The 56767-nt window shown below is 71.9% G+C and carries 55 protein-coding genes and 1 pseudogene (1 of these 56 cut by a window edge); 42 read left to right on the top strand and 14 right to left on the bottom strand.

Going from position 1 to position 56767, the window contains the following annotated elements:
* The 11 genes from DV20_RS21610 to DV20_RS21560 form a co-directional block, all read left to right on the top strand.
* A protein-coding gene (locus tag DV20_RS21610; RefSeq protein ID WP_043783079.1) for an RICIN domain-containing protein crosses the window boundary here: on the top strand, window positions 1-2273 show its 3' portion. It extends 85 nt beyond the left edge of the window; 2273 of the gene's 2358 nt are visible here — the last part of the coding sequence; its start codon lies off the left edge, out of view; it ends in the stop codon at window positions 2271-2273.
* A 19-nt stretch (window positions 2274-2292) separates the two neighbouring features.
* On the top strand, window positions 2293-3759 hold the full coding sequence (locus tag DV20_RS21605) for an arabinofuranosidase catalytic domain-containing protein (protein ID WP_043783078.1): 1467 nt from the start codon (window positions 2293-2295) through the stop codon (window positions 3757-3759).
* Between the two features lie 11 nt (window positions 3760-3770).
* Entirely contained in the window at window positions 3771-5744 is a 1974-nt protein-coding gene (locus tag DV20_RS21600; protein ID WP_043783076.1) for an alpha-L-fucosidase, read from the top strand.
* Window positions 5745-5807: 63 nt separating this feature from the next.
* Complete coding sequence (locus tag DV20_RS21595) at window positions 5808-6896, top strand: SGNH/GDSL hydrolase family protein (protein ID WP_043783074.1); 1089 nt, start codon at window positions 5808-5810, stop codon at window positions 6894-6896.
* A gap of 154 nt (window positions 6897-7050) precedes the next feature.
* Window positions 7051-7797 carry a GH12 family glycosyl hydrolase domain-containing protein gene (locus tag DV20_RS21590; protein WP_235190908.1) on the top strand — a complete coding sequence of 249 codons (747 nt, stop codon included), beginning with the start codon at window positions 7051-7053 and terminating at the stop codon, window positions 7795-7797.
* A gap of 164 nt (window positions 7798-7961) precedes the next feature.
* Window positions 7962-8963 (top strand): cellulose binding domain-containing protein, encoded by a 1002-nt coding sequence (locus tag DV20_RS21585; protein ID WP_043783070.1) that lies wholly within the window; start codon window positions 7962-7964, stop codon window positions 8961-8963.
* Window positions 8964-9000: 37 nt separating this feature from the next.
* Window positions 9001-10398: an endo-1,4-beta-xylanase gene (locus DV20_RS21580; protein ID WP_200876472.1), complete on the top strand. Its 1398-nt coding sequence runs from the start codon at window positions 9001-9003 to the stop codon at window positions 10396-10398.
* Window positions 10399-10457: 59 nt separating this feature from the next.
* Window positions 10458-11789: a glycoside hydrolase family 43 protein gene (locus DV20_RS21575; RefSeq protein ID WP_200876473.1), complete on the top strand. Its 1332-nt coding sequence runs from the start codon at window positions 10458-10460 to the stop codon at window positions 11787-11789.
* A gap of 116 nt (window positions 11790-11905) precedes the next feature.
* Window positions 11906-13906, top strand: coding sequence for a family 43 glycosylhydrolase (locus tag DV20_RS21570; RefSeq protein ID WP_235190907.1), 2001 nt, complete (start codon window positions 11906-11908; stop codon window positions 13904-13906).
* A gap of 171 nt (window positions 13907-14077) precedes the next feature.
* Entirely contained in the window at window positions 14078-14521 is a 444-nt protein-coding gene (locus DV20_RS46235) for a hypothetical protein (RefSeq protein WP_084093593.1), read from the top strand.
* Window positions 14522-14654: 133 nt separating this feature from the next.
* Window positions 14655-15587, top strand: coding sequence for a sensor histidine kinase (locus DV20_RS21560; RefSeq protein WP_043783058.1), 933 nt, complete (start codon window positions 14655-14657; stop codon window positions 15585-15587).
* Here DV20_RS21560 and DV20_RS47200 read toward each other — a convergent pair.
* Window positions 15559-16095 carry a phosphatase PAP2 family protein gene (locus DV20_RS47200; protein ID WP_043783056.1) on the bottom strand — a complete coding sequence of 179 codons (537 nt, stop codon included), beginning with the start codon at window positions 16093-16095 and terminating at the stop codon, window positions 15559-15561. The two genes, DV20_RS21560 and DV20_RS47200, sit on opposite strands and share 29 nt — an antisense overlap.
* Before the next feature lie 104 nt (window positions 16096-16199).
* Here DV20_RS47200 and DV20_RS21550 point away from each other — a divergent pair, with 104 nt between their 5' ends.
* From DV20_RS21550 to DV20_RS21535, 4 genes are read left to right on the top strand one after another with little or no spacing between them, the layout of a single operon-like run.
* Window positions 16200-16619, top strand: a complete 420-nt coding sequence (locus DV20_RS21550) for a hypothetical protein (RefSeq protein WP_235190905.1) — start codon at window positions 16200-16202, stop codon at window positions 16617-16619.
* Entirely contained in the window at window positions 16616-17848 is a 1233-nt protein-coding gene (locus tag DV20_RS21545) for an NRAMP family divalent metal transporter (protein ID WP_043783053.1), read from the top strand. The genes DV20_RS21550 and DV20_RS21545 overlap by 4 nt, the downstream gene beginning before the upstream one ends.
* A complete protein-coding gene (locus tag DV20_RS21540) occupies window positions 17845-18234 on the top strand; it encodes a PRC-barrel domain-containing protein (RefSeq protein ID WP_043783052.1) in 390 nt (129 codons plus the stop codon). Before DV20_RS21545 ends, DV20_RS21540 begins: the two co-directional genes overlap by 4 nt.
* Window positions 18221-18547 (top strand): hypothetical protein, encoded by a 327-nt coding sequence (locus tag DV20_RS21535; protein ID WP_043783049.1) that lies wholly within the window; start codon window positions 18221-18223, stop codon window positions 18545-18547. Before DV20_RS21540 ends, DV20_RS21535 begins: the two co-directional genes overlap by 14 nt.
* 7 nt (window positions 18548-18554) lie before the next feature.
* Here DV20_RS21535 and DV20_RS21530 read toward each other — a convergent pair whose 3' ends face one another.
* Window positions 18555-19226 (bottom strand): TetR/AcrR family transcriptional regulator, encoded by a 672-nt coding sequence (locus DV20_RS21530; protein ID WP_043783047.1) that lies wholly within the window; start codon window positions 19224-19226, stop codon window positions 18555-18557.
* A 133-nt stretch (window positions 19227-19359) separates the two neighbouring features.
* Between DV20_RS21530 and DV20_RS21525 the strand changes: the two genes are divergently transcribed.
* Window positions 19360-20292, top strand: a complete 933-nt coding sequence (locus tag DV20_RS21525; protein ID WP_043783044.1) for an NAD-dependent epimerase/dehydratase family protein — start codon at window positions 19360-19362, stop codon at window positions 20290-20292.
* A gap of 268 nt (window positions 20293-20560) precedes the next feature.
* Here the strand turns inward: DV20_RS21525 and DV20_RS21520 are convergent, their stop codons facing one another.
* The gene (locus tag DV20_RS21520) at window positions 20561-20986 is read right to left on the bottom strand and encodes an STAS domain-containing protein (RefSeq protein WP_043783041.1); all 426 of its coding nucleotides are present in this window, start codon (window positions 20984-20986) and stop codon (window positions 20561-20563) included.
* 575 nt (window positions 20987-21561) lie between these two features.
* Here DV20_RS21520 and DV20_RS21515 point away from each other — a divergent pair.
* The 6 genes from DV20_RS21515 (at window position 21562) to DV20_RS21490 (ending at window position 27949) form a co-directional block, all read left to right on the top strand.
* Window positions 21562-23091, top strand: a complete 1530-nt coding sequence (locus DV20_RS21515; protein ID WP_043783037.1) for an acyl-CoA synthetase — start codon at window positions 21562-21564, stop codon at window positions 23089-23091.
* Complete coding sequence (locus DV20_RS21510; protein WP_043783033.1) at window positions 23088-23864, top strand: crotonase/enoyl-CoA hydratase family protein; 777 nt, start codon at window positions 23088-23090, stop codon at window positions 23862-23864. The genes DV20_RS21515 and DV20_RS21510 overlap by 4 nt, the downstream gene beginning before the upstream one ends.
* A complete protein-coding gene (locus tag DV20_RS21505; RefSeq protein WP_043783031.1) occupies window positions 23861-25792 on the top strand; it encodes an acetoacetate--CoA ligase in 1932 nt (643 codons plus the stop codon). The genes DV20_RS21510 and DV20_RS21505 overlap by 4 nt, the downstream gene beginning before the upstream one ends.
* Window positions 25789-26775, top strand: a complete 987-nt coding sequence (locus tag DV20_RS21500) for a 3-hydroxyacyl-CoA dehydrogenase NAD-binding domain-containing protein (RefSeq protein WP_043783029.1) — start codon at window positions 25789-25791, stop codon at window positions 26773-26775. The genes DV20_RS21505 and DV20_RS21500 overlap by 4 nt, the downstream gene beginning before the upstream one ends.
* A gap of 14 nt (window positions 26776-26789) precedes the next feature.
* Window positions 26790-27656 (top strand): 4-hydroxyphenyl-beta-ketoacyl-CoA hydrolase, encoded by an 867-nt coding sequence (gene couO, locus DV20_RS21495; protein WP_043783027.1) that lies wholly within the window; start codon window positions 26790-26792, stop codon window positions 27654-27656.
* Between the two features lie 74 nt (window positions 27657-27730).
* Window positions 27731-27949, top strand: coding sequence for a DUF2188 domain-containing protein (locus DV20_RS21490; RefSeq protein WP_043783025.1), 219 nt, complete (start codon window positions 27731-27733; stop codon window positions 27947-27949).
* Window positions 27950-28108: 159 nt separating this feature from the next.
* Here the strand turns inward: DV20_RS21490 and DV20_RS21485 are convergent, their stop codons facing one another.
* The gene (locus DV20_RS21485; RefSeq protein WP_043783023.1) at window positions 28109-28834 is read right to left on the bottom strand and encodes an ATP-binding protein; all 726 of its coding nucleotides are present in this window, start codon (window positions 28832-28834) and stop codon (window positions 28109-28111) included.
* A gap of 123 nt (window positions 28835-28957) precedes the next feature.
* Between DV20_RS21485 and DV20_RS21480 the strand changes: the two are divergent.
* A pseudogene (locus tag DV20_RS21480) lies at window positions 28958-29761 on the top strand (manganese catalase family protein); the annotation flags it as partial.
* A complete protein-coding gene (locus DV20_RS46660) occupies window positions 29762-30010 on the top strand; it encodes a DUF2188 domain-containing protein (RefSeq protein WP_235190910.1) in 249 nt (82 codons plus the stop codon).
* Window positions 30011-30012: 2 nt separating this feature from the next.
* Here DV20_RS46660 and DV20_RS45900 read toward each other — a convergent pair whose 3' ends face one another.
* The gene (locus DV20_RS45900; protein WP_167344388.1) at window positions 30013-30168 is read right to left on the bottom strand and encodes a hypothetical protein; all 156 of its coding nucleotides are present in this window, start codon (window positions 30166-30168) and stop codon (window positions 30013-30015) included.
* Window positions 30169-30308: 140 nt separating this feature from the next.
* On the opposite strand from DV20_RS45900, the gene DV20_RS21475 reads away from it, so the two are divergent.
* Window positions 30309-30764: a DUF4383 domain-containing protein gene (locus tag DV20_RS21475; RefSeq protein WP_084093592.1), complete on the top strand. Its 456-nt coding sequence runs from the start codon at window positions 30309-30311 to the stop codon at window positions 30762-30764.
* 25 nt (window positions 30765-30789) lie between these two features.
* On the opposite strand, the gene DV20_RS21470 is transcribed toward DV20_RS21475, so the two are convergent.
* A complete protein-coding gene (locus DV20_RS21470) occupies window positions 30790-31434 on the bottom strand; it encodes a hypothetical protein (RefSeq protein WP_043783015.1) in 645 nt (214 codons plus the stop codon).
* Window positions 31435-31523: 89 nt separating this feature from the next.
* Between DV20_RS21470 and DV20_RS21465 the strand changes: the two genes are divergently transcribed.
* On the top strand, window positions 31524-32183 hold the full coding sequence (locus tag DV20_RS21465; protein WP_043783101.1) for an HAD family hydrolase: 660 nt from the start codon (window positions 31524-31526) through the stop codon (window positions 32181-32183).
* Between the two features lie 191 nt (window positions 32184-32374).
* Here the strand turns inward: DV20_RS21465 and DV20_RS21460 are convergent, their stop codons facing one another.
* Complete coding sequence (locus DV20_RS21460) at window positions 32375-33079, bottom strand: alpha/beta fold hydrolase (RefSeq protein WP_043783013.1); 705 nt, start codon at window positions 33077-33079, stop codon at window positions 32375-32377.
* Between the two features lie 122 nt (window positions 33080-33201).
* On the opposite strand from DV20_RS21460, the gene DV20_RS21455 reads away from it, so the two are divergent.
* Window positions 33202-33759: a TetR/AcrR family transcriptional regulator gene (locus tag DV20_RS21455; RefSeq protein ID WP_043783011.1), complete on the top strand. Its 558-nt coding sequence runs from the start codon at window positions 33202-33204 to the stop codon at window positions 33757-33759.
* A 101-nt stretch (window positions 33760-33860) separates the two neighbouring features.
* A complete protein-coding gene (gene ligD, locus DV20_RS21450) occupies window positions 33861-35843 on the top strand; it encodes a DNA ligase D (protein WP_043783010.1) in 1983 nt (660 codons plus the stop codon).
* A gap of 3 nt (window positions 35844-35846) precedes the next feature.
* Here the strand turns inward: ligD and DV20_RS21445 are convergent, their stop codons facing one another.
* Window positions 35847-36950: a hypothetical protein gene (locus tag DV20_RS21445; protein WP_043783008.1), complete on the bottom strand. Its 1104-nt coding sequence runs from the start codon at window positions 36948-36950 to the stop codon at window positions 35847-35849.
* An 81-nt stretch (window positions 36951-37031) separates the two neighbouring features.
* Entirely contained in the window at window positions 37032-37973 is a 942-nt protein-coding gene (locus DV20_RS21440; protein WP_043783007.1) for a glycoside hydrolase family 43 protein, read from the bottom strand.
* Between the two features lie 128 nt (window positions 37974-38101).
* Between DV20_RS21440 and DV20_RS21435 the strand changes: the two genes are divergently transcribed.
* The gene (locus DV20_RS21435) at window positions 38102-39199 is read left to right on the top strand and encodes an AI-2E family transporter (RefSeq protein WP_235190904.1); all 1098 of its coding nucleotides are present in this window, start codon (window positions 38102-38104) and stop codon (window positions 39197-39199) included.
* 51 nt (window positions 39200-39250) lie between these two features.
* Here the strand turns inward: DV20_RS21435 and DV20_RS21430 are convergent, their stop codons facing one another.
* The 3 genes from DV20_RS21430 to DV20_RS21420 form a co-directional block, all read right to left on the bottom strand.
* Entirely contained in the window at window positions 39251-39604 is a 354-nt protein-coding gene (locus DV20_RS21430; protein ID WP_043783003.1) for a hypothetical protein, read from the bottom strand.
* 252 nt (window positions 39605-39856) lie between these two features.
* The gene (locus tag DV20_RS21425; RefSeq protein ID WP_043783002.1) at window positions 39857-40234 is read right to left on the bottom strand and encodes a hypothetical protein; all 378 of its coding nucleotides are present in this window, start codon (window positions 40232-40234) and stop codon (window positions 39857-39859) included.
* Window positions 40235-40532: 298 nt separating this feature from the next.
* The gene (locus DV20_RS21420) at window positions 40533-40874 is read right to left on the bottom strand and encodes a hypothetical protein (RefSeq protein WP_043783000.1); all 342 of its coding nucleotides are present in this window, start codon (window positions 40872-40874) and stop codon (window positions 40533-40535) included.
* Window positions 40875-41100: 226 nt separating this feature from the next.
* Here DV20_RS21420 and DV20_RS21415 point away from each other — a divergent pair, with 226 nt between their 5' ends.
* Both DV20_RS21415 and DV20_RS21410 read left to right on the top strand, forming a co-directional pair.
* Window positions 41101-41451: a WGxxGxxG family protein gene (locus DV20_RS21415; RefSeq protein ID WP_043782998.1), complete on the top strand. Its 351-nt coding sequence runs from the start codon at window positions 41101-41103 to the stop codon at window positions 41449-41451.
* Window positions 41452-42342: 891 nt separating this feature from the next.
* A complete protein-coding gene (locus DV20_RS21410; RefSeq protein WP_043782997.1) occupies window positions 42343-42813 on the top strand; it encodes a hypothetical protein in 471 nt (156 codons plus the stop codon).
* A 141-nt stretch (window positions 42814-42954) separates the two neighbouring features.
* Here the strand turns inward: DV20_RS21410 and DV20_RS21405 are convergent, their stop codons facing one another.
* The gene (locus DV20_RS21405) at window positions 42955-43659 is read right to left on the bottom strand and encodes a hypothetical protein (RefSeq protein ID WP_235190903.1); all 705 of its coding nucleotides are present in this window, start codon (window positions 43657-43659) and stop codon (window positions 42955-42957) included.
* Between the two features lie 431 nt (window positions 43660-44090).
* On the opposite strand from DV20_RS21405, the gene DV20_RS21400 reads away from it, so the two are divergent.
* The 5 genes from DV20_RS21400 (at window position 44091) to DV20_RS21375 (ending at window position 50090) form a co-directional block, all read left to right on the top strand.
* Window positions 44091-45092, top strand: a complete 1002-nt coding sequence (locus DV20_RS21400) for a polysaccharide deacetylase family protein (RefSeq protein ID WP_043782995.1) — start codon at window positions 44091-44093, stop codon at window positions 45090-45092.
* A gap of 1108 nt (window positions 45093-46200) precedes the next feature.
* Window positions 46201-46971, top strand: coding sequence for a DUF3152 domain-containing protein (locus DV20_RS21390; RefSeq protein WP_043783093.1), 771 nt, complete (start codon window positions 46201-46203; stop codon window positions 46969-46971).
* 64 nt (window positions 46972-47035) lie between these two features.
* Window positions 47036-48361: an extracellular solute-binding protein gene (locus DV20_RS21385; protein ID WP_043782992.1), complete on the top strand. Its 1326-nt coding sequence runs from the start codon at window positions 47036-47038 to the stop codon at window positions 48359-48361.
* A complete protein-coding gene (locus DV20_RS21380; RefSeq protein ID WP_043782990.1) occupies window positions 48358-49263 on the top strand; it encodes a carbohydrate ABC transporter permease in 906 nt (301 codons plus the stop codon). The genes DV20_RS21385 and DV20_RS21380 overlap by 4 nt, the downstream gene beginning before the upstream one ends.
* Entirely contained in the window at window positions 49260-50090 is an 831-nt protein-coding gene (locus DV20_RS21375) for a carbohydrate ABC transporter permease (protein WP_043782987.1), read from the top strand. Before DV20_RS21380 ends, DV20_RS21375 begins: the two co-directional genes overlap by 4 nt.
* Here the strand turns inward: DV20_RS21375 and DV20_RS21370 are convergent.
* Window positions 50059-50940, bottom strand: coding sequence for a LysR family transcriptional regulator (locus DV20_RS21370; protein ID WP_043782984.1), 882 nt, complete (start codon window positions 50938-50940; stop codon window positions 50059-50061). The genes DV20_RS21375 and DV20_RS21370 overlap by 32 nt on opposite strands.
* Window positions 50941-51016: 76 nt before the next feature.
* Between DV20_RS21370 and DV20_RS21365 the strand changes: the two genes are divergently transcribed.
* The 6 genes from DV20_RS21365 to DV20_RS21340 all read left to right on the top strand — a co-directional run bounded on the left by DV20_RS21365 (window position 51017) and on the right by DV20_RS21340 (window position 56744).
* On the top strand, window positions 51017-51400 hold the full coding sequence (locus DV20_RS21365) for a hypothetical protein (RefSeq protein WP_043782982.1): 384 nt from the start codon (window positions 51017-51019) through the stop codon (window positions 51398-51400).
* Window positions 51393-52937, top strand: coding sequence for a multicopper oxidase family protein (locus tag DV20_RS21360; protein WP_043782980.1), 1545 nt, complete (start codon window positions 51393-51395; stop codon window positions 52935-52937). The genes DV20_RS21365 and DV20_RS21360 overlap by 8 nt, the downstream gene beginning before the upstream one ends.
* Before the next feature lie 225 nt (window positions 52938-53162).
* On the top strand, window positions 53163-54014 hold the full coding sequence (locus tag DV20_RS21355; protein WP_043782978.1) for a geranyl diphosphate 2-C-methyltransferase: 852 nt from the start codon (window positions 53163-53165) through the stop codon (window positions 54012-54014).
* Window positions 54015-54023: 9 nt separating this feature from the next.
* Window positions 54024-55145, top strand: a complete 1122-nt coding sequence (locus DV20_RS21350; protein ID WP_043782976.1) for a family 2 encapsulin nanocompartment cargo protein terpene cyclase — start codon at window positions 54024-54026, stop codon at window positions 55143-55145.
* A 13-nt stretch (window positions 55146-55158) separates the two neighbouring features.
* Entirely contained in the window at window positions 55159-56562 is a 1404-nt protein-coding gene (locus DV20_RS21345; RefSeq protein WP_043782974.1) for a family 2B encapsulin nanocompartment shell protein, read from the top strand.
* Entirely contained in the window at window positions 56562-56744 is a 183-nt protein-coding gene (locus DV20_RS21340; RefSeq protein ID WP_043782848.1) for a hypothetical protein, read from the top strand. Before DV20_RS21345 ends, DV20_RS21340 begins: the two co-directional genes overlap by 1 nt.
* Window positions 56745-56767 lie beyond the last annotated feature (23 nt).

Below are 56767 nucleotides of genomic sequence, written 5' to 3'. Positions count from 1 at the left end.
TCACGATCGCCGTCGCCCCCGGCGGCGACGACGCGAATCCCGGCACGACCGACCGGCCGGTCGCCACCCCGGCGAAGGCCCAGCAGCTGGCCCGGGCCCAGTCGGCGGGCAACGACGTCGTCGTGCAGCTCGCGGGCGGCACCTACCGGCTGGCCGCCCCGCTGCGGTTCACCAGCGCCGACTCCGGGCAGAACGGCCACACCGTCACCTGGCAGGCCGCCCCCGGCCAGAAGCCGGTCCTCTCCGGCGGCAGCCAGGTCACCGGCTGGTCGGTGCAGGACGCGGGCCAGAACATCTGGGTGGCGCCGGTGCCGCAGGGCGCCGACTCCCGGCAGCTGTTCGTCGACGGCGCGCTCGCGCCCCGGGCGGGGATCCCGATCTCCCGTTCCGACGTGCAGTTCACCACCAGTGGGATGACCATCACGAACCCGTCGCTGAACTACCTGGCCACGCTGCCGCAGCAGAACCGGATCGAGGTGGAGAGCCAGAACTCCTTCACCGACCGGTACTCGCCCGTCGAGCGCGTCAGCGGCACGTCGATCGTCATGCAGCAGCCCGCGTGGAACAACAACAACTGGGGCTACGACACCCTCGCCAAGCCCTTCGGCGGGGGCCAGCTGTTCCTCGAGAACTCCTACTCCTTCCTCAAGACCACCGGCCAGTGGTACCTCGACCCGCAGGCCGGGAAGCTCTACTACAAGGCACCCGGTGGCTGGGTGCCCGGCAGCCACGACGTCGAGCTCCCGCGGCTGACGTCGCTGCTGCAGATCGGCGGCACCCTCGACGACCCGGTGCGCGGCATCGCCTTCAAGGGCCTGAACTTCGAGCACACCACCTGGCTCACGCCCAGCACGTCGGTCGGGTACGCCAACCAGCAGACCGGCACGTTCCTGCCGGCCGCGGCGCCGATGCCGGGTGACTTCCTCACGTCCTGCCAGTCGGGCTGCCGTCAGTTCGAGGGCGCCCGCAACAGCTGGGCCCAGGCACCCGCCGCCGTCCAGGTCTCGGCGGCCACCGGGATCACCTTCAGCGGCAACACCTTCACCCACCTCGGCCAGGTGGCCCTGGGCATCGGCAACGACGCGAACGCCCACGCCTCCGGCGTCGGGCTGGGCGCGTCGTCGATCACCGTGGACCACAACACCTTCACCGAGAACTCCGGCGGTGGCGTCGTCGTCGGCGGCGTGCGCCCCGACGCCCACCACCCGGCCAATCCCGCCATGACGAACCGGGACGTCACCATCTCGTACAACACGGTGAACCGGGTGGCCCTGGACTACCGGGAGATGGCCGGCATCCTCTCGACCTACGCGACGCACACCGTCATCACGCACAACGACGTCTCGAACCTCACCTACGACGGCATCGACGTCGGCTGGGGCTGGGGTGCCAACGACCAGGGCGGCAGCCAGGACTACCGCAACCGCGGCCTGTACGACTACCAGCCCGTCTACTCGACGCCGACGACGCTGCGGGACACCGTCGTCAGCTACAACCGGGTGCACGGCACGAAGAAGCTGATGCACGACGGCGGCAGCATCTACAACCTTTCGGCGAACCCGGGCAGCTCCATCGACCACAACTACGTCTACGACAACAACCGCACGGTCGGCCTCTACCTGGACGAAGGCTCCCGGTACGTCACGGTGTCGGCCAACGTGATCCAGGACTCCGGGGTCTGGGCCTTCACCAACGCCAACGGCAGCAACAACACCAACGACAACACCTTCAGCGGCAACTGGCTCAACGGCGGGGCGACCCAGGTGGCCACCGGGCCGCCGCACAACAACGTCCTGACCGGGAACGTGCAGGTCAGCGGCACGAACTGGCCGTCGGGCGCGCAGCAGGTCATCGCCGCCGCGGGCACCGGCGGGAGCAGCCCGGCCGCCTCGCCGGTCCGCGCGCTCGGCAAGTGCCTGGACGTCAGCGGCGCCAGCACCACCCCCGGCGCCCAGGTGCAGCTGTGGGACTGCCACGGCGGCACCAACCAGGCCTGGGCCCGGACCACCGCCGGCGAGCTGACCGTCTACAGCGGCGACAGCACCCGGTGCCTGGACGCCACCGGCCAGGGCACCACCCCGGGCACCAAGATCGTCACCTGGACCTGCAACGGCCAGGCCAACCAGCGGTGGCAGGTCAACGCGAACGGCAGCATCACCGGTGTCCAGTCGGGCCTCTGCCTGGACGTCACCGGCTCCGGGACCGCCAACGGCACCCCCGTCCAGCTGGCGACCTGCACCGGCGCGAACAACCAGAAGTGGACTCTCGGCTGACGAACAGAGGAGTTCGGCCATGGTCTTCCGCAAGCGTCCGTTGTTCAGAGCTCTGCAGGCCGCTGTGGCGGCCGTCGTCCTGGCCACCGGCGCGGTGGCCGCGACGGGCGCCGCGGCCCATGCCGCCACGCAGGAGGCGTGCGACCTCTACGCCGCCGGCGGTACCCCGTGCGTCACGGCGCACAGCACCACCCGCGCCCTCTTCGGCGCCTACAACGGCCCGCTGTACCAGATCCAGCGGGCCTCGGACCAGAAGTACCTCGACATCGGCCTGCTGGCCGCCGGCGGCGTCGCGGACTCGGCCCCGCAGGTCTCCTTCTGCGCCGGGACCCGGTGCACGGTCACGAAGATCTACGACCAGACCGCGAACCACAACGACCTGCCGATCTCGTGGGGCGGGTTCTGGAAGGGCCCCGGCCCGAACGGGTCGGACATCGGCGCGGACGCGATGGCGCTGCCGGTGACCGTCGGCGGGCACCCGGTGTACGGCATCAAGGTCACGCAGGGTGTCGGCTACCGGATCGACAACGCCAGGAACGTGCCGGTCGGGGCGCAGCCGGAGGGGATCTACATGATCACCTCGTCGAACTACGTCAACCAGTGGTGCTGCTTCGACTACGGCAGCGGCGAGATCTCCCACAACGACACCGGCAACGCCACCATGAACGCCATCTACTGGGGCACCGCCTGCTGGTTCAACGGCTGCACCGGCACCGGGCCGTGGGTCGAGGCCGACCTCGAGAACGGCATGTACCACACCGGAACCGGGTCCAACAAGGATCCGAACAACCCCGGCGTGCACCACCCGTTCGTCAGCGCCTGGGAGAAGAACAACGGCACCAGCAACTTCACCCTGAAGTACGGTGACGCCACCACCGGCGGCCTCACCACGCCGTACTCCGGCGGGCTGCCGCGCGGCTACTCGCCCATGAAGCTGGAGCCGTCCATCCTGCTGGGCACCGGGGGCGACAACAGCAACTCCGGCGTCGGCGAGTTCTTCGAGGGGGCCGTGACCAGCGGTTTCCCGACGGACGCCACGGAGAACGCGGTGCAGGCCAGCATCACCGCCGCCGGCTACGGCGGCGGAGGCAGCACGAACACCGGCGCCCTGCGCGCGGCGGGTGCGAACAAGTGCCTGGACGTCAACGGGATCAGCACCAACCCCGGCACCGCGGTGCAGATCTGGGACTGCAACGGCGGCACCAACCAGACGTGGACCCGCGGCGGCAGCGGCGAGCTGACCGTCTACAACGGCACGCGGTGCCTGGACGCCAACGCCCAGGGCACCAGCCCCGGCACCAAGATCATCATCTGGAACTGCAACGGGCAGAACAACCAGCACTGGACGTTCAACGCCAACGGCACCATCACCGGTGTCCAGTCCGGGCTGTGCCTGGACGTCACCGGGTCCGGGACCGCCAACGGCACCCCCGTCCAGCTGGCCACGTGCACCGGCGCGAACAACCAGAAGTGGTCCCTGAGCTGAAAGGCCCCGCCATGTCCCCGTTCGAGCTGTCGAGGCGCCGGCTGATCGTGGTGGCCGGCGCCGCCGCGGCCGCCGGCGTGGTCCGCGTCCCCGCCGGATGGGCCACCGAAGGACCCGGCGGTTACACGCCGAGCTGGTCGTCGGTCGACCAGCACCCGCCCGCGCCGGAGTGGTTCCAGGACGCCAAGTTCGGCATCTACTACCACTGGGGCGTGTTCAGCGTCCCGGCGTTCGGCAACGAGTGGTACCCGCGGAACATGTACATCGCCGGGTCCAGCGAGAACAACCACCACAAGCAGGTGTTCGGCGATCCGTCGGCGTGGCCGTACCAGAACTTCATCAACGGCGCCCGCGACAAGGCGGGCAACTGGGTGCAGTTCGCGCCGAAGCTCAAGTCCGCGGGCGGCAACTTCGACCCGGCCGAGTGGGCGCAGCTCTTCGCCGACGCCGGGGCGAAGTTCGCCGGCCCGGTCGCCGAGCACCACGACGGTTACTCGATGTGGAACAGCAGTGCCAACGAGTGGAACTCGGTCAAGACCGGGCCCAAGCTCGACCTGCTCCGGCTGCACGCGGACGCCATCCGCGCGAAGGGCCTCAAGCTGCTGACGGCGCTGCACCACGCGTACCACTTCACCGGGTACTACGACCACGTGCCGAACCAGCCCACCGAGTCGCTGCGCCGGCTGTTCGGCCAGAACGGCCGGACCGCGGAGAACCAGCTCTGGTTCGACAAGCTCCGGGAGGTCGTCGACGGCTACCAGCCCGACCTCGTGTACCAGGACTTCAACCTCAGCCAGGTCGACGAGGCACAGCGGCTGAACTTCCTGGCGCGCTACTACAACCAGGCGGTCGCCTGGAACAAGGACGTGGTGGCCACCTACAAGGACGGCTTCGACAACCGCGGGGAGGTCTTCGACTTCGAACGCGGCGGGCCGGGCGACCTGATGAGCCCCTACTGGATGACCGACGACAGCATCTCCAGCTCCAGCTGGTGCTACACCACCGGCATCGGCTACTACTCGATGAAGGCCATCCTGCACTCCCTGCTCGACCGGGTCAGCAAGAACGGCACCATGCTGCTGAACATCGCCCCGATGGCCGACGGCACCATCCCGGCCGGCCAGCGCTCGGTCCTGCTCGGCATCGGCAGCTACCTCAAGCGGTTCGGCGAGTCCGTGTACGGGACCCGCGCGTGGGCCGTGTACGGCGAGGGGCCGACGAAGATGGGCGGCGGCTCGTTCACCACCCCGGTGGAGGGCACCAGGACCGACGTCCGGTTCACCCGCAGCAAGGACGGCACCGTGCTGTACGCGACCGTGCTGGGCTGGCCCGGGAGCACCTTCCCCATCACGACACTCGGCGCCAACCGGATCAACCTGGGCAACCTCGTGTCGGCGCAGCTGCTCGGCCCGGACGCCGGCACCGCCACCACCCTGCCGGCTCCCGTCCAGGACGCCTCCGCGCTGCGGGTGCAGCTGCCGTCGGCCACCCCGCCGTTCGACGCGCCGGCGTACGTGGTGAAACTGACCTTCTCCGGCCAGATCCCCACGCCCGGTTCCGGTCCCCTGCCGGCCGGCTGGGCCCGGATCGCCAACGTCGCGACCGGTCTCGTGCTGGACGGCGGCGGCACCGTCGCCGCCGGTTCCCCGCTCAAGCAGTGGAACTGGGACGGCAGCACGAACCTGCAGTGGCAGCTGACCGACGCGGGCGGCGGGTACGTCCGGATCGTCAACCGCACCAACGGGATGGTCGCCGACAGCCGCGGCAACACCGCCAACGGCGCCACCTGCGCGCAGACGGCGTGGACCGGCGCCACCAGCCAGCAGTGGAAGCCGACGAGCCTGGGCAACGGCCGGTACCAGATCGTCAACCGGGCCACCGGCACGGCGCTCGACGGCATGGGCAGCACCACCGCCGGCTCCAGTGTGGGCCTGTGGACGCCCAACGGCAGCACGAACAACCAGTGGACCATCACCGGCGTGTGACGGCCCGGGCCCAGGGCACTTTCACGGGAAAGTGCCCTCGCGGGGGGAACCGAAAGGAGCACCATGCGCACGAAACTCAGGTGGCTCGCCGCGGCGGCGGCCCTGCTCACCGGCGTCCTGCTCCCGGCCGCCCCGGCCGCGGCCGAATCGAACGGCGGGGTCCGCGTCATGCCCCTCGGCGATTCCATCACCGAAGGCACGCAGGTCCCCGGCGGGTACCGGATCGGGCTCTGGCAGCGGGTCACCGCGGGTGGGTACCAGGTGGACTTCGTGGGCTCGCAGGCCAACGGCCCGGCCTCGCTCGGCGACCACGACCACGAAGGACACCCGGGGTGGCGCATCGACCAGATCGACGCGAACATCGCCGGCTGGCTGCGCACGAGCACCCCGCACACGGTCCTGCTGCACATCGGCACCAACGACATCCTGCAGAACCACGACGTCGCGGGTGCCCCCGCCCGCCTGTCGGCCCTGGTCGACCACATCACCGGGGCGGTACCGGACGCCGAGGTCTTCGTCGCGACGATCATCCCGATGGGGAACAGCGGCCAGGAAGCCGCCGGCCGCACCTTCAACGCCACGATCCCCGGCATGGTGCAGAGCAAGCAGAACGCCGGCAAGCACGTGCACCTGGTCGACATGCACGCCGCGCTGACGGCCGCCGACCTGATCGACGGCGTCCACCCCACGGCCGCCGGCTACGACAAGATGGCCGGGACGTGGTTCACCGCGCTGAAGTCGGTGCCGGGCAGCATCGGCACCCCGGGGACGTCCGCGGCGAGGCAGCTCGTCGGTGCGCAGTCCGGCCGGTGCGCGGACGTGCCGGGTTCCGCCGACGGCACCGCGGTGCAGCTGCAGGACTGCGCCGGAGCGCCCTGGACACCCAGCGGCAACCAGCTGACCGCCTTCGGGTCGAAGTGCCTGGACGCGTCCGGGCGGGGCACGGCCGACGGCACCCCGGTGATCATCTGGACCTGCTCCGGCCAGGCCAACCAGCAGTGGACCGTCGGCGCCGACGGCACGATCACCGGCGTGCAGTCCGGCCGGTGCCTCGACGCGACCGGGCAGGGCACCGCCGCCGGCACCAAGCTGATCCTGTGGACCTGCAACGGGCAGCCGAACCAGAAATGGACGCTGCGGGCCGCGTCCTGACCGGGAGCGCTCTCATTTCACGGCCCAAGAAGAACGCACTCCGAAAATCGATCACCGAGAACCTCTTTGCACCAGCGCGTCGCTGTGGTTACATCGATACCACTTCAGATTGAGAGCGCTCCCAGAAAACGCCACAACGACGTGGAGGAGACCGATGAAACTGAGGAACGCCTTGTCCGCGGCGCTGCTCGCCGCGGCCGGGCTCGCGGCGCCGGTCGCCGTCGCCCCGGCCGCGCACGCGGACACCCTGATCTGCGACCAGTACGGCACGACCACCATCGGCGGCCGGTACGTCGTGATGAACAACCGGTGGGGCAGCAGTGCACAGCAGTGCATCAACGTCACCGGCAGCGGCTTCCGCATCCAGACCCAGCAGGGCTCCACCAGCGGCGGCGCGCCGTTGTCCTACCCGGCGGTCTACCTCGGGTGCCACTACTCGAACTGCTCCCCCGGCTCGCCCCTGCCCCGGCAGCTCAGCCGGATCGGCAGCGTGCCGTCTTCGATCTCCTACACCTACGCCGGCGGCGTCTTCGACGCCTCCTACGACATCTGGCTGGACCCGACGCCGAAGACCAACGGGGTCAACCAGATGGAGATCATGATCTGGTTCAACCGCACCGGCGGCGTGCAGCCGGTCGGCGGCCGGGTCGGCACCACCAGCATCGGCGGCCGCGGCTGGGAAGTGTGGCAGGGGAACAACGGCGGCAACGACGTGGTGTCCTACGTGGCCCAGTCCACCCTCTCGGGCTGGTCGTTCAACGTGCTGGACTTCGTCAACGACGTCGACAACCGCACGCGCGTCGACCGCTCCTGGTACCTCACGAGCGTCCAGGCCGGGTTCGAGCCGTGGAGCGGCGGCGTCGGCCTCGCGGTCAACTCGTTCTCCACGAGCGTGAACTAGGGCAGGCGGCCGGGCGTCCTCCCGACGCCCGGCCGCTCGCCGCGCCGGGATGTTAGCGCTAACGTGATTCAGCGCGAATTCCCGGAAACCGCACGGCTGAAAGTTTCCCGAAGCAGGCGAAATGAAATTTACACCCGGATCCGCAGCCTCCTAAGGATTCACCGATGAAACTCGCCACTGTCTTCGCCGGCGTGCTGACGGCCTGCGCCGCGCTGTTCGTCGCTCCCGCGGCGGCGGAAAGCGCGACCGCGGTGCCGGTCATGCCGCTGGGGGACTCGATCACCCAGGGCGGCTCGATCGGCGGCTACCGCCTCGACCTCGGCGCGAAGCTGCGGGCCGACGGGCGCTCGATCGACTTCGTCGGCTCGCTGGCCGACGGGCCGTCGAGCATGCCCGACCGCAACCACGAAGGCCACCCGGGCTGGACCATCGCCCAGGTCGACGGATCGGTCACCGGGTGGCTGAACACCTACCGCCCCCGCACGATCCTGCTCCACATCGGCACCAACGACATGTACGGCAGCGACCCGGCCGGCGCGCCGCGGCGGCTGTCGGCCCTGGTCGACCGGATCACGAACCTGGCCCCGGACGCCGACGTCTTCGTCGCCACCATCATCCCGATCCGGTTCGCCGACCAGACCGTCCGCACGTTCAACGCGGCGATCGCGCCCGACATGCGGGCCAAGGCCGCCGCCGGCAAGCGCGTGCACCTGGTCGACATGTACCCCGCGGTCGCCATCGCCGACCTGCCCGACGGCATCCACCCCAACGCGGCGGGCTACAGCAAGATGGCCACCACCTGGTACAACGCGCTCAAGGCGGTACCGGGCAGCATCGGCGGGGACCCGCAGCCCCCGGCCGGGGACGGCCCGTGCACCGCGACGCCGCGGGTCGTGGGCACCTGGAACGGCGGCTTCCAGGGCGAAGTGACCGTCGCGAACACCGGCACGGCCGCGCTCGACGGCTGGACCGTGCGGTTCACCCTGCCCGGCGGCCAGAGCGTCGGCCAGGTCTGGGGCGGTACGGCGAGCGGCACCAGCCCGGTCACCGTGAAGAACGTCGCCTACAACGGCGCCCTCGGCGCCGGCGCCACCACGACCTTCGGCTTCCTCGCGTCCGGCTCCGGCGCGCCGAGCCTCTCCACCGTCACCTGTACCAGCCCGTGACGGGGCACCCCGTCCCCCACGAAACGAAGGTGTGAACATGAAAACGACATCGCGGTCCTTCACCCGCGCCGCACTGGCCTCGGCCTTCCTCGCGACGTCGCTCGGCGTCTCGCTGGTGCTCGCCACGTCCGCCGACGGCGCGGCCTCGACGCTCGGCGCGGCCGCGGCCCAGTCGGGCCGGTACTTCGGTACCGCCGTCGCCGCGGGCAAGCTCGGCGACTCGACCTACGTGAACATCCTCAACCGGGAGTTCAACATGGTCACCGCCGAGAACGAGATGAAGTGGGACGCCACCGAGCCCAACCGCGGGCAGTTCAACTACAGCGGCGGCGACCGGATCCTCAACCACGCCGTGAGCAACGGCAAGCGGGTGCGCGGGCACGCGCTGCTGTGGTACCAGCAGGAACCGGGCTGGGCGCAGCGGATGGAAGGCTCCGACCTGCGCCAGGCCATGATGAACCACGTCACCCAGGTCGCCACCCACTACAAGGGCAAGGTCTACGCCTGGGACGTCGTCAACGAGGCGTTCGCCGACGGCGGCAGCGGCGGCCGTCGCGACTCCAACCTGCAGCGCACCGGCAACGACTGGATCGAGGCCGCCTTCCGCGCCGCGCGGGCCGCCGACCCCGGCGCGAAGCTCTGCTACAACGACTACAACACCGACGGCGTCAACGCCAAGAGCACCGGCATCTACAACATGGTCCGCGACTTCAAGTCCCGCGGCGTCCCGATCGACTGCGTCGGCTTCCAGTCCCACCTCACCAATTCCGCGCCGGGTGACTACCAGGCCAACCTGCAGCGGTTCGCCGACCTCGGCGTCGAAGTCCAGATCACCGAGCTCGACATCTCCGGCAGCAACCAGGCCAACGCCTACGCCGCGGTGACCCGCGCCTGCCTGGCCGTCGCCCGCTGCGCCGGCATCACCACCTGGGGCATCCGCGACACCGACTCCTGGCGCACCGGGGCGAACCCGCTGCTGTTCGACGGCAACGGGAACAAGAAGCCCGCCTACAACAGCGTTCTCGACGCCTTGAACTCCGCCACCCCGACCACGCCCACCACGCCGACCACCCCGACGACTCCCACCACTCCGACCACGCCCACGACGCCGACCACCCCGACGACCCCGACCACGCCGAACCCGGGCGGCTGCACCGCTTCGATCTCGCTGAACTCCTGGAACGGCGGGTTCGTGGCCACGGTGAAGGTCACCGCGGGCGGCACCGGCCTCACCGGCTGGCGGGTGACGACGGACCTGCCCGGCGGCGCGGCCGTGACCAGCTCCTGGAGTGCCACCAACAGCGGCACCAGCGGCAGTGTCACCTGGTCCAACGTCTCCTACAACGGCAACGTCGCGGCCGGGCAGTCGACCGAGTTCGGCTTCCAGGGCACCGGCAGTGCCGAGGGCATCACGTCGACCTGCGCAGCGAGCTGACCCGCTACCCCGACGAAGGAGAGACCACCGTGCACCACCGAAAGCGCGTGCTCGCCTGGATGACCGCGGCCCTGTGCGCGATGGCGCTCCTGCCCGGCACCGCGCACGCCGACAACCCGATCGTGCAGCACATCTACACCGCCGACCCGGCCCCGCTGGTGCACAACGGCCGCGTCTACCTCTACACCGGCCACGACGAGGACGGCTCGACCTACTTCACCATGAAGGACTGGCGGGTCTGGTCGTCCGCGGACATGGTCAACTGGACCGACCACGGCTCCCCGATGAGCCTGGCGACGTTCAGCTGGGCCAAACAGGACGCGTGGGCGGGGCAGGCGGTCGAGCGCAACGGCAAGTTCTACTGGTACGTCCCGGTGGTCAACCGGGCGACCGGCCGGATGGCCATCGGCGTCGGCGTCGCGGACAGCCCCACCGGGCCGTTCCGCGACGCCATCGGCCACCCGCTCGTCGAGAACGGCGAGATCGACCCCACGGTGTTCATCGACGACAACGGCCAGGCGTACCTGTACTGGGGCAACCCCAACCTGTCGTACGTGCGGCTCAACACCGACATGACGTCGTACTCGGGCGGGATCACCCAGATCCCGCTCACCACGGCCGGGTTCGGCACGCGACCCAACGGCGGCAGCCGCCCGACGCTCTACGAAGAAGGCCCCTGGGTCTACAAGCGCAACGGCACGTACTACAACGTGTTCGCGGCCAAGTGCTGCTCGGAGTTCATCGCCTACTCCACCTCGCCCGGCCCCACCGGGCCGTGGACCTACCGCGGCACGGTGATGCCGACGCAGGGCAGCAGTTTCACCAACCACCCCGGGATCGTCGACTACAAGGGCAGCTCGTACTTCTTCTACCACAACGGCGCCCTGCCGGGCGGGGGCGGCTACACCCGCTCGGTGTCGGTGGAGAAGTTCGCCTACAACGCCGACGGCAGCATCCCCACCATCACCATGACCACCGGCGGGCCGCCGCCTGCCGACACGCTGAACCCCTTCGTCCGGCAGGAAGCGGAGACGATCAACTGGGAGTCGGGCATCGAGACCGAGCCGGCGTCCGAAGGCGGCATGAACATCGGCTGGATCGAGAACGGCGACAACGTCAAGGTCCGCAACGTCGCTTTCGGCGCGGGCGCGAAGACGTTCACCGCCCGGGTCGCCTCGGCGAGCTCCGGCGGCACGATCGAGGTGCGGCTGGGCAGCGCCACCGGCACCGTCGTGGGCCGCTGCACGGTGCCCGGCACCGGCGGCTGGCAGACGTGGACGTCGGTTTCCTGCCCGGTCAGCGGCGTGACGGGCACGCAGGACCTGGTCCTGCGGTTCACCGGCGGCAGCGGCTACCTGTTCAACGTGAACTGGTGGCAGTTCTCCGCCTGATCCCCTCCCCCTGAAGGAAAACCATGTCCCCACCCCGCCCGGCCCCGGCGCCTTCCCGGTGGCCGGGCGGGTTCACCCGCACCAACTCCCCCTGCTGACCGGAAAGGACACACGTGGTGTCACGACGACGATCACGGGCGGCCGTCTCGGCCCTGCTCGCCGCGACCGGCCTCGCCGGCGCCGTCCTGGTGGCGACCCCGGCCGCGCACGCCGCGGCCGGGTGCTCCGTCACCTACACGAAGACCTCCGAATGGCAGGGCGGCTTCGGCGCGTCCGTGTCGGTCACCAACCTCGGTGACGCGCTCAACGGGTGGACGCTGGACTGGTCGTTCGCCGACGGCCAGCAGGTCGGCCAGCACTGGAACGCGACCATCACCCAGGCCGGAACGCAGGTCAGCGCGAAGAACGTCACCTACAACGCCGCCCTGCCCACCGGCGGGAAGGCGGAGTTCGGCTTCAACGGCTCGTTCACCTCGGCCAACCCGGTCCCGGCGGAGTTCCGGCTCAACGGCACCGTGTGCACCGGGGGCGTCGAGCCCACGACCCCGACCACGCCGACCACTCCCACCACGCCGACGACACCCAGCACGCCGACCACCACGACCACCCCGAACCAGCCGTCGACGTTCACCAACCCCGTGCTGTGGCAGGACTTCGCCGACGTCGACATCATCCGCGTCGGCAACGCCTACTACTACTCCGCCTCGACCATGCACTACTCCCCCGGCGCGCCGATCCTGCGCTCCTACGACCTGGTGAACTGGGAGTTCGCCGGCCACTCAGTGCCCAAGCTGGACTTCGGCGCGAAGTACGACATGAGCGGCGGGCGCGGGTACGTGCGCGGTATCTGGGCGTCGTTCTTCAACCACCGCGCCAGCAACGACACGTACTACTGGGGCGGTTGTATCGACTTCGCCAAGACCTACATCTACACCGCCACCGCCGTGGACGGCACCTGGTCGAAGCACACGACGATCGACAAGTGCTACTACGACGCCGGCATGCTGGTGGACGACGACGACACGATGTACGTCGCCTACGGCAACACCACCCTCAGCGTCGCCCAGCTCTCCAAGGACGGGAAGACCGAAGTCCGCTCGCAGCAGGTGTTCCAGACGCCGTCGAACATCGGCACGCTCGAGGGCTCCCGGTTCTACAAGCGGAACGGCAGCTACTACATCTTCGTGACGCGCCCGGCCAACGGCCAGTACATCCTCAAGGCGAGCAGCCCCTGGGGGCCGTACACGATCCAGCAGGTGCTGCTGGACCTGCCGGGCCCGATCTCCGGCGGAGGCGTCCCGCACCAGGGCGGGCTGGTGCAGACGCAGAACGGCGACTGGTACTACCTGGCCTTCGTCGACGCCTACCCCGGCGGCCGCGTCCCGGCGCTGGCCCCGGTCACCTGGACGGCCGACGGCTGGCCGCGGCTGCAGACGGTCAACGGCCGCTGGGGCACGACGTACCCGAAGCCGAACCTGCCGCCACCACCCCGGCAGGTCGAGCCGATGACCGGCACCGACACCTTCCCGGGTCCGGCGCTGAGTCCGCAGTGGGAGTGGAACCACAACCCCGACACCACGAAGTTCTCGGTCGGCAACGGGCTCAAGCTGTCCACCGCGACGGTGACCAACGACCTGTATTCCGCCCGCAACACCGTGACCCGCCGGATCCAGGGCCCGTCCTCCACGGCCACCGCCACGCTCGACCTGACGTCGATGCGCGACGGCGACCGCACCGGCCTGGCGATGCTGCGCGACTCGTCGGCGTACATCGGCGTCAAACGCGACAGCGGCCGCAACCGGATCGTCATGGTCAACGGGCTGACCATGGACAGCAACTGGAACACCACCGGCACCGGAACGGAGGTGGCGAGCGCCGCCCTCTCCGGCAGCAAGATCTGGCTGCGCGTCAACGCGGACATCCGTCCGGGCAGTGGCCGCCAGGCCCGGTTCTCCTACAGCACCGACGGCGTGACCTTCACCCCGCTGGGCACGGCGTTCACGCTGAACAACGCCTGGCAGTTCTTCATGGGCTACCGCTTCGCCGTCTTCAACCACGCCACCCAGGCGCTCGGCGGCGCGGTCACCCTCCAGCGGTTCGACCTGACGACGCCGTAGCCGGCGCGTCGCGGCGCCCGGTTCCTCCGGCGGAACCGGGCGCCGCGCCGTGCCCGGGCACCACCACGGAGATCCGGCACCGTGCGGCATACTCCGGACCATGCCGACCGTGCCGACGACCTCGCTGCGCGAGGCGCCGGCGCCGGACCACGGCGAGCACGCGGAAGCGGCATGACCGGCCACCGGCTCCTGGAGGTCCTCCGCGAGCACCAGGCGACGTACGTGGCCGAGACGGACAGCTGGCGGCTCGGCGGGTCCACCTGGCGGGCGACCGTGATCGTCGCCCCGGGGCGCTGGCTCGGCCTGGAGTTCGAGGCCCGCGACCCGGCGACGGGACGGAGCGCCACGTACGACATCGACACCGACCTGTACGACATCTCGCAGGAGGCACAGCGCGAATTCGCGGCCGGGATCGAACGCGACATCATCGAATTCCTCGGCCACCTGAGAACGGGAGCGGTCCTGCGCGGCCACGCCGGGACGAAGTTCGTGCTGGTGTTCCCGCTGGACGGTGCCTACGTCCGCGTCGTCAAGGGCCGCTTCCTGACCAGGGCTTCGACGCACTCCGACCGCACCACGGCCCAGACCGGCGGCGGCTACGTCCCGGTGGACTGAGCCCGCCGCGAGCGCGGTGCTCACCGTGCCGCGCACGTCTTCGCGGGCGTCGCGGGCGACGGGTGACCGGGGGCGCCCGATCCGGGGTGGATTCACGCATACTGGTGACGTCCCCGGCGGAAGGAGAGGCCGCTTGAACGTGACCGCGGAGACGGGTACCGGCGCATTCGGGCACCCCGCGTTGTTCTACCGCGGTGCCGCCGAATACCTGGCGGGCACCGTGCCGTTCGTCTGGGGCGGCCTCGCCGCCGGCGAGCCGGTCGCGGTGGCGGTACCCGGGGACAACCTCGAGCTGCTGCGGCGGGAACTCGGCGCCGACGCCGCCCGGGTCGAGCTGCTGGACATGACCGAAGCCGGGCGCAACCCCGGGCGGATCATCCCCGGCGTGCTGCGCGCCTTCGCCGACAGCCACCCCGGCCGGCCGGTGCGGATCATCGGCGAGCCGATCTGGGCGGCGCGCTCGGCCGTCGAGTACCCGGCGTGCGCCCAGCACGAGGCCCTCATCAACCTGGCCTTCGCCGGCCGGGACGGGACCATCCTCTGCCCCTACGACGCCGACGCGCTCGCCCCGGTCGTCCTGGCCGACGCCGAGGTCACGCACCCGGTCCTGATCGACGGCGCCGGCCGCCGCCCCAGCTCCGCCTACGACCCGCTCGCGCTGGTCGCCCGGTACAACGAGCCCCTCCCGGTGCCGGCGGGGGCCTTCGAGCTGGCGGACACCACCGACCTCGCCGCGGCCCGCGCGCTGGCCCACGTCCGCGCGGCCGCCTGCGGGCTGAGCGACGACCAGGTGGCCGACGTCGAGGTGGTCGTCACCGAACTGCTGTCCAACAGCGTCGAGCACGGCGGCGGGTCCGGCACTGTCCGATTTTGGGGCGGTGACGGCGAGTTCGCCTGCGAGGTGCACGACCGCGGCCGGCTGACCGACCCCCTCGCCGGCCGACGGCCCGCCGGCCCGTACCAGCCGCGCGGCCGCGGGCTGCTGCTCGTCAACCTCCTCGCCGACCTCGTGCGCCTGCACGCCGGCGACGACGGCACTACCTTCCGGGCGTACTTCCGCGCCTGAGCCGCCGGTGCACGATCCCGCCCACGGCGGCGCCGAGCGCGACTCCGCCGTACACGTCGGTCGGCCAGTGCGCCCGCGTCCGGAGCCTGCTGTAGCACACGGCGGCCGCCAGCGGCGCGATCGCCGCCCCGGTCGCGGGCGCGGTGAGCGCGACGGCGACCGTGAACGCGGCCGCCGTCGTCGCGTGCGTCGACGGGAACGCCGAAGACTTCGGCTGTTCGAGCAGCGCGCGGCGGGCCGGCAGCTCCTGCGCCGGCGGCCGCGGACGGCGCACCACGGCTTTCACGCCGTGCCCAAACGCCATTCCGGCCACGCCCGCCACGAGCCCGCGTCCCGCCGCCCGGCGCCGGGGTCCCGGCCGCCACGCCAGCACCCCGGCCACGAAGACCCAGAGGACACCGCCCTGCGCGGCCGCGCTGAGCGCCGTTACCGGCCAAGCCGGACGGGTGACCGGAAGGTCGTTTTCATCCGGTCCGTCCCGTTCAGTCGAGGGTGATTCCGTCGGCATGGCCACGAGTTTCCCAGCCAGGCGGTGGTTCAATCGCCGGTTATGTCCACGGTGGAGCATTCGCGGCGACGTTTGTCCGCGCTGCGAATGGGTATCCCCCTGCGGTGATCAGCCTGCGTAGTCCGCGCGCGGCGGCCGCCGCGTTGGCGGTCGCGGTACTGGCGGCGGGGTGCGGCACCGATCCCCACGCCGACACCGTGCACGCCGGGCGGGAAATCCGGGGCCAGCTCGAACTGCTGCGGCTGGTGGTGACCGCCGACCGCGCCGAGGTGCCGCCGGTGCCCAGCCTGTCGGTCACGGTCCGCGACGCGGCCGACGAACTCGGCGCCGCGGGCCAGGACGTCGGCGAGCTGACCGACGACCGCGCCCGCGCGGCGCTGGCGTCGATCACCGACCGGGCGGTCGCGGTGGCCCACCGGCTCGACGACGGCCTCGGCGACGGCACCGACGAAGGGCTCGACGAGGTCGACGCCGAACTGCGGGGCCTGATCGGCGAACTCGCCCGCTGGGGCGTGACGTCTTGAGCAAGAAGCTCCTCGCCGTCACCCTCGGCATCCTCACCGCGGTCGGCGGCTTCGTCGACATCGGCGACCTCGTCGAAAGCGGCGTCGTCGGCGCCCGCTACGGGATGGCGATGGTCTGGGTCACCGTGCTCGGCGTGCTCGGGATCTGCGTCTACGCCGACATGTCCGGGCGGATCGTGGCGGTGTCCGGGCGCCCGGTGTTCGACCTGATCCGCGAGCGCCTCGGGCCGCGGATGGCGATGCTCAACCTCGCCGGGTCGTTCCTCATCACGCTGCTGACCGTCTGCGCGGAGATCGGCGGCGTCGCGATCGTCATCGAGCTGGCCTCCGGGGTCGACCGGCTGGTCTGGGTCCTGCCGATCGGCGTGCTCATCTGGCTGGTGGTCTGGCGGGTCGGCTTCGAGCGGATGGAGACCGGGTTCGGCCTCGGCGGCCTCGCCATCGGCGTGTTCGCGGTCGCGGTGTTCTTCCTGCACCCCGACTGGTCCTCGCTCGGCGCGCAGGTCGCCGGGTTCGCCCCGCCGCCCGACCAGGCGCTGCCGACCTACGCCTACCACGCGGTGGCGTTGTTCGCGTCGGCGATGACGCCGTACGAGGTGTTCTTCTTCTCCTCCGGCGGCGTCGAAGAGGGCTGGACGGTCAAGGACCTGTCCGTGCAGCGCGCCAACGTGCTGCTCGGGTTTCCCCTCGGCGGCCTGCTGGCCGTCGCGGTGATGGCGTGCGCGGCGACCGTGCTGTTCCCGGCCGGGGTGGACGTCAGCCAGGTCAGCCAGATCGTGCTGCCGGTGACGCTCGCACTGGGCACCGCGGGCCTGGTGATCGTGCTGATCGGCATCTTCGCCGCCACCTTCGGGGCGGCCTTGGAAACGGGCTTGTCGTCGGGGTACATGCTGGCGCAGTACTTCGGCTGGGACTGGGGCAAGCGCCGCGCGCCGCGCAAGGCCGCGCGGTTCCACCTGACCGTCGGCGCCGGCCTGCTGATCGCGGTGCTGGTGGTGCAGACCGGTCTCGATCCGGTCGGCCTGACCGAGATCTCGCTGATCTTCTCCGCGGTGGCGCTGCCGCTGACCTACCTGCCGGTGCTCATCGTCGCCAACGACCGCGAGTACCTCGGCAAGCACGCCAACGGCCGCTTCAGCAACACCGTCGGCGTCGCCATGCTCGTCGTCATCGCCGTCGCGGCGCTGGTGGCGATCCCGCTGATGATCTTCACCGGAGCAGGCCAATGAACCCCTGGACCGACCTCGGCCGCATCGACCTTGGCGACGCCCTGCTCGACCGGCAGATCGTCGGCGAGGACGGCACGGTGGTCGGCAAGGTCGACGACCTCGAACTACGGGCCGAGGACGGGCGGTACGTCGTCGACGCGCTGCTCGTCGGCCCGGAGGCGCTCGCCGACCGCTTGGGCGGCCCGATCGGCAGGCTCCTGCACCACATCGGCCGCGGCTTCCGGGCCCGGGCGCCGCAACGCATCCCGATGAACGCCATCCGCCGCATCGAACCGACGATCGTGGTGACGACGGCGATCGCCCACGCCACGGGCAGCCCGTCGGAGGACTGGCTGCGCCGCCGCGTCATCGGCCGGATCCCGGGAGCGGGCCGTGCGAGCCGGTGACCTGATCGGCCGCCGCGTCCGCGACGCGACGGGCCGCGACCTCGGCGCGATCCGCGAAATCCGCGCGGAAGCCGTCCCGCGCGCGGACGGGCTGCCGGAACTGGTGGTGCGCGGGGTGATCGTCGGCCGCACCCGGGTGCGGTTGTTCGGTTACCAGCGCCACGACCAGCGGGGTCCGGCGCCGCTGGTGGCGCTGATCCGCCGCCTGCACCGCCACAGCCGGTACGTGGCCTGGGAAGACGTGGACCTTTCCGGCCCGGAGGTGCGCGTGCGGCGGCCGTTCGCCGAGCTGGCCCCGCTCGAACGGACCTGAGCGCGGGTCACGGCAGGCCGGCGAGGTCGGCCAGCAGGGCCATGTGGTGCTCGAAGTATTCGGCGCGCGCCCCGATCATGTCGTCGAGCCGGTGGAAGACTTCGAAGTTGAGCTGCCCGAACAGGTGCGTCCACGCGAGCAGCGCCCGGTCCAGGCACTCCTCCGGCAGGTCGCTGCCCTGCTCCTCGATCAGCCGCCGCAGGTCGGCGTGGACGGGCCCGGGCAGCGGCCGTCCGGGCGGGCCCGGGGCGTCGCCGACGACGGCGGCGAGCAGCAGGACCACCATCGACGCGGGAGCCACGGTTTCCGGCGGGGCGGCGTAGCCGGGCACGGGATTGCCGTAGAGCAGGCCGTATTCGGCCGGGTGCGCGAGCGCCCAGTCCCGCACCGCGCGGCACACGGCCAGCCACCGGCCGCGCAGGTCGTCCCGCGCGACTACCGCTTCGGCGGCTTCCGCCGCTTCGCCCAGCCCCTGGTACGCCTCGATGATCAACGCGGTCAGCAGGGCGTCGCGGCTCGGGAAGTACCGGTACAGCGCCGAAGGGACGAGGTCCATGTCCCGCGCCACGGCGCGCAGGGACAGGTTCGCCCCCTCCTCGGCGAGGCGGCGCCGGGCGGCTTCCTTGATCTCCTGGTGCATCTCCGAGCGGACCCGGGCGCGCAGCGACGAGGCGGACATGACCGCCAGTCTCGCACACGCCGAGAACACCCGAACCCGGCGAGAACACTGTTCTTGACCCCGTCCGATGCGGCCCAGTACGGTGTTCTTATCAGAGAACACTGTTCTCGCCTGGGTGGATGAAGGTGGTCCCATGTCCCTGCACGTCATCGTCGGAGCCGGCCCGGTCGGCTCGGCCACGGCTCGCCTGCTCGCGTCCCGCGGCGAAGAGGTCCGCCTGCTCAGCCGCAGCGGCGGAGGCCCCGCGGTCGAAGGCGTCCGGCTGGTCGCCGCCGACGCCACCGATTCCGCCGCCCTCGCGCGGCACGCCGAAGGCGCGGTCGCGCTGTACAGCTGCGGAGGGCCCGCCTACCACCGCTGGCCCAGGGACTGGCCCCCGCTCGGCGCGGCCCTGCTGCGGGCCGCCGAGGCGAGCGGCGCCCCGCTCGTCACGACCGGCAACCTCTACGCCTACGGCGCCGTCGACGGCCCGATCACCGAGCGGCTGCCGATGCGGCCCAACTCGGTGAAGGGCGCCGTGCGGGTCCAGCTGTGGGCGGACGCGCTGGCCGCCCACGAGGCCGGCCGGATCCGCACGGCCGACGTGCGCGGGTCCGACTACCTCGGCGCGGGCGCGCTTTCGGTGTTCACCGCACTGGTGCTGCCGAAGGTGCTCGCCGGCAAGCGAGCCTGGGCGCCGGCGGACCTGGACGCCCCGCACAGCTGGACGCACGTCGGCGATGTCGCCCGCACCCTGGTCGCGGTCGCGGCCGACGAGCGGGCCTGGGGCCGGGCGTGGCACGTGCCCACCCCGCCGCCGATGTCGGTGCGCCGGCTCGCCGGGCGCGCCGCGGACCTGGCCGGAGCACCGGCGCCCCGCCTCACCGCGATGCCCGGCTCGATGCTGCGCCTCGGCGGCCTGTTCGACCCGATCGCGCGGGAGACGGTGGAGATGCAGTACCAGCTGCGCCGCCCGTTCGTCCTCGACTCTTCGGCCGCGACGGCGGCGTTCGGCATCGAGCCCACCCCGACCGACGAGGCCCTGCGGGAGACGATCGACGGCCTGCGCGCACCGGCCCGCGCCTAGCGGGCGAACGGCGGTCACAGATCCGACGCGCGCCGGAAGGCATCCCTTCAAACACTAGGGGGTGAGGTTCACGAAGGCCGGCCGGTGACGCTGAACCAGCCGCGCGAAGTGGGCACGGCGAGCGGTCGCCAGCCTTCCACCGGATGCGCCCCGCCGGCCGCGCGGAAGGGACTCCCGCAGGTTCGACAACGCCGAAACAGCGCTGGGTTCCCGCATGCCACCACGGTGACACGCCCCGGCCCGGCGGAGGACCGCCGAGTGAGGGCCGTCAGCCCTGGCCGGGGATCTCCGTCGCGCGTTCCCAGCCCGACGGCAGGCGGCTGACGTTGAGCGCGTGGTCGAGCCCGCTGGCCGACAGGGCCCGGCGCACCACGCGGTTGTCGCCCGTGACGATGCGCAGGGTCGCGTTCTCGCGGGCCACCCGCGCCTGGAGGCCGCCCAGGGCCGCGAGGCCCGCTCCGTCGAGGAAGTCGACCTCCGACAGGTCCAGTACGAGCACCGGGAAGCGGCGATGGGCCCAGGTGCTCAGCGCCGAATGCACCTGGGGCGCGCTGTCCGCGTCGAGTGCGCCGCGGATGCGGACCATGACCGCGCCGAAGTACGGGCGGATGACCTGGATGTCGAACGCAGTGCGCTGTTCGCGCTTCGACGGCGCTACGGGGATCGCCGTCGCTGGGGGCTGGACGACTAACATTCTTCCACGCCTCATTCACAGATGACGTGACGAGCGGGTCGTTCTCGACCGACCCGCTCGGTCGCTGGCAAGTTCGGGGGACGGCTGGTGTTGCTGAACCGCACTTCGCAGCGTAGTCCTTGATCCGAACGGCGCAACCCCGCCAACGGCCGAACCCCACACCCCCGCACGCGACCCGCACGCCCGCAACTCAAACCACCCATTCGGGTGAACCTGTGCGATCCGCGGCCGTGCCACGCCGAAGCAGGCGGCCGTCGGCAGAGCAGCCGACCCACGGCTCGGCGGCGCGCTCCGCCGGGCGACCAGCGCGGCGCACGACACATCGCCGCCCAGGGGTTGGCGGAACTCGTCCGTCCACAGAGGATCCGGTGACCCCTCGGCCGGAACCGGCCGAGCGCCCCCTTGACAGCGGCCGGAGTGCGACTCATCATCAGGAATCTCAGGGTTCCTGATATACGCCGCACCCAGTGAGGAGTCGAGCCGATGACCGCGGTGGAGGCACGGCCGCCGACGTGGCCGACGTGCTCGACCGGCAAGACGATCAAACCGGTGCTCCGCCTGTGAAGGAGGCAGCAGTGAACCTCCCCGACTTCGGTCTGGGCAGCTGGCCGGCGCGGCGGGCGCGGATCGACCCGGACCGCACCGCGCTGGTGCAGCACGACCGGTCGCTCACCTACGCCGGGCTCGCCGACCGGGTCCGCCGCCTCGCCGGGGCGCTGACCCGGCTCGGCGTCCGCCCGGGCGACCGCGTGGCCTACCTGGGCGTCAACGACATCACGGTGTTCGAGACGCTCTTCGCCACCGCTCGCTGCGGCGCGCTCTTCGTCCCGCTCAACTACCGGCTCTCCCCCACGGAAATCCGGTACATGCTCGACGACGCCGGCGCCTCGGTGCTCGTGCACAGCGCGGACACCGCCGACCTGGTGGCGGCGGCCGGTGGGCTCCCGGACGGTGTCGTGATCGCGACGGCCGGGGGCGGGTTCGAAGCCGAGATCGCCGAGGGCGGGCCGCGGCCGGACACGCCGGTCCGGCTGGAGGACCCCTGCCTGCTGCTCTACACCTCCGGCACCACCGGACGGCCGAAGGCGGCCGTCCTCACCCACGGCAACCTGACCTGGAACACCGTCAACCAGCTCGCGCACCTCGACGTCCTGGGCACCGACAAGGCGTTGTGCATCGCGCCGCTGTTCCACTGCGTCGGGCTGGGCCAGATCACCCTGCCCACGCTGTTCAAGGGCGGCAGCGTGGAGCCGGTGGCGAAGTTCGATCCCGGCACCATCCTCGCCCGGATCGGCGAAGCCGGGATCACCAGCTTCTCGGCGGTCCCCACCATGCTCGAGATGATGTGGCGGCACGAAGCCTGGGACCGCACCGACCTGAGCTCGCTGACCTGCGTGCTCTACGGCGGGTCGCCGGTGGCCGGGCGCGTCGCGCGGGCGTGGCTCGACCGCGGCGTGAAACTCCTGCAGGGCTACGGCATGACCGAGGCCTCGCCGGGCGTTTCGATGGCCACCCACGAGGGGACGCTCGACCACCCGGTCGCCGCCGGGGTGCCGCACTTCTTCACCGACGTCGCCGCGCTCGGCCCCGACCTCACGCCGCAGCCGCTCGACGGGACACCGGCCGAGCTGCTCGTGCGCGGCCCGCACGTCTTCGCCGGCTACTGGCACCGGCCCGAGGAGTCGGCGGCCGGCTTCGTCGACGGCGGCTGGTTCCGCACCGGTGACGTCGTCCGCGTCGACGACGACGGCTGGGCCCACGTCGTCGACCGGGTCAAGGACATGATCATCTCCGGCGGGGAGAACGTGTACCCGGCCGAGATCGAAGCGGTCGCCGCCGGGCTCGACGAGGTCGACGCCTGCGCCGTGGTCGGCGTGCCCGACGCGCGCTGGGGCGAGGCCGGCGCGGCCTTCGTCGTGCTCCGGCCCGGTGCGGAGCTGGACGAACAGCAGTTCCGCGCCCACCTCGAACGGCACCTGGCCCGCTACAAGATCCCGAAGCACGTGCTGTTCACCGACACCCTGCCCCGCAACGCCACCGGCAAGATCCGCCGCGTCGAACTGCGCACCCTGGCCGCCGAAACCTTCACGAACGGACCCGCATGACCACCCCTCTCCTGCCCCCTTCGCTGCGTCTGGAGCTGCGAGACGACATCGCCGTGCTGTGGCTGGCCCGCCCCGAGAAGCGCAACGCCCTCGACGATGCGACCGTGCTCGGCCTCGAAACGTTCTTCGGCTCCCCGCCGCCGGGCGTCAAGGCCGTCGTGCTCGACGCCGTGGGCGACCACTTCTCGGCCGGGCTCGACCTGTCCGAGCTCACCGAGCGCGACGCGTTCGAGGGCTTGGAGCACTCGATGATGTGGCACCGCGCCTTCGAGCGCCTCGAACGCGGGCGGGTCCCGGTGGTCGCCGTGCTCAAGGGCGCGGTCGTCGGCGGCGGCCTGGAACTGGCGGCCGCCGCGCACATCCGCGTCGCCGAGCCCTCGGCGTTCTACGCCTTGCCGGAGGGGCAGCGCGGGCTGTTCGTCGGCGGCGGCGCGTCGGTGCGCGTGCCGCGGCTGATCGGCGCGCACCGGATGACTGACATGATGCTCACCGGCCGCGTGCTCGACGCCGACGAGGGCCACGCCGCCGGGTTGTCGCACTACCGCGTCGACAACGGCCTGGAGCACGCGCTCGGCCTGGCCCGCAAGATCGCGTCGAATTCGCCGATCACGAACTTCGCCGTGCTGCAGGCCCTCCCCCGCATCGCCGAGGCCAACCCGGCCGAGGGCTACCTGATGGAGGCGCTGATGGCCGCCATCGCCGGCGGCAGCGCCGAGGCGAAGGAACGGATGCGGGCGTTCCTCGACAAGCGCGCCGGGAAGGTCGGCCGATGATCCTGCGCCCGGTCGCGCCCGACGTCCGCGAGACCACCGAAATCGGCCGGTACCTGCGGTGGCTGGAAGCGCGGGGCCGTTCCTTCGACGGCTACGCGGACCTGCACCGGTGGTCGGTGACCGACCTCGACGGCTTCTGGTCATCGATCGTGGACTTCTTCGGCGTCCGCCTGCACGCCCCGGCCACCGCGGTGGTGCCCGACCGGACCATGCCGGGCACCGAGTGGTTCCCCGGCGCCACCCTCAACTACGCCGAACACGCCCTCGGCCACGGACCGGACGGTGAAGCCGCGGTCATCGCCTACTCCCAGACGCGGGAGCGCACCGAGCTGACCTGGGCGCAGCTGCGCGATCAGGTGGCCCGCGCCCGCGCGGGGCTGGCCCGGCTCGGCGTCGGCCGCGGCGACCGGGTCGTCGCGTACCTGCCGAACATCCCGGAAGCCGTGATCGCCTACCTCGCGGTCGCGAGCCTCGGCGCGATCTGGGCCTCCTGCGCGCCCGAGTTCGGCGCCCGGTCGGTCATCGACCGGTTCGGCCAGATCGAGCCGCGGGTGCTGCTGACCGTGTCCGGCTACCGCTACGGCGCCAAGGACGTCGACCGCCGCGCCGAGGTCGCCGAGATCCGCGCGGGCCTGCCCACCGCCGAGCACGTCGTCCACGTCCCCTACGGCGGCCACGACCTGCCCGGCACGCTCACGTGGGCCGACCTGCTCGCCGAAAGCGCACCGGGGTTCGAGCCGGTCGGCTTCGCCCACCCGCTGTGCGTGCTGTTCTCCTCCGGCACCACGGGCAAGCCCAAGGCGATCGTGCACGGCCACGGCGGCATCCTGCTGGAGCACCTCAAGAACCACGGCCTCAGCTGGGACCTGCGCCCGGGCGACCGGATCCTGTGGTTTTCCACCACCGCCTGGATGATGTGGAACGCGCTCGTGTCCGGGCTGCTCACCGGCGCGTCGATCGTGCTGGTCGACGGCAATCCCCTGCACCCGGACCTGGCCTGGCAGTGGCGCCTGGCCGAGGAGACGCGCGCGACGCTGATGGGCGCGAGCCCGGGCTTCCTGATGGCGTGCCGGAAAGCCGGGCTCGATCCGGCGGCCGAGTTCGACCTGTCCGCACTGCGGCAGCTCGGCGCGGCCGGCAGCCCGCTGCCCGCGGAGGGCTTCCACTGGGTGCACGAGCGGTTCCCGGGCGTCCTGCTCAACGTCGGCAGCGGCGGCACCGACGTCTGCAGCGGCATCGTCCAGGGCAGCCCGCTGCAGCCGGTCCGGGCGGGCGAGATCTCCGGTCCCTGCCTCGGTGTCGACGCGAAGGCCTTCGACGACCACGGCGCTCCGGTCGTCGGGGACCTGGGCGAGCTGGTGATCACCGCCCCGATGCCGTCCATGCCGGTGGGGTTCTGGGGCGACGGCTCCGGGGAGCGCTACCGCGAGACGTACTTCTCGACCTACCCCGGGATCTGGCGGCACGGCGACTGGATCCGGTTCACGCCCGGAGGCGGCTGCGTCATCGCCGGCCGCTCGGACGCCACCCTCAACCGCGGCGGCGTCCGGCTGGGCACCGCCGAGTTCTACGCCGTCGTCGAGGAGCTGCCGGAGGTCGAGGACTCCCTCGTCGTGCACCTCGAAGACCCCGCGGGCGGCAACGGCGACCTGCGGCTGTTCGTGGCCTTGCGCGCGGGTTTCACGCTCGACGACGCCCTGCGCGGCAAGATCGCGTCCGCGTTGCGGACCGCGCTGTCGCCGCGGCACGTGCCGGACGCGATCACCGCCGTGCCGTCGATCCCCCGCAACCGCACCGGGAAGAAACTGGAGCTGCCGGTGAAGAAGCTGCTGCGCGGCGCCCGCCCGGACGACGTCGCCGCGCGCGACGTCCTGGCCGATCCGGCGTCGCTGGACCCGTTCGTCGCGCTCGCCGGCGGGCCGGCATGACCGTCCGGATCACCTCGTCCCGCGCCGGCCGCGCGGCGGAACCCGGCCCGATCACCACCGTCGCGATCGTCGGCACCGGCGTGATCGGGGCCGGCTGGGCCGCGCACTTCCTCGCCCGCGGCTTCGACGTCGTCGCCACCGATCCCGCCCCCGGCGCCGAGGACCGACTGCGCGCCGACATCGCCGCGCACTGGCCCACCCTGGTCCGCCTCGGCCTCGCCGAAGGCGCTTCGCAGGATCGGCTGAGCTTCGCCACCGACGCCGGCGCCGCGGTCGCGGAGGCGGATTTCGTGCAGGAGAACGGACCCGAGCGCGAAGACGTCAAGCACCGCCTGTTCGGGGTGCTCGACGAGGCCGCGCGGCCGGACGTGATCCTGGCGAGCAGCTCGTCGGGGCTGCTGCCGAGCGTCATCGCGCGGGGCTGCCCGAGGCATCCCGAGCGCGTGGTCGTCGGGCACCCGTTCAACCCGGCGCACGTGATCCCGCTCGTGGAGGTGGTCCCGGGCGCCGAAACCGCGCCCGAGGTCGTCGACCGCGCCGTCGCGTTCTACACCGCGGTGGGCAAGCGGCCCATCCGGCTGGCGCGGGAGGTGCCCGGCCACGTCGCGAACCGGCTGCAGGCCGCGCTGTGGCAGGAGGCCTACTCCCTCGTCGAACGCGGGATCGCGACGGTCGCCGACATCGACGCCGCCATCGCGCACGGCCCCGGCCTGCGCTGGGCCGTGCTCGGCCCGTTCGTCAACCAGCACCTCTCCGGCGGGGCGGGCGGGCTCGCGCACGTCCTGCGCCACCTCGGGCCGCCCACCGAAGAGTGGTGGCGCGACCTCGGCCGCGTCCACCTGACGCCGGAACTCGCCGAGTCCCTCGTCGCCGGCGTCGACGCGGAACTCGACGGCACCGACCACGACCGGCTCGTCGCCGCCCGCGACGCCGTCCTCGACCGCCTGCTGGCCGCCAAGGCCGCGCAGCCCGACCTGCCCTGATCCTGGAGCTCCTCGTGGACCTTTCCTCCCTGACCGCCATCGACGTCCACACCCACGTCGAGCAGGACGGCCACGGCTGTTTCGCGCTCGACCAGGAACTCCTGGACGCGTCGGCGAAGTACTTCCGCGCCGGCCAGGACCGCACGCCGACGGTGACCGCGATCGCCGAGCACTACCGGGCGCGGAACATGGCCGCGGTCGTCTTCACGGTCGAGGCGCCGGCCGCGACCGGGCACCCGGCGCTGTCGAGCGAGGAGATCGCCGACGCCGCCGCGGAGCACGCGGACGTGCTCATCCCGTTCGGCTCGGTCGACCCGCACGCCGGCAAGGCCGCCGTGCTGCGCGCGCGCCGCCTGGCCGGCGAGCACGGGGTGCGCGGGTTCAAGTTCCACCCGAGCCTGCAGGCGTTCGAGCCCAACGACGTCCGGTACTACCCGCTCTACGAAGCCATCGCGGAGCTGGGCGTGCCGGCCCTGTTCCACACCGGGCAGACCGGCATCGGCGCCGGCCTGCCGGGCGGGCACGGGATCAAGCTGCGCTACTCGAACCCGATGCTGCTCGACGACGTCGCCGCCGACTTCCCGGAGCTGACGATCATCCTGGCGCACCCGTCGGTGCCGTGGCAGGACGAGGCGATCTCGGTCGCGACGCACAAGGCGAACGTGTACATCGACCTGTCGGGCTGGTCGCCGAAGTACTTCCCGCCGCAGCTGGTCCGCGCGGCCAACACGCTGCTGAAGCGCAAAGTCCTGTTCGGCTCCGACTTCCCGGTGATCACCCCGGACCGCTGGCTCGCCGACTTCGCCGAACTGGAGCTCAAGGACGAGGTGCGGCCGCTGATCCTCAAGGACAACGCCGTCGAAGTGCTCCGGCTGGCTTGAACGCCGGATAACGTTTGTCCGCTACGTCCCCGGGCATCCGCACCCGTCCAGCACTCACGATGGGAGGCGGCGTCGTGGCGGAGGGTGACGTGCACACCTACTACGAAGACGGACTGTGGAAGAACCGCGTCGAAGGCGGCCGCCGGGCGTCCAACACCTCCCCCCGCCGCGTCGACGCCGTGCTGGCGGGGCGGCAGATCGCGCGGAAGCGCCGGGTCGGCCACTTCGTCCACACGCCGGAGGGCGAGGTCGAGACCGAACGCGACTTCCGCCCCCGGCGCACGGAGCGGTGACGCCGGTTTCGGCGACGGCCGTGGCGGATCACCCGCCCGGCCGGTAGCCCGCTCGTGTCCGGTGCGCCCACGGTGGGGCCCGGTCGCCCCACCGCGGGCCGTGCCGTCCGCACGCCGGATGTCCCCGGAGGCGGCGACGCCACCGGCGATCCCGGCGGCTCACCAACGGGCCAGCTGCGCCCACACCGTCTTGCCGCCGGATCGCGACCGGCTGCTCCCCCACCGCTTCGCGACCTTCGTGATCATCCGCAGGCCCAGCCCCGTGCCGGCCAGGTCGAGGCCCTCCCGCAACACCGCGGGCTGCCGGCTTTCGTCGGAGACCTCCACCGACAGCGTCCCCCGGCGCAGCTCCAGCCGCAGGCAGGGCGCCGAATCCGTGTGCCGCAGCGTGTTCTCCACCAGCTCCGTCGCGATCAGCTCGGCGTCCTCGGCCAGCTCCGGCACCATCCACTCGGCGCAGACCCCGCGGACGAACCGGCGGGCGCGCGCCGACGTGCGTGGTGAGCGGTCGAGCAGGCGGTCCATCCGACGGCGGACCGGGCGGATCAGGGCCGCCTCCGCCGTGGCCGCGTCCGGGTACACCGGCACGCCACAGGCCGCGAGCGCCGCTCGCTGTTCCGGGCGGCCGGTCACCAGGGCGAACGGGATCGCCGGCCAGTCTCCGACGCGCAGGGCGACCAGGGTGAACACCCGGATCAGCGCCGGGTCGCGCAGTTCGAGGCGCTCGACGTCGATCAGCACGCCGTCGTCGGAGTCCACCGCGAATTCGAGCAACCGGTCACGCAGCTGCGGGTACGTCGTCCGGTCCAGCACGCCGACGACCGCGGCTTTCGCCGGGGCGCCGTGCCGGGGCACCAGCCACACCGAGTTGTGCCGGGCGAGCACCGGTGACCACCTCCTCACGACGATCACCCGATCGGATAACCCACCCGGAACCCGTCAAACACGGCGATTTCCCGATTGACCCGGCCGAACGGGGGAACCCGGCGGGCTCGGAAGGGAGACGACGTGTTCCGTCACACCAAGCTGCTGCAGTTCGAAGCCAAGCCCGAAAAGCCCGACCCCGTCTACGCCCGCAAACTCCAGGAACTCATCGGCGGCGCCTACGGCGAAATGACCGTCACCATGCAGTACCTGTTCCAGGGGTGGAACTGCCGCATCGAAGGCAAGTACAAAGACCTCATCATGGACACCGCGACCGAGGAAATCGGCCACGTCGAAATGCTCGCCACCATGGTCGCCCGCCTCCTCGAAGGCGCCCCCGCGACCGTGACCGCCGAAGCCGTCCAGGACCCGGTGCTGGCCGCGACGATCGGCGGGATGGACGTCCAGCAGGCCATCGTCGCCGGCGGCGGCGCCCTCCCGGCCGACAGCAACGGCTACCCGTGGAACGCCAGGTTCGTCATCGCTTCCGGCAATCTGCTCGCCGACTTCCGCGCCAACGCCGCCGCCGAAGCCCAGGGCCGCCTGCAAACCGCCCGGCTCTACCACATGACCGACGACCCGGGCGTCAAGGAAATGCTCAAGTTCAACCTCGCCCGCGACACCGTCCACCAGAAACAATGGCTGGCCGCCATCGAAGAGCTGAAAGCCGACGGACTCGAAGAGGTCGTCGCCCCCAGCGCCCTGTTCGACGAGGAAAACCAGACGCACAACAAGACGATCTGGCACCTGTCCGACGGCCCCGACGGCGCCAAGGGCGCCGCCTGGACCACCGGCGCCGGCCTCGAATACCTGATGGACCCCGAGCCCCTCGGCGGGCCGGGCACCGCACCGCCGCCCGACCCCGCCCTCTTCGGCACCTCCGAGCCCCTGCCGGCCGAAGACGCCGCCGAGCCCACCCTCCAACCGGCCGACGGCGACGTCGAGACGTTCCACGACGGCTCGGTCTGGAAGAACAAGGTCGTCGGCAACACCCGGGCGTCCGGCAGCGCCGAGACGAAGTCCGACGCCGTCGCGGCCGGGCGCAAGCTCGCGATCAAGCGCGGCACGGCCCACTTCATCCACACCAAGGACGGCCGGATCGGCGAGCGCCGCACCTACCCGCGCGCCCGCTCCTGACCTCACTCCGGCGGCATGCCCCCGCGGTCGGCACCCTCGTCGTCGCTCTCGCCCGCGGGCTGCTGGTCGCGGAACGTCGGTTCGGTGTGCTCTCCGCCGATGTCGGCGTCTTCTTCCATGCTCTCGGCGGTCACCGGGTCGATTTCGGGAGTGCTCATCGCTTCCTCCGATCGGGCGAAACCCGGGCATACCCGGCGGCGCGGGCGGTGAAACGCGTTTGCCCGCCGCGTCGCCGGGCATGCCGCCGGGCGGGTCCCCCGGCCGAGGGGCCCGCTCACCGAGTTCGGAGGAAGCGACCATGGCATCGATGGAGACCGAGGTCCGGCGAACCCCGCGCCAGCTTCTCGCCGCGATCGTGGGAGTGGTTTTCCTGCTGGTCGGCGTGCTGGGGTTCATCCCCGGCGTAACGACCCACTACGACACGATGACCTTCGCCGGGCACCACTCCGGTGCCCTGCTCCTGGGCGTCTTCAACGTGTCGATCCTGCACAACATCGTGCACCTCGCGTTCGGCGTCGCCGGGCTCGCCATGGCGCGGACCGCGAGCGGCGCGCGGGCGTTCCTCGTCGGCGGCGGGGTGGTCTACCTGGTCCTGTGGCTCTACGGCCTGGTGATCGACCACGGCAGCGCGGCCAACTTCGTCCCGGTGAACACCGCCGACAACTGGCTGCACCTCGGCCTGGCCGTCGGGATGATCGCGCTCGGCCTGATCCCGCTCGGCGCCACGCGCGGCCCCGTCGCCGACTCGCGGTGACCGGGCGCCGGGCCGGACGGCCGGTTCACGACGGCCGCCCGGCCCGGCTCCCCGCGTAGGCCCGTTCCCGCAGCCGCCCCAGCCACTCCGGGGCGAAGTCGAGCCCGGCGGGCCGGTTCAGCATCGGATCGAACGCCGGCGCGTCCCCGCCGGGCTCGGTCAACGTCAGTACGGCGCTGTCGCACCAGCGCCCGTCTTCGCGGCCGGTCCGGAGCACGAACTCCCACTTCCCGGCCGCGCGTGCCGCCTCGAGGGACGCCTCGACCCGCGGCGACGACGCTTCCGCCCACGCGCCCAGCCAGACCAGCCGGCCGGCCCGGCGGTACGGCGCCAGGCTGCTGTAGGCACCGCGGGTCCACGCGGCCGCCGGCCGGGGCAGCATCCGCCCGAGGTGCCCGTGGCCCGCCGTCGTCAGCAGGATGTCCCACGGCCCGCCGTCGCGGCCCGCCCCGGGGAGCCGCACCGCCAGCCCGAGCGCGTCCGGCAGCCGCCCCGGGGTGCCGGCGCCCTTGGACAGCCGCGCGACGACCGGAGCCGGCCCGGACGGCCACGGCAGGTCGTCGGCGACCGCCCGGAGTTCCCCGCGCAGCACCACACCCGCGGGGTGGAAGGCCGGGGCGCGCCGCAGGGCCGCCAACCGGCGGAAGCCCGCCGAGACAAAGCCGGTCATGTGTACTTCCCTCCGCACCGGGGTATTCGGACCACCCTCCCGTTACCCGTGCCGAGCACGGGGAAACCGCACCGACAAAGGAGACTGCCATCGCCACCGCGGTCCTGTTCGACATCGACGGCACGCTCGTCGATTCCAACTACCTCCACGTCCACGCCTGGCGCCGGGCGTTCCACGCGCTGGACCGGGCCGTGGACTCGTGGCACGTGCACCGCGCGATCGGCAAGGGGTCCGGCAAGCTGCTGAGCACCCTGCTGGGCGACGAAGACGCCGGCCGCATCGGCGACGAGGCGAAGGAGCTGCACAGCCGCTTCTACCTGGAGACGGCCGAACTGCTCCGGCCGTTCGACAAGGCCCCCGACCTCGTCCGCGAGCTGGCCGGGCGCGGGCTGCGGGTGGTGCTGGCCACCTCGGCGGCACCGGACGAGCTCAAGGTGCTGCGGAAGGTCCTCGACGTCGATGACGTCGTCGCCGGCATCGTCTCCGGCGAAGACGTCGAGGCGACCAAGCCCGACCCGGAGCCGGTGTTCGCCGCGCTCGACAAGGCCGGCACGGCACCGGAGGACACGATCTTCGTCGGCGACGCGATCTGGGACGTCCACGCCGCCACCAAGGCCGGCGTCCGCACGGTCTCGGTGCTCTCCGGCGGCGTCGGCGCGGCGGAGCTGACCGAGGCCGGCGCCGTCGCGGTCTACGACGACGCCGCGGCGCTCCTGGCCGGGCTGGACGAGAGCGTGCTGCTCAGCTGACCTTGCGGGCGACCAGCCGTTCCGCCAGGCCGAACCTGTGGGCGTCACCTCCGGCGGGTACCACGGGAGGCCAGCTCGGTGCCGACCGCGACCTCCAGGACTTCGCCGGAGGCCCGGCCGCACCCCCGCTCCCGCGAGTCTCCGCACCGCCCTTGTGATGCCCGATCACCCGGCTGATCCTCGCCGATGACTCACTCGACGTTCGCCGCCGCGGCGAGGATGACCTCGGCGACCACCTCGGGCTGGGACACCGCGACGGCGTGCGAAGCGTCGATCCGGCGGACCGTCGACGACGCGCGCTCGGCCATGAACTCCTGCGCCGCGGCCGGGATCGCGTTGTCGTGGTTGGCGACCAGCGTCCACGACGGCAGCTTCGACCACGCCGGAGTGCCCTCGAACGGCGCCGCGAGCGCCTGCTGGGCGACCGGCCGCTGGGTCACGGCCATGACCGCCGCGGTGGCCGCGGGGACGTCGGCGGCGAAGACCTCGGCGAAGTCCGCCGGCTTGATCGACAGCTCGGGCTCGCCGTCGTGCTCGAGGACGTCGGTGGTCTCCGGGCCGAGCTTGGCGCCCGGGTAGCGGCCGGACAGCTCGAAGACGCTCTCGCCCGCGTCGGGCTGGAACGCGGCGATGTAGACCAGGGCGCGGACGTTCGGCGTGTCGGTGGCCGCGCGGGTGATCAGGGCGCCGCCGTAGGAGTGGCCGGCCAGGACCACCGGACCGGAGACGCTGGTGACGACGTCCTTGACGTAGGCGGCGTCGGACTCGACCCCGCGCAGCGGGTTCGCCACCGCCCGGACCGGATAGCCCTGCTCCTGCAGCTTCGCGACGACGCCGTTCCAGCTCGACGAGTCGGCGAACGCGCCGTGGACCAGGACGATGGTGGGCTTGCTCATGGCTGGCTCCTTCAGGGAGAACGATCGGTCTTTCTGTCAGCAACTCTGACCTGTCCGGGCCCGCTTGGCAATGTGACGAAGCCGATCTAGCAGAACGATCGGTCTTTCTCTATGCTGCCGGGATGAGGACTGCCGAGCCGCACCCGAAGGACCGGCTGCTCGCGACCGCCGCCCGGCTCTTCTACGCCGAGGGCATCCACGCCGTCGGGGTGGAACGCCTGGTCTCCGAGGCGGCCGTGACCCGGGCGACCTTCTACCGCCACTACCCGACGAAGGACGACCTGGTGGCGGCCTACCTGAGCGAGACCAGCCGCCAGATCCGCGCGGCCGTCGCGGCCGCGCGCGCGGGCAAGCCGCCCCGCGAAGGGCTGGCCGAAACCATGGCGGTGGTCGGCGACGCCACCTGCGGCGAGGACTTCCGCGGCTGCCAGTTCCTCAACGCCGCCGCCGAGTACCCCGACCCCGGCAACCGCGTCCGCCGGGTCATCGACGACCACCGGCAGTGGTTCTTCGACGTCCTGCGCGAGCAGGCGGCGGCCCTCGGCCACCCGGAGCCGGACCACGCGGCCCGGGTGCTCGTCCTGCTGCGCGACGGCGCGCTGCACGGCGGCGAACTCGACGACGCCGGGAAGGTGCGCGCGACCCTGCGCCGGGCCGTCGACGACCTCCTGCCCGCCTGAGCGTCCGCCGAACAGGCGTTCAAGCCGCGTTCACCTGCAAAAACCCGGCGAATCTAGGCCGAACGGGTTACCTTGGGCACGTAAGGTGACGGAGGTCCGAAATGGCGGCAGACGACGCGACGCACGTCCCTGCCTGGGTGGAGCCGATGCTCGCCAAGGCCGACGGCGGACGGCTGCGCAGCGGCCCCGAGTGGGCTTACGAGTACAAACTGGACGGTTACCGGGCGGCCATGCGGATCGCCCCGGACGGCACGACCGTGCTCACCAGCCGCAACAACATCGACTTCACCGCGGAGTTCGCCGATCTCGCGGGCGTGCTCACCCCCGCCCTCGACGGCCAGGCCGCCTACCTCGACGGCGAGGTCGTCGTCTACGGCGAAGACGGCCGGATCGACTTCGAGCGGATGCAGGAGCGCCGCGGCCGCTACGTCCGCCACCAGAGCGGGCCGAAGGGACTCGAGTTCAAGGACGTCCCGGTCCGGTTCCTGGCCTTCGACCTGCTCCGGCTCGGCGACCGGAGCCTGCTGGGCGTGCCGTACGACGAGCGCCGCCGCCTGCTGGCCGAGCTGCCGATGCCGGATCCGTACCGCGTTTCCGTGGTGCGCGCGGTCACCTTCGACGAGCTCGCCGCCGACCGCCGCACGCCCGCGGACTTCCTCGCCCACGCCGCGTCCGCCGGGTACGAGGGGGTCGTCGCGAAACTGCGTTCGTCGGCCTACTACCCCGGGCAGCGGCCGGACTCCTGGCTCAAGCACCCGCTGGTCCGGACCCAGGAGGTGATCGTCTGCGGCTGGCGGCCCGGCCAGCGCAGCTTCACCGGCACCCTCGGCGGCCTGCTGCTCGGCGCGCACGACCCCGCCACCGGCGACCTGGTCTACATCGGCGACGTCGGCACCGGCTTCACCCAGGCCTCCCGCGCCGACCTGCAGGCGCAGCTGCAGGCCCTGGAGCGGCGCACGCACCCCTTCGTGACGACGCCGCCGCGGGAGGACATCGTCCGCGCCCGCTGGGTCGAGCCACGCCTGGTGGGCGAGATCGTGTACCGCCAGTTCACCCGCGGCGGCCGCGTCCGCCACACCGCCTGGCGCGGCCTGCGCCACGACAAGGACCCGGCCGAGGTGCTAGCGCCGCGCGCCGTCCCGCACGAGCCCGCCGCCCCGCCGCCACCCCCGTCTCCGCCCGCCCCCGAGCCACCGGGGCAGCGGATCACCGTCCAGGCCGGCAACCGCAGGCTCACCCTGTCCAATTTGGACAAGGTGCTGTACCCGGCGGACGGGTTCACCAAGGGCGAGGTGATCAACTACTACTCCCGCGTCGCGGAGGTGCTGCTGCCGCACCTGGCCGGCCGGCCGGTGACGTTCATCCGCTACCCCAACGGCGTCGACGGCCAGAAGTGGTTCGAGAAGAACGTCCCGAACGGCGCCCCGGACTGGCTGCGCACGGTGCGCCTGACCGGCACGGGCGGCACCATTCACTACCCGCTGCTGGACGACCTCCCGGGCCTGGTGTGGGCGGCCAACATGGCGGCGCTCGAGCTGCACGTGCCCCAGTGGACGGTGGAGTCGGGCACCCGCGGCTCCCCGGACCGGCTGGTGTTCGACCTGGACCCGGGGCCGGGCACGACGATCGTGGACTGCTGCCGGGTGGCGGAGCGCCTGCACGACGTCCTGGTGGCCGACGGCCTGACACCGTACGCGAAGACGTCGGGCTCCAAGGGAATGCAGCTCTACTGCGGAATCCGCACGGACGACCCGGCGGCCCCGTCGGCGTACGCCAAGAAGCTGGCCCAGCGCCTCGCGAAGGAGACACCGGAATCGGTGACGGCGGTGATGGCGAAGGCCCACCGAAGCGGCCGCGTGTTCATCGACTGGAGCCAGAACAACCCGGCGAAGACAACGGTGGCCCCGTATTCCCTGCGCGGCCGCGACCACCCGACGGCTTCGACCCCGGTGACGTGGGACGAGGTCCGTGCCTGCCGCCACGTCACGCACCTGACGTTCACGGCGGAGGAGGTCCTGGACCGCATCGAGGACCACGGCGACCTGCTCGCCGGGCTGGCGAAGGACAGCGCGCCGCTGGGGTGAGGGTCAGGACAGCCACAGGAGCCGTTTGACCTTGCCGACCAGACCGCGCGGGGAAGGGTTCCGCCCCGCCGCGGCTTCCGGCTCACGGGCTTGCGGTCCGGTAAGGACGGTCGGCGCGGTCTCGGGTGCCGTCGCCTCGGTCTGAAGCGCGTGCTTCGGCTGCCGCGGAGATCCGGACGTCCGCGGCTGCGGAGCCCACCCCTCGCCGGCGTGCCGCGGCGCCGGAGCGGAGAGCGGCTCCGTGACCGGCTGCGCCACCACGCCCGGCCCGCCATGGGTGGCCGCCTGCTCCGATGAACGGGCAGAAACCGGCTCCGCGGCCCGCGGCGCTACTACGCCCGGCCCGCCAGCGGCCGCCTGCTCCGATGAGTCGGCAGAAAGGGCTGGCGCCACAGCTTGGACCTGCCCCGAGGAACCCAGCGCACCACCAGCCGCCGCCCGCTCCGGCGATCGAGCAGAAACCGGCTCCCCCACCGACTCGGCGACCCGCGGCGCCACCACGCCCGGCCCGCCATCAGCGGCCGCCTGCTCCACTGACCCGGCAGATACCGGCTCCGCGACCGGCTCCTGCCCCACACCCTGAACCTGGCCCGAGGAACCCAACGCCCCACCAGCCGCCGGCACCTCACCCCGCGGCTCCGAGCCAACCACCTCCGGCTCCCCCGTCCAGCCGGACTCTGGCCGCGGCGCCGGAATCTCCCCCGCGATCCGCCCCGACTCCGGCACCCCCGCATCCGCCTGCGGCACAACCGGCACTCCCGCATCCCCCTGCGACGCGACCGGCACCCCAGCCTCCGCCTGCGGCCCGTCCGGCACCCGCGCCTCCCCCTGCGGCGCAACCGGCACCTGCGCCTCCCCCTGCGACGCAACCGGCACCCCAGCCTCCGCCTGCGACGCAACCGGCGCCGCCAGCATCTCCGGGGTGATCGCCGGCGTCATCAGCGGTGTGTGCGCCGCGTCCGCGTTGGGCGTCGCCGGTTCGCGGGCCACCGGGTACCGGGCGAGCGGGTCGTCGTCGATCGCCGTCCCGTCGGCGCGATGGCTTCGCAGCAGGCCGCAGATTCCCAGCAACCCGAGCAAGCCCGCCAATCCCCACCACACCGTCATGTCGCTCCTCCGTTTCGTCGTTCTCCGAATATCCGGGGCCCGGTCGGCCCAACCGAGCGTTACCCGGGTGGGTGACACCCGTCAGCCCAGCTGCGGCACGTCGCCCGGGAAGGTGATCGGCAGCGAGTACAGGCCCCGCGCCGTGCGGCCGCCGCCCAGCCAGCCGTGGAAGAAGATGTGGCCGTCCACCACGTCCGCGCCACCGGGAGCGTCCACTTTGCCGCCGAGCAGGTCGGTCGACAGGAACTTCCCGTCCGCCTTCACGAACGCCCCGCCCAGCGTCGGCGCCGTCGCGTAGCACGTGTGGTAGCCCGTGCTCTCGAACGTGTCCGCCGAGTAGAACAGCAGGTACCGGGACGCGGTCTTCACCACCGAGGGCGCCTCGACGACCGATTTCTCGGCCGTGAGGTCGGACCGCAGCAGCTCGGTGCGCGCACCGGCGAAGGTCCGTCCGTCGGCCTGCAGCTTCTGCGCCCAGATCGCCGACGGCGGCCCCGTCGGCGCGCCGTCGCTCTTGTAGAGCAGGTACCGGGCTCCGTCCGCGTCGACGAACGTCTGCGGGTCGATGTCCCCGTGGTCACCGGGCTCGCACACCAGCGGGTGGTCGCCGGCCGGTGTGTACGGGCCTTCCGCCTTCTTCGCCGTCGCCGCGCCGAGGCACATTTCGCCGCCCGCCTTCGAGGCGGCCGAGAAGTACAGCACGAACGTCCCGTCCGCCAGCTGCGTGACGTCCGGGGCCCAGAACCCGCCGTCCGGCTTCGCCCACGCCGGGACGGCTCCGAGCGCGTCCCCGGTGACGCGCCACGGCCCGTCCACGGCGGTAGCGCCGGCCATCGGGATCCGCGTCGTCTTCGTGCCCGTGGCGAACGCGAAGTAGCCCCATGCGGTCTTGACGACGTCCGGGTCGGGGAAGTCCTGGTTGAGCAGCAGCCGCGGCGCGCTGACGGCCGCCGCCTCCGGGGCCACCGCGAACGCGGCCGCGATGGCGATCACCGGAACGAGCAGGAAATCTTTCAAGCGCATAGGCGATTTTGCCGACACCCCAACGGCTCCGGCAACGGCAGGGCGACGCCGTCACCGGGAAGCGTGGACTTTGCCGTATCCCCGGATCGGGTGGATTCGCCCCGGTCGCGCGGGGTAGCCGCCCCCTCATGCACGCAACCAGGGGCCGTGGGGCCTACCGCGCCGGGCACCCCGTCGGCGAAGCCGAGGGCGCGGCGGCCCGGGAGCCGAAGCCGTTGGGCGCCCCGGGAAAACCGCTCGACCGCCGCTCGCCGTTCTTCACCGGGCTGCTCGCCGCGGCCGGCGTGGTCGTCACGGTCGCGGTCGTCGAACTCCTCCTCGCGGCCTCCGACGTGCTGCTCCTGATCGGCATCGCGTTCTTCCTGGCGGTCGGGCTCGAGCCGGTGACCGCCCGCCTCGCGCGCCGGATGCCTCGCGCGCTCGCCACCGCCGTGGTCGTCGTGACCGGGCTCGCCGTCCTCGGCGGCGCCATCGCCGCGGCCGCCGTCCCCCTCGCCGATCAGGCGGCGCAGCTGCAGAGCGGCGCTCCCCGGTACCTGACCCTGCTGCGCGACCACGGCACCCTGCTCGGCCAGGCCAACGAAACCTTCGGCCTCGAGGCCGCCGCCCGGTCCGTCCGGCTGTCGGACGTGGCGAAGTCGCTCGCGGCGCTGGCCGGCGACGCCGTGATCGTCGTGGTGCTCGCCACCTACTTCGTCGCCGACTTCCCGCGAGTCCGCACGGCGCTCTACCGGCTGGCACCGCGGTCGCGGCGGCCGCGGGTGATCCTGATCGGCGACGCGGTCTTCCGGAAGGTGGGCGCGTACCTCGTCGGCAACGTCGTCGTGTCGCTCATCGCCGGGGTGGCCACCTTCGCCTGGCTGTGGGCGTTCGGCGTGCCCTACCCGCTGGTGCTCGCCCTGCTCGTCGCCGTGCTCGACCTGGTGCCGGTGGCGGGGTCGGTGGTCGCCGGGGCCGGCACCAGCCTCGTGGCGCTGTCGGTGTCGGTGCCGGTCGGGCTCGCGACCCTCGGCTTCTTCGTCGGCTACCGGCTGGTGGAGGACTACGTGCTGCTGCCGAAGATCGTCGGCCGCGCCGTCCGGGTGCCCGCGCTCGTCACCGTTGTCGCGGTGCTGCTCGGTTTCGAACTGCTCGGCGTCGTCGGCGCGTTCGTCGCGGTGCCGGTGGCGGCCGCCGTGCTGCTCGTCGTGCGGGAAGTGGCCGTGCACCGGCTCGACCGCACGTGAAAAGACCGCCGCGCGGGGCGCACCCCGCGCGGCGGTCCGGCTCCGAAGAGGTCAGTTGCCCTGGGCGGTGCCACCGTCGGCGATCTCGCCGGCGGCGCAGTTGTCCGGGTTCTCGCCCTCGGCGTCGTGCTCGCCCGGGGAGAGCACCGGCACGCCGATGCCGTTGAGCGAGTCGTGGATCGGGACCTGCACGCCGAGGACGTTGATGTCGTTCTCGCACACGCCGCCGACGACGTTCAGGTTGTGCACCGCGTCGAGGTTCTGCACGTTGCCGACGAGGCCGAACTGGTCGGAGGTGTCGACCGGGTGGCCCGCGACGCTGACGTCGGTCGCGGACGCGGATCCACCGAGCACCGCCATCCCGGCGGCGAGGGCGGTGGCAACGAAGCCGAGCTGCTTGATCACGGGGAAAATACTCCTTCTGAGTACCCACCGGACGGTCCGGCGGGGGTTCGGGGAACGGAACGGGCCCGGCTACGGTTCGCCGGGCCCGGAAAAGTTCGTGGGGGTGCGCCGAGTCCGAAGGGGACCGGCGCACTTCTCCAGCGTCGTGGCCGACCCCACCCGGTCGGCGCCGTGCGGCGTCCGACGGCGGCGGCCGGTTTCCGTGCCCGGAGCCCGCTTCCGCACGCGCGGGCGGCTCCGGGCACGGAAAACTCAGTGACCCTGGCTGGTGCCGCCGTCGGACAGGCCGCCCGAGGCGCAGTTGTAGGGCGACTCGCCGCTGGCCTCGTGCTCGCCCGGCGACAGGATCGGCACGCCGATGCCGTTGAGCGAGTCGTGGATCGGCACCTGCACGCCGAGGACGTTGATGTCGTTGCCGCACAGGCCGAGCGTGCCGTTGACGTTGTGGAGCACGTCGGTGTTGTTCAGGTTCACCAGGCCGACCTGGCCGGTGTGGTCGTAGCCGCCGTAGTGGTGGCCGTGGTGGTGCCCGTGGTGGTGGCCGTCCGGGGTGTCGGCCGCGGCGACGCCGCCGGCCAGGAAGGCACCAGCCGCCGCGGCGGCCGTGACGAAGCCGATCTTCTTCAGCATGGAATTGCTCCTCGGTGAACGATTTCGGAGAACGGGACGGCAGTGAAGGTGTGTTTTCGTCCCGTGTGAGGGAAACGTACTGAGGCCGTGACGCGGTTTCCACTTCATGCCACCATCGTGTGGGTACCGCAGGCCGCTGACCGCGCCAGGTGTGGTCCGATCGGGTTACTTCCGCGGTTCGGCCGGCAGCCGAGCGCTTGCCCGCCACTGCCTCGGATATCGCACGCGGAGCAAAAAGCGTTTCAGACACGCCGAAAAGCCCTGCACCGGGTGGGGCAGGGCTTTTCGCGGGCGTTCCCTATCCGGGCCAGGCCTCGGCTTCGGCCGTGAGCGCGGTGGTCACATCGATCTCACCGGAGCGCACCCGCCACGCGAGCGAGTCCGGCCGGGGTTGCAGAAGGTGCCATCCGACGACATCTTCGTCCCGGTAGCAGGGGTTTTCGTCATCACCGATGCCCAGCGCGGCGAAGTACTGGCGGGCGGGCCAGGTTTCGGGAACCCAGGCGCGGGCCCAGCGCACGACGATCCTGGCGAGGTCGTTGCGGCCGTCCGCCGGGTGGATCAGGCGGTCGCCGGTGGTGCAGATCAGGCGTGGCGTGTAGGTCGCGCCGAGCGGCGCGACGACGAGTTCAGTGTTCATTCCTCCCCCGGTCCACGGCAGTGGACGGTACGGCCCGGCTCGGATGCGCTGCTGCGCTGGAAAAGCGGAGCAGCGAGCCGGGAGGCATCCTACAAAGGCCGGGGCCGTACCGGAAATCCGGCCCCGGCGGCGAAGTCTTCGCCCGTTTTCGTGACAGCGGGAGTGGACGGCACCGTCGGGGGTACGCCCAAGAGAACCGATTTCCGGAACGGAAGGAAGAACCGAAATGAACCGCAAGGCAGCCAGGCTGTGCTGCACGGGCATCGCGGCGGCGGCGTTCGCGCTGACGGGAGCGGTACCGGCGTCGGCGGCACCGGAGTTCACGGCGGCGGCGTGGCACCAGCAGACGGACAACGACGGAACCGACGGCAACACCACCCGGCACGACAACGACGACAACGGCGACAACGGCCTGTGGGGCCTGCTCGGCCTGGTGGGCTTGCTGGGCCTGGCGGGCTTGGTCCGGCGCGACCCCAAGCCGGGCGCGATGGCGGGGTACCCGGCCGCGGCGGCCACCCCGCCGCCGGCGAACACGTACCCGCCGGCCGAGCCGCGGCGGAACCCGCCGGGCGCCTGAGGGCCGGCGGTGTCGTAGGACCGGTCCCCACCGGACGTTCGAGCGCCACCCGGATGGCGCAGCACAGCTTCACGCGGTGCACAGGCCTGGCCTCCGCCGGGCGCTCGAGCGTTGCCCGCAAGGCATGACAGATTCACGCGCAGCTCGCCCGCGCTGTTCCCACCGGGCTTCCGAGCGTCGCCCACGCGGCACAACAGATCCACGCGCGGCGCACAGGTGCGGCAACCACCAGGCGCCCGGTTTCCGCGCCTTGGCCCAGGTCCACCTCCACCGCACACCCGATTCCCGCCTGGTGCCCCGCACCGGCATCCCTCTCCAGTTCGCGCAGAACGTCCCGGCGCCGTCGGCGTCGGGACGTTCTGCGTTTCCTTCTCTCCGAATGGCGCCCAGTTGTCAGCTCCCGGCACCGAGGACGGCCACGATAACAACCGGAAGAACCGGCTCAGCGACCGCCACCCGAGGTTAGCCGGGCCCCCATCGCGCAAGAAGCGTCCTTGCCTCGTAACCTACTTAAGGGTGGCCGCCCCACCGTCAGGCAAATTATCGTGGTTACCCATTCTTTGCTCCCCCCTAACCTCACGATCGGGTGAAAGTGGCGCGCCACCCCGAACCGAGACCGCTCGTACCTTAGGTGAAGAAAACACCGCTGATTCAGCCATCCACGGTAATCGTCCACCACGGACGAGTGATGGGCTCACACAACGTAGCTGTTGTCCAAAAGGGCCGAAGAGGCGCTTCACGCGATGTCGATGTTTGTCCCGAGGAACCCGCGAAGCCGCACACCGTGTGAAACCAACCGGGTCCGCCGGTACCCGGCCATCCGCTCGCGCTATCGCCGATGGGCGCTCACCATGATCGCAGTCGGCATCGCACAATCCGGAGGAGTACGACATGAAAAGTGCACTGACCCGAGCGCTCACGGTGTTCGTCACCGCGGCCGCGGTGACCCTGGCGGGGGTGGGTGTGGCGACGGCGGGCGGGCCCGGGGGCAGCGGATCGTCGAGCACCACCAGCGCCGCGGCGGAGGTCCAGAGCCTGCGCGACCAGCTGGCATCGCGAGCGGACAGCGGGGACGTGCCCGGCACGCAGGCCACCCTCGGCAAGCTCGACCCGTTGCTCACCGATCTGGCCCAGGGCAAGCGGTACACGATCCAGGCCGCGGCCAAGGACAGCGCCGCCACGGCCCAGAAGGACAACGCCGAAGCGCGCAAGGGCGTCGACGAACTGGCCGCCCAGCTGGAGTCCCGGCAGTCGCTGCCGCCCGTTTCAGCCCTGCTGAACGCGCTGCTGCAGCGGGTGCTGATCAGCCTTTCCGCTCTGGTGAACGACCTTCTCGGCGGGCTGCCCGTCCCGGTCGGCTAGGCCGGCCGGTACCCCGGACGGACAAGCCGGCGACGGCCCGGCGCGGTTCCCCTCCCGCGCCGGGCTTTCGTCGTCCGTGGCCGACGAGAGCACGAAGAAGCCCGGTGCGGCGGACCGCACCGGGCTTTCGTCGTCCCCTGGCTATTCGTAGACGACGTAGGCGGGCGTGGGGCTCAGCGCCAGGACGTCCGCCGGGGTCATCAGGTCGGCGCCGCGGCGGGTGTCCTCCTCGAAGAACAGCTTGAAGCCCGGCCGCACGTGGGCGGGCATGGTCTTCATCAGCGTCTTCCACGTCGCCTTCTTGGCGGCGGCCGAGCCGATGCCGTCGACGACCTTGACGACCGTGACCCCCTTGTGCGGCACCAGCTGTTCCTCGTCGCGCACGACGGACGCGGCGACCTGGTGGTAGATCATCACCTTGGCGGGCAGGCGGTGCGCGTCGGCCAGGGCGCCGAGGTAGCGGGCGACCCCGTCGAGCTCGGCGCCGGACGTGCGGCCGAACTTCTTGCCCGGGATGACACCCGGTTCCACCGCCCACTCGGGGTCGAGCGCGACGCCGACGTCCGGCTCGGTCAGCCAGCGCTCGTAGGCCTGCACCTCGGGCAGGAAGTCGGCCCGGCCGGGCTGGATGTTCAGCAGCAGCATGCCCTTCATCGCCCGCGCGGCGTCGAGGTACTCGCGCACGGTGTCGTCTTCGCAGCGGCTGCGGAACATGCCGTCCTCACCGGGCGAGCGGTGCACGGTGGTGGCGATCAGCTCGACGACCGGGGTGACCGGCCGTCCTTTCGGGAACGTCTCGATCTGACGGCGGAGCGCGTCGCTCGCTTCGGTCAGGTCGCCCGTCATACGGCCGAGCGCCTTCGCACCCGGCGCACCGCAAAAGCCTACGAGAAGGCCTTTTTCGACCGGATTCGGGGGTGGCGGCGGCGGTGGGGCCGCGACGGCGGCCGGCGCCTGCACGGCCAGCGCCCTCCCCCGCTGCAGCGCACCGCACGCGCTCGTGGCGAAGCCCGCGAGAGCGGCGGTGAGGACCAGGCGTCGATCGAAGGTTCGTTCGGCGGCGACCGCCTTTTTCGGGACCATCGCGGGAAATTACCCGATGGCGATCTTCGCCAAACGCGTTTACCGTCAATCACCGAATCGTGCCGGAGCCGTTCGCGCGGCCGTGGCCCCGGCCTGCGGAAACGCGGTTTTCCGGGCTGTGCCGGGCAATTCCGCCGTCACCCGAACCGGTGGCCCGGCCCGCGCCCGCGGCGGCTCGGACGCACACTTCCGGCATGCGTTGCCTTTTCCGGGTCGGTGCCGGGTTCACCGCCGCCCTCGCATTGACGGCCTGCGGCGGCCCGGCGCCGGTCGCCCCGGCGCCCGCACCCCCGAGCCCGGCGCCCGCCGCGGCCCCCGCGCGCATCACGGCCGCCGCCGCCCGGCAGGTGGGCGCCGACGAGCTCGGCCGGGTGCCCGTCCTGATGTACCACCGCCTCGTCGCGCAGCCGAAGTCGGTCTACGAGCGCACGCCCGCCGACTTCACGGCGGAGCTGGAGCGGCTCGCGGCCGAGGACTACGTCCCGATCACGACGGCGGAGCTGGTCTCCCGCCGGATCGACCTCCCGGCGGGCGCGCACCCGGTGGTCCTGACGTTCGACGACGGCGACCCGACCGTGTTCCGCCTGACGCCCCAGGGACAACCGGAGCCGGGCACGGCGATCCGCATCCTGCTGGACGTCGCCGCGGCGCACCCGCGGTTCCGCCCGGTGGCGAGCCTGTACGTCAACGAGCACCCCTTCGGCGGCGACCCCGACGGCCGCGCGCTGCGCTGGCTGGCCGAGCACAACTTCGAGATCGGCAACCACACCCGCCACCACACGAACCTGCGCACGGCCACGGAACCGGCGGCCACGGCGGCCATCGCGGAGGAGGACGCCCTGATCCGCCAGGCGGTCCCGGGCTACCGGCCGACGACGCTGGCCCTGCCGTACGGAAGCCGTCCGCGCCGGGCGGCCCTGGCATCGCAGGGCCCGGGCTACACGTACGGCGGCGTGCTGCTGGTGGGGGCCGGCCCGGCGCCGTCACCGTGCTCGAGCGAGTTCGAACCCGGGGCGATCCCGAGGATCCGATCGCAGTCGACGGGCAAGGACGCGGAGTACGGATCGGCCCATTGGCTCGACGAGCTGGGATCAAGCCGCCGCTACACCTCGGACGGCGACCCGTCGACGGTGTCGTTCCCGCGGTCGGCGGGTCCGGTGGCGCCGGAGTGTGCGAGCGTGGCCCTTGCCTACTGAACGACACCCCATGGCCCGCGTGGACTGGCTCCCCCAGCCACGACGCCGCCCGGCAGCACCGGTCCACGAGGCCGGGGTCGCTCCGGTCACCCCGGCGGTCCCGATTCCGCCCATCCGGACCGCGCCGGAGCCTCGCACCTCGACCGAGACGGCCACGCCCGCGACCGGCCCAACGGCTCCGGCGGGCCCGGCCGCGCCCGCGGCTCCGGCCGGATCCACAGCGTCGGCCGCACTGGCAGCTCCGCCGGCCGACGCGAGCCCGGCCACATCCGCGGCAGCACCGGCCTTTCCCACAACCCCGGCAGCCCGCACAGCACCGCCGGCCGACGCAGCCCCGGCCACACCGGAAGCCCCCGCAGCACCGGCGACTCCGGTGGCCCCCACAGCATCGGTCGCAGCCGCAGCTCCGCCAGCCGACCCAACCCCGGCCACACCCGCCGCAGCACCAGCCTTTCCCACGACCCCGGCAGCCCGCACACCACTGCCGGCCGACGGAGCCCCGGCCACACCGGCAGCCCCTGCAGCGCTGGCCACACCGGAAGCCCCCGCAGCTCCGGCCACACCGGCGATTCCAGCGGCCCCCAAGGCATCGGCCGCAGCCGCAGCTCCGCCAGCCGACGCAGCCCCGGCCACACCGGAAGCCCCCGCAGCACCGGCCGCACCGGCAGCTCCGGCCACACCCGCGGATGCACCGGCGGCCCACACAACCCCGGACACCTCCACGACTCCAGTCGCACCAGCAGTCCCGACGGCCCCCGTGACCCCGCCCGCGCCGACAGCTCCGGCCACACCCGCGAACACACCGGCGGCCCACACAACCCCGGCCACCTCCCCGACCCCGGCCGCACCGGCGATCCCCCCAGCGGCGCCGCCGACCACAGCAACGGCACCCAAAGCACCAACCCGGCGCGCCCGCCACCGCGCCCGCGCCACCCGCGGCACCCTCGTCGCCCCGGCGATCTCGGTCGGCCCGCCGGCTCCGCGGGTCCCCCGCAAAGCCGCCAACCCCGAGCCACCCACCCCCGTCCTCCCGACGGCGCCCCCGGCAGCGGCCCCAACAGCGGCCCCGGCCCGCGCCGCCGCGCCGGTCGCCTGGTGGCCGCCGGCCGTGCTGGTCTTCGCCGTTGTGCTGGCGCTCGCTCTGCTGCTCACCCCGGAAGCCGCCGAGCCGAAACGGATCTCCGGGGTCGCGTCCGCTCAGCCCACCCTCGCGACCACACCCGCGCGGCCCGCCCCCGAACCCGCCGCTCTGCCCGAAGGCGTGCCGGTCACCGAGGCCGGGGAAGGCACCTGGCGCCTCGTTCCCGGCAGCGGGCACGACATCGGGACCGGAACCGAAGTCCTCACCTACACCGTCGAGATCGAGAACGGTGTCGACCTTCCCGCCTTCGACCACGACGTCGAGATGATCCTCGCCGATCCCCGTGGCTGGATCGGGCTCGGTGCCGTGACCTTCCGCCGGCTGGCCGATCCCGATGCCGACCCCGACGTCCGGATCAGCCTCACCAGTCCCGGCACCGCCCGGCGGCCCGACCTCTGCGGCTTCAGCATCCCCTTCGAATCCTCGTGCCGCCTGTCGCGGGACCACCGGATCGTCGTCAACCTCGCCCGGTGGCTCCGCGGCGCCCACTCCTACGACGGCGACCTGGCCGGCTACCGCGCCTACGCCATCAACCACGAGGTGGGCCACGCCCTCGGCCACGGCCACGTCGGCTGTCCCGCCGCCGGCGCCCCCGCGCCGGTGATGATGCAGCAGACCTTCGGGCTCTCCAACACCTACCTCGCGAACCTCAACCGCACCGAACCGGGCGCCGCGGCGAAGGTCCGGCCCGACGGGCTCGTCTGCCGCGCCAACCCCTGGGTCACCGCGCCGCACTGACGACCCGACTGGTTTGGACCGCCGCCCGGCGGGGTACTTAGGCCGCCTCTGGGAGGGGTGTGCCATGGTGCGGAAACTTCTGGCCGGTGCCGGAGTGGTCCTCTTGCTCGCCGGGTGCGGCGGCGTCGGCGGCGGAGGTGACACCGGGGGCGCGGCCACCCTGACGACCATGGGGTTCGGCCTCGGCGACGAAATCGCCACCACCCGAGCTGACCTGGCCGGCAAGGCGATCGCGCCGGCCACCGTGAAGATCGGCGGCAGTGCCTTCGACGCCCAGCAGTTCCTCGCCTCGGTCGCCTCGCACACGCCACCGGACCTGGTCTACCTCGACCGGCAGCTGCTCGGCACCTACGCCGCGCGCGGCACCCTCGAGCCCCTCACCGACTGCATCGCCCGGCAGCGCATCGACGTGGGCCAGTACCGGCCCGCCGCCCTCAAGGAAGTCACCCTCGACGGCAAGGTCTACGGTCTGCCGGAGTTCTACGACAACCGGGTCCTGCTGGTGAACGACGCCGCCGTCGAGGCCGGTGGCCTCACGCCCCGTGACCTCTCCCCCGCCGACCGCACCCAGCTGGCCACGGCCGCGCGGAAGCTCACCGTCCGCGCCGGCGGCGGGCTGTCGCGGATCGGGTTCGACCCGAAGATCCCGGAGTTCCTCCCGCTGTGGGCCAAGGCCAACGGCGTGCAGATGCTCAGCGACGACGGCCGCACCGCGCACCTCGACGACCCGCGGCTGGCCGAGGTTCTCGCGTACGCCAAATCGCTGATCGACGCCCAGGGCGGCTGGAGCGCGGTGAAGGCGTTCCGCGACTCGTTCGACTTCTTCGGCGAGAAGAACCCGTTCAAGCAGGGCCAGCTCGCGGCCACCCTGATGGACGACTGGTACCTCAACGTCCTCGCCAACTATTCGCCCGACGTGCGGGTCTCCGCGGCGCCGTTCACCGACACGGCCGGCACCCCGATCGACTGGGTCACCGGCAGCGCCTGGGTGATCCCCGCCGGCAGCACCCACAAGGACCAGGCCTGCGCCTGGATCAAGACGATGACCGACGCACCCACCTGGGTCGCCGCCGCCAAGGCCCGCGCGGAGAAGCGCAAAGCCGCCGGCAAGGCGTTCACCGGCGTCTACACCGGCAACCGCGTCGCCGACCAGGAGATCTTCGGCGGCATCGTGCGGCTGCAGGACCGGCCGGCGTTCGACGCGGCCGTCCAGACGGTCCTGCGGGCCCAGGAGACCGCCTTCACCATGCCGGCGTCCCCGGCCGGCTCCGAGTTCAAGACGGCCTGGCAGAACGCCGTCAACCGGGTGCTGTCGGGCGAACAGCAGCCCGCCGACGCCCTGCGCCAAGGTCAGCAGGAGGCTCAGCGGGCGCTGGACGCCGCCCGGTGAAGCGGCGCACCAGGGAAGCTTGGGCCGCGTACGCCTTCCTGTCGCCGTGGATGATCGGGTTCGTGATCTTCATGGCGATCCCGATGGTCGCCAGCCTGGTCCTCTCCTTCACCGACTACGACGCGCTGCGCTCGCCGGAGGCCGTCGGCTGGGCCAACTACCAGCGGCTCATCGAGGACCCGGCCGTGCGCAAGAGCTTGGTCAACACGCTGGTGTACACCGTGCTGTCGGTGCCGGCCACGATGGCCGTCTCGCTGGCGCTGGCCGCCCTGCTCACGCGGGCGGCAGGCCGGTCGGCCGGGTTCTTCCGCACCGTGTTCTACCTGCCCGAGATCACCCCGAAGGTCGCCGTCGGCGTGCTGTTCCTGATCCTGTTCAACGGCCAGGCCGGCCTGGTCAACGCCGTGCTGGGGCTGGTGGGCATCGACGGTCCACAGTGGAGCACCGACGGACCGTGGGTGAAGCCGGGGCTGGTGCTCATGCACCTGTGGTCGGTGGGCAGCACGGTGGTGATCTACCTCGCCGCCCTGCGCGGCGTGCCGCGGGAGCTGTACGAGGCCGCCGAGCTCGACGGCGCGTCGGCGTGGCAGCGGTTCCGGCGGGTCACCGTCCCGATGATCAGCGGGGCGCTGTTCTTCACGCTCATCGTCCAGACGATCGCGGCGCTGCAGTCGTTCGACGAGGCCTACACCGCCTTCTACGGCTCCGCGGCCTCGGCGACCTACAGCAACGACGCGGCTCTGTTCTACCTGATCTACCTCTTCCAGCAGGCGTTCGAGTTCCTCCACCTCGGGTACGCCTCGGCGATGGCGTGGCTGCTGTTCGTCGTGATCCTGGCGATCACGCTCGTGCAGGTGCGGCTGAGCCGCCGGTTCGTCTACTACGAAGGCGGCGACCGGTGACGGCGCGGCGCGTGGTCCGCTGGACGGCGCTGGCCGCGGCGACCGTGCTCTTCCTCTACCCGTTCGTCTGGCTGCTGAGCGCCTCGGTGAAGCCGCGCGCGCAGGTGTTCGACAACGTGCTGATCCCCCGCACCTGGGCCTGGGAGAACTACGTCGAGATCTGGCGGGCCGCGCCGGTCGCGGCCTGGCTGGTCAACAGCGTCGTGGTGTCGCTCGCGGCGGCGGTGGCCGTCACGCTGACCAGTTCGCTGGTGGCGTTCGGGTTCGCCTACTTCCGGTTCCCCGGCCGCAACGCGCTCTTCGGCCTGGTGCTCGCCACGATGATGCTGCCCGCCGCGGTGACGATGATCCCGGTGTACCTGATCTGGAACAGCGCCGGCCTCGCGCACACGCAGGTGCCGCTGTGGGCGGGGAACCTGTTCGGCAGCGCGTTCTACATCTTCCTGCTGCGCCAGTTCTTCCTCGGCCTGCCCCGCGAGGTGTTCGAAGCCGCGCGGATCGACGGCGCGAGCCACTGGACGCTGTTCTGGCGCATCGCCGTGCCGCTGTGCCGCCCGGCGCTGATCGTCAGTTTCGTGTTCGAGCTCAAGGCCAGCTGGTCGGACCTGCTCAAGCCGCTGATCTACCTGCGCGACCCGGCGCTGTACACGCTGCCCCGTGGGCTCAAGGCGCTGTCCGACCAGTTCGGCCAGGCGGGCGAGCAGCGGTGGGAGATCGTGCTGGCCGGCAGCGTCATCACGACCGTGCCGCTGTTGATCGTGTTCTTCGTGGCCCAGCGCCACTTCCTCGCCGGGATCACGACGGAGGGTCCCAAACCCACCCGGTGAGCGTGGTGCGCATCAGCCGGGCCGCGGCGGGGAGGCGCTCACCGGCGGTCCAGAACAGGGTGATCGTGCGACGGCAGTCCGGGTTGTCGACCGGGAGCCAGACGACCGGCACCTGGGCGGCGACGCGGCGGGCCATCGCCGGGTTGAGCCCGATGCCGAGCCCGGCGCCGATGAGTTCCTGGATGGCGCCGGGTTCGTCGCCTTCGAAGACGATCTTCGGCGTCAGGTCGCGGGCGGCGAAGAGCCGGTCGAGCAGCCGCCGGTGCCAGTGACCGGGCCGGGCGGTGACGAACGGCTCGCCGGCGAGGTCTTCGACACGGACCGAGGCACGGTCCGCCAGCCGGTGTCCGAGCGGCGTGGCCACCAGCACCGGCTCGTCGAGCAGCCGGACCCCGGCCAGGCCCTCGTCGGGGATCGGTTGCGACGCCACGCACAGGTCGATCTCGTGGGCCCGCAGCGCCCGGGCCATCGCGTCGGCGGGCAGCTGGTGCAGCTCGACCTCGATGTCCGGGTGCGCACGCTTGAACGCCGCGAGCGGCCGGGTGAGGGTGAGGAAGGTTTCCGACGCCAGCCGCACGGTGCCGAAGCCCTCGCCGGTCGCGTCGGCGACCGCTCGACGTCCGGCGTCGAGCTCGCCGAGGGCACGTTCGACGTAGCCGCGGAAGAGCTTTCCGGCGTCGTTGAGCCGGAGCCGGCCGGCCCGGTCGAACAACGGCGTGCCGAGCTCGTTCTCCAACCGCGCGATGGTGCGGCTCAGCGACGGCTGGGCGACGCGCAGCTCTTCGGCCGCGCGGCTGAGGTGTTCCAGCCGGGCCACCACGAGGAACTGTCGCAGCGTTGCCAGTTCCACGTCATGCCTCCCGCGTCATAACACCATAGCGATATTGATCTTAGACACGATGACATGACGGTCATAGCTTCGGAATGTGCGAAGATTCGGGAAAACGAGTGGGGCGCTGCGGGCCCTGGCGGGTGGGCACCTGGTGGCGATCGCCGGCCAGCCGGTGTTCGCCGGGGTGTACCTGAGCGGGGACTACGACGGCCTGCGGCTGCACGCGACCGGGGCCGACGTCGTCACGTCCCTCGGCTACCTGCAGCTGATCGCCGCGATCGTGGTCTGGGCCCGGCTGCGGCGGGCGTGGCCGTTCCTCGCCACGGCGGCCGTGGTGGCCGCGGAGACGGTCCAGTACTTCGCCGGGCTGGACGGCGCTCTGTGGCTGCACCTGCCGCTGGGCGTGCTGACCGTCGCGGGGCTCGTCACGTTGGTCGTCGCGCTGTGGCGCCGTCCCCCGGAGGTCGTCGATGCGTGAACCGAGCCGTCGCCAGGTGCTGCGCCTCGGCGGCGCCTTCGGCCTGCTGACCGCCGCCGGGCTGACCACCGCGGCCGCGTTGTCCCGGCGTCCCGCGGTCACCGGCGCCGAACTCCGCAGCGCGGTGCCGCTGCCGCCGCCGTTCCGGCTGCCGCTGCCGCTGCCGCGGGTCCTGCGGCCGGTGTCCCCCGGCCGCTACGAGATCACCCAGCGCGTCGCGGACATCGAGATCCTGCCCGGGATCCCGACGCCGATGTGGACCTACGACGGGACCTTCCCCGGTCCGACGATCGAATCGCGCCGGGGCAGGCCGATCACCGTGACCCACCGCAACGAGCTGCCCGTGCCGACCGTGGTGCACCTGCACGGCGGGCGGACGCCGGCGGGCTCCGACGGCTACCCGACCGACCTGGTGCTGCCCGCGGGCTGGACGGCGGACCACCACACGATGCCCGACCCGCGGGCCGTGCGGACGCGGCTGACCCGCGGCTACACGTTTCCGCTCGACCAGCGGCCGGCGCTGCTGTGGTACCACGACCACCGGATGGACTTCACGGCTCCGGCGCTCTGGCGCGGCCTGGCCGGCCTGCACATCGTGCGCGACGACGCCGAAGAAGCGCTCGGCCTTCCCTCGGGCGCGCGGGAACTGCCGCTGCTGATCGCCGACCGCGCGTTCGCCGCGGACGGCAGCCTCGACTACCCGTCGCTCGACGGTACGCTGCGGGACCGGCCGGGTGTACGGGAGAGTTTCCGGGGCGGGGTGCTCGGCGACGTGATCCTGGTCAACGGCGTGCCGTGGCCGGTGCACGAAGTCGACGCGGCCCGGTACCGGCTGCGGGTCCTCAACGCGTCGAACGCGCGGCACTACGAACTCGAGGCGGTCACCGACGACCAGCGGCGGCTCCCGCTCGTCCAGGTCGGTGCCGACCAGGGGCTGCTCGCCGCGCCGGTCACCCACGCGACCCTGCCGATCGGGCCGGCCGAACGCTACGACGTCGTCGTCGACTTCGCGGACGTCCCGGTCGGCGGCCGCGTCCGCCTCCTCAACCGCCTCGGGACGGGGCGCACCGCCGAGGTGCTGGCCTTCCGGGTCGCCCGCCGCGCCCGGGACGACAGCCGCGTCCCCGCGGTGCTGTCGGCGGACCTGCCGTCGTGGGACCGGCCGGTCCGGGTGCGCGATTTCTCCTTCCGCACGGGGCGGACGGCGGGCGGGCACGGCTGGCTGGTCGACGGGCGGCCGTTCGACCCGGCCCGCACGGACGTCACCGTGTCCTTCGGCGACGTCGAGGTGTGGCGGCTCGTCGCCGACGTCCACCACCCGGTTCACCTGCACCTGGCGGGTTTCCGCGTGCTTTCGCGCGGCGGGCGGCCGCCGCTGCCGCACGACGCCGGGCTCAAGGACACCGTTTCGCTGCGTCCTGGCGAGGCGGCGGAGATCATCACTCGCTTCGACGGCTACCGCGGAAGGTACCTCTTCCACTGCCACAACGCCGAACACGAGGACATGGGCATGATGGCGAACCTCGACATCACCTGACACGCACCGTCGCGTTTCGTCACCCGGTCGAGGCGATGCCGATCTCCAACGAGGGTCGGCACGCCGGTCCGGACCACCTGGGGCACCGCTTCCACTGAGCCGGACGGGCAACGACGGCGGAACCGGGGTGAAGCTGCTTGTCCCGGTGAAACTCCCGCCACTAGCGTCTTGCCCAAGGGGATCGAATCCCTTTCCTGGCAAGGAAACGAACGAGGAGTGCCATCGATGACCGCTCTCGAGAAGCCCGTGACCCGCACCGCGTACCAGCAGTCGGTCGCCGACTACTGGAACGCGGAGAAGGATCCGGTGAACCTGCGGCTCGGCGACGTCGACGGCCTCTACCACCACCACTACGGCCTCGGTGACTACGACCCCGCGGTGCTCGAGGCCCCGGCCGCCACGCGCGACGAGGCGATCATCGCCGAGATGCACCGGCTCGAGACCGCGCAGGCGGACGTCCTCCTCGACCACCTGGGCCCGATCGCGCCGGAGGACCGGCTGCTCGACGCCGGCTGCGGCCGCGGCGGCACGAGCGTCATGGCCCACCTGCGGTTCGGCTGCCAGGTCGACGGCATCTCCATTTCCGAGCAGCAGGTCGGGTTCGCCAACGAGCACGTCCGGCAGCGCGGGATCGACGGCTCGGTGCGCTACCACCTGCGGAACATGCTCGACACCGGGTTCGAATCGGGCGTGTTCCAGGGCATCTGGAACAACGAGAGCACGATGTACGTGGACCTGAACGACCTGTTCGCCGAGCACGCGCGGCAGCTCAAGCCCGGCGGCCGGTACGTGACGATCACCGGGTGCTACAACGACGTCACGGGCGGCCGGTCGCGCGCGGTCAGCCAGATCGACCAGCACTACATCTGCAACATCCACGCCCGCGGCGACTACTTCAAGGCCTTGGCCGCCAACGGGTTCGTGCCGATCAACGTCGTCGACCTCACCGCGGCGACGATCCCGTACTGGGAGCTGCGGGAGAAGTCGTCGGTCGCCACCGGTATCGAAAAGCCGTTCCTGACCGCCTACCGCGAGGGCAGTTTCCACTACCTGCTGATCGCCGCCGACCGCGTCTGAGGCGGCGGAGTGACCGGGGAGAGCACCAGGGCCACATGTCCACAATGGACCATCGGGGAAGCCGCGGGGCTGCCGTCGGGGCCGTTCGGGCTCGGGACGTCGGCGGCGCGGATCGCGACCCAGTTCGCGCCGTCGCCCGGGCAGGACCCGGCGTACGCGTACCTGCCGTGGGGTGACGGCAGCGCGTCGCCGCTGTACTGCCCGCTCGTGGGCCGCGTCGACGACGGCCTCGCCGCGGAGGTCGACCGGCGCCTGGTCAACTGGGCGGCCGGCTGCGGGTTCACCGGCAAGGGCCTGGAGCAGATCGCCGGGGCCGGGTTCGGCAGGCTGGCGATGCTCGCCCACGCCGACTGCGACGACCCGGACCGGCTGCTCGTCGCGGCGCAGCTCAACGCGGTCTGGTGGGCGGCCGACGACTACTACGCCGACGACAGCACGCTCGGCGCGGCGCCCACCGAACTCCCCCCGCGCCTGGCGCTCGTCATGGCCGCGATGGACCCGGTCGCCCCGGCCGGGGAGTTCTCGGCCCCGCTGGAGGAGGCGCTGCGCGCGGACCCGATCCTCGTCGGGCTGCACTCGGCGATCGACCACCTGGGCCGGCACGGTTCCCCGGTGCTCGTGCAGCGCGTCTGCTACGCGACGTTCTCGATGTTCGTCAGCTGGGACGCCTACGCGGCGTGGCGCCACACGGGACGCTACCCGCCGGCGTGGGAGTACCTGGCGGCCCGCCAGCACGACAGCTTCTACACGTCGATGACCCTCGTCGACGCCGTCGGCGGTTACGAGCTGGCCGCCCCGTTCTACTACGACCCGCGCGTGCGCGAGGCGATGATGCGGGCCGGGACGGCGTCGGTGCTGGTCAACGACCTCCATTCGGTGGCCAAGGACGCGGCCGACGAGAAACCGGTCTGCAACATGGTGCTGCAGATCGCCGCGGACCGGGGCTGCCCGGTCGAAGAGGCGGTCGAGGCCACCGTCGCACTGCACAACAAGATCGTCCACGAGTTCGAGGACGGCCACCGGGAGCTGATGGCCGTGCCGTCGCCGGAGCTGCAGCGGTTCCTCGTGGGTGTCCGTTCCTGGATGGGCGGCGGCTTCACCTGGCACGCCACCAATCCCCGCTACCAGTGATTGAGGTTTCGTTGTGAGTGTCACCGACCCGGTGGATGTGGAGCAGGTCCCGTCGAGTTTGGGGCGGGCGGCGGCCCGGACCTTGGCGACGACGACGAAGTCGGTCCCGCAGATGCAGGGGATCTCCTCGCGGTGGCTGCTGAAGGTGCTGCCGTGGGTGGAGGTCGCCGCGGGGTCCTACCGGGTCAACCGGCGCCTGTCCTACGCGGTCGGGGACGGCCGGGTCACCTTCACCACCACCGGCGCCCAGGTCCGGGTCATCCCCCCCGAACTGGGGGAACTGCGCCCGCTGCGCGGCTTCGACGACGACGAGGTCCTGATCGAACTGGCCGACCGGTTCACCCAGCAGGAATACGCCCCCGGCGACGCCCTGGTCGAATTCGGCTCCCCCGCCGACCAGGTGTTCCTCCTCGCCCACGGCAAAATCACCAAGGTCGGCACCGGCGCCTACGGCGACCAGGTCGTCCTGGGCACCCTCGCCGACGGCGACCACTTCGGCGAGACCACCCTCACCGACCCCGACGGCATCTGGGAATTCACCGCCAAAGCCGTCACCACCTGCACCGTGCTGACCCTGCCCCGCGCCGCCTTCGACGACGTCCTGGCCCGCTCCGAAACCCTGCAAAACCACCTGCGGGACTACCAGGCCCGCGGCGCCGCGGCCAGCAACGACCACGGCGAAGCCGAAATCTCCCTCGCCTCCGGCCACGACGGCGAACCGGTCCTGCCCGGCACCTTCGTCGACTACGAAGCCCGCCCCCGCGAATACGAACTCTCCGTCGCCCAAACCGTCCTGCGGGTCCACTCCCGCGTCGCCGACCTCTACAACCAGCCGATGAACCAGATCGAACAGCAACTCCGGCTCACCGTCGAGGCGCTGCGCGAACGCCAGGAACACGAACTGATCAACAACCCCGACTTCGGGCTACTGCACAACGCCGACTTCGCCCAGCGCATCCCCACCCGCACCGGCCCACCCACCCCTGATGACCTCGACCAGCTGCTCACCCTGGTCTGGAAAGACCCCGGCTTCTTCCTCGCCCACCCCAAAACCATCGCCGCGTTCGGCCGCGAATGCACCAAAGCCGGCCTCTACCCCACCAGCGTCGACCTCGGCGGCCACCAGGTCCCCTCCTGGCGCGGCGTCCCCATCCTGCCCTGCAACAAAATCCCCGTCACCGACACCCGCACCAGCTCCATCCTGCTGATGCGCACCGGCGAATCCGCCCAAGGCGTCGTCGGCCTCCACCAAACCGGCCTGCCCGACGAATACCAGCCCGGCCTCAACGTCCGCTTCATGGGCATCAACGACCAAGCCATCATCTCCTACCTCGTCTCCGCCTACTACTCCGCCGCCGTCCTCGTCCCCGACGCCCTCGCCGTCCTCGAAGCCGCCGAAATCGGCCGGGAGGGATGATGCCCGAACCCCGCACCCCGCCCCGCAAACCCGACACCGAACCACCGCGTCCCGGGACCGGCCTGCCGCCTTCTGCGTTCGGGCCGACCGGGCTGGGCACCGCCGCCGCCCGGGTCACCCCGCGCACCGGCGGCACCCGCCCGCCGCACGCCCCCGAACCCGATCGGCGGGCCACCCCGTGACCCTCACCGAGGAAACCCGGCCG

This window comes from Amycolatopsis rifamycinica (assembly GCF_000695625.1).
Classification (GTDB): domain Bacteria; phylum Actinomycetota; class Actinomycetes; order Mycobacteriales; family Pseudonocardiaceae; genus Amycolatopsis; species Amycolatopsis rifamycinica.
Note: the sequence above shows the minus strand (reverse complement) of the source record. Positions and strands in the feature narration are given on the sequence as shown.

Excerpts from the sequence above, each read along its gene's own strand:
- DV20_RS21600 (WP_043783076.1), top strand. The coding sequence starts at position 3,771 with ATGTCCCCGTTCGAGCTGTCGAGGCGCCGGCTGATCGTGGTGGCCGGC.
- DV20_RS46235 (WP_084093593.1), top strand. The coding sequence starts at position 14,078 with ATGACCGGCCACCGGCTCCTGGAGGTCCTCCGCGAGCACCAGGCGACG.
- DV20_RS21460 (WP_043783013.1), bottom strand. The coding sequence starts at position 33,079 with ATGAGCAAGCCCACCATCGTCCTGGTCCACGGCGCGTTCGCCGACTCG.
- DV20_RS21425 (WP_043783002.1), bottom strand. The coding sequence starts at position 40,234 with ATGCTGAAGAAGATCGGCTTCGTCACGGCCGCCGCGGCGGCTGGTGCC.
- DV20_RS21405 (WP_235190903.1), bottom strand. The coding sequence starts at position 43,659 with ATGACGGGCGACCTGACCGAAGCGAGCGACGCGCTCCGCCGTCAGATC.
- DV20_RS21415 (WP_043782998.1), top strand. The coding sequence starts at position 41,101 with ATGAACCGCAAGGCAGCCAGGCTGTGCTGCACGGGCATCGCGGCGGCG.
- DV20_RS21400 (WP_043782995.1), top strand. The coding sequence starts at position 44,091 with ATGCGTTGCCTTTTCCGGGTCGGTGCCGGGTTCACCGCCGCCCTCGCA.
- DV20_RS45900 (WP_167344388.1), bottom strand. The coding sequence starts at position 30,168 with ATGAGCACTCCCGAAATCGACCCGGTGACCGCCGAGAGCATGGAAGAA.
- ligD (WP_043783010.1), top strand. The coding sequence starts at position 33,861 with ATGGCGGCAGACGACGCGACGCACGTCCCTGCCTGGGTGGAGCCGATG.
- DV20_RS21580 (WP_200876472.1), top strand. The coding sequence starts at position 9,001 with ATGAAAACGACATCGCGGTCCTTCACCCGCGCCGCACTGGCCTCGGCC.
- DV20_RS21510 (WP_043783033.1), top strand. The coding sequence starts at position 23,088 with ATGACCACCCCTCTCCTGCCCCCTTCGCTGCGTCTGGAGCTGCGAGAC.
- DV20_RS21385 (WP_043782992.1), top strand. The coding sequence starts at position 47,036 with ATGGTGCGGAAACTTCTGGCCGGTGCCGGAGTGGTCCTCTTGCTCGCC.
- DV20_RS21355 (WP_043782978.1), top strand. The coding sequence starts at position 53,163 with ATGACCGCTCTCGAGAAGCCCGTGACCCGCACCGCGTACCAGCAGTCG.
- DV20_RS21340 (WP_043782848.1), top strand. The coding sequence starts at position 56,562 with ATGCCCGAACCCCGCACCCCGCCCCGCAAACCCGACACCGAACCACCG.
- DV20_RS21420 (WP_043783000.1), bottom strand. The coding sequence starts at position 40,874 with ATGAACACTGAACTCGTCGTCGCGCCGCTCGGCGCGACCTACACGCCA.
- DV20_RS21435 (WP_235190904.1), top strand. The coding sequence starts at position 38,102 with ATGCACGCAACCAGGGGCCGTGGGGCCTACCGCGCCGGGCACCCCGTC.
- DV20_RS21575 (WP_200876473.1), top strand. The coding sequence starts at position 10,458 with ATGACCGCGGCCCTGTGCGCGATGGCGCTCCTGCCCGGCACCGCGCAC.
- DV20_RS21585 (WP_043783070.1), top strand. The coding sequence starts at position 7,962 with ATGAAACTCGCCACTGTCTTCGCCGGCGTGCTGACGGCCTGCGCCGCG.
- DV20_RS21410 (WP_043782997.1), top strand. The coding sequence starts at position 42,343 with ATGAAAAGTGCACTGACCCGAGCGCTCACGGTGTTCGTCACCGCGGCC.
- DV20_RS21505 (WP_043783031.1), top strand. The coding sequence starts at position 23,861 with ATGATCCTGCGCCCGGTCGCGCCCGACGTCCGCGAGACCACCGAAATC.
- DV20_RS21590 (WP_235190908.1), top strand. The coding sequence starts at position 7,051 with ATGAAACTGAGGAACGCCTTGTCCGCGGCGCTGCTCGCCGCGGCCGGG.
- DV20_RS21520 (WP_043783041.1), bottom strand. The coding sequence starts at position 20,986 with ATGTTAGTCGTCCAGCCCCCAGCGACGGCGATCCCCGTAGCGCCGTCG.
- DV20_RS21540 (WP_043783052.1), top strand. The coding sequence starts at position 17,845 with ATGAACCCCTGGACCGACCTCGGCCGCATCGACCTTGGCGACGCCCTG.
- DV20_RS21455 (WP_043783011.1), top strand. The coding sequence starts at position 33,202 with ATGAGGACTGCCGAGCCGCACCCGAAGGACCGGCTGCTCGCGACCGCC.
- DV20_RS21500 (WP_043783029.1), top strand. The coding sequence starts at position 25,789 with ATGACCGTCCGGATCACCTCGTCCCGCGCCGGCCGCGCGGCGGAACCC.
- DV20_RS21605 (WP_043783078.1), top strand. The coding sequence starts at position 2,293 with ATGGTCTTCCGCAAGCGTCCGTTGTTCAGAGCTCTGCAGGCCGCTGTG.
- DV20_RS21525 (WP_043783044.1), top strand. The coding sequence starts at position 19,360 with ATGTCCCTGCACGTCATCGTCGGAGCCGGCCCGGTCGGCTCGGCCACG.
- DV20_RS21470 (WP_043783015.1), bottom strand. The coding sequence starts at position 31,434 with ATGACCGGCTTTGTCTCGGCGGGCTTCCGCCGGTTGGCGGCCCTGCGG.
- DV20_RS47200 (WP_043783056.1), bottom strand. The coding sequence starts at position 16,095 with ATGCCGACGGAATCACCCTCGACTGAACGGGACGGACCGGATGAAAAC.
- DV20_RS21360 (WP_043782980.1), top strand. The coding sequence starts at position 51,393 with ATGCGTGAACCGAGCCGTCGCCAGGTGCTGCGCCTCGGCGGCGCCTTC.
- DV20_RS21530 (WP_043783047.1), bottom strand. The coding sequence starts at position 19,226 with ATGTCCGCCTCGTCGCTGCGCGCCCGGGTCCGCTCGGAGATGCACCAG.
- DV20_RS21595 (WP_043783074.1), top strand. The coding sequence starts at position 5,808 with ATGCGCACGAAACTCAGGTGGCTCGCCGCGGCGGCGGCCCTGCTCACC.
- DV20_RS21440 (WP_043783007.1), bottom strand. The coding sequence starts at position 37,973 with ATGCGCTTGAAAGATTTCCTGCTCGTTCCGGTGATCGCCATCGCGGCC.
- DV20_RS21445 (WP_043783008.1), bottom strand. The coding sequence starts at position 36,950 with ATGACGGTGTGGTGGGGATTGGCGGGCTTGCTCGGGTTGCTGGGAATC.
- DV20_RS21475 (WP_084093592.1), top strand. The coding sequence starts at position 30,309 with ATGGCATCGATGGAGACCGAGGTCCGGCGAACCCCGCGCCAGCTTCTC.